At 35.3% G+C, this 57,671-nt stretch carries 65 protein-coding genes and 1 tRNA gene (2 of these 66 cut by a window edge); 36 read left to right on the top strand and 30 right to left on the bottom strand.

Annotation, left to right across the window (positions count from 1 at the left end; translation table 11 throughout):
- From IEW94_RS10765 to IEW94_RS10795, 7 genes are all read left to right on the top strand, one after another.
- Positions 1-161, top strand: partial view of a glycosyltransferase gene (locus tag IEW94_RS10765; RefSeq protein ID WP_188652834.1) — the end only. Its footprint begins 952 nt before the window's first position; the window shows 161 of its 1,113 coding nt (coding positions 953-1,113); its start codon lies off the left edge, out of view; its stop codon occupies positions 159-161.
- On the top strand, positions 152-697 hold the full coding sequence (locus tag IEW94_RS10770) for an RNA polymerase sigma factor (protein WP_188652836.1): 546 nt from the start codon (positions 152-154) through the stop codon (positions 695-697). Before IEW94_RS10765 ends, IEW94_RS10770 begins: the two co-directional genes overlap by 10 nt.
- 1 nt (position 698) lies before the next feature.
- Positions 699-1,595: a hypothetical protein gene (locus tag IEW94_RS10775; RefSeq protein WP_188652838.1), complete on the top strand. Its 897-nt coding sequence runs from the start codon at positions 699-701 to the stop codon at positions 1,593-1,595.
- Complete coding sequence (locus IEW94_RS10780; RefSeq protein ID WP_188652839.1) at positions 1,585-2,799, top strand: Nramp family divalent metal transporter; 1,215 nt, start codon at positions 1,585-1,587, stop codon at positions 2,797-2,799. The genes IEW94_RS10775 and IEW94_RS10780 overlap by 11 nt, the downstream gene beginning before the upstream one ends.
- Positions 2,800-2,847: 48 nt before the next feature.
- A complete protein-coding gene (gene lipA, locus IEW94_RS10785; protein ID WP_188652841.1) occupies positions 2,848-3,726 on the top strand; it encodes a lipoyl synthase in 879 nt (292 codons plus the stop codon).
- A 2-nt stretch (positions 3,727-3,728) separates the two neighbouring features.
- Positions 3,729-4,745, top strand: coding sequence for a type I glyceraldehyde-3-phosphate dehydrogenase (gene gap, locus IEW94_RS10790; RefSeq protein ID WP_188652843.1), 1,017 nt, complete (start codon positions 3,729-3,731; stop codon positions 4,743-4,745).
- 82 nt (positions 4,746-4,827) lie between these two features.
- Entirely contained in the window at positions 4,828-7,002 is a 2,175-nt protein-coding gene (locus IEW94_RS10795) for a tetratricopeptide repeat protein (protein WP_229669505.1), read from the top strand.
- Here the strand turns inward: IEW94_RS10795 and lpxK are convergent.
- On the bottom strand, positions 6,992-8,002 hold the full coding sequence (gene lpxK / locus IEW94_RS10800; RefSeq protein WP_188652847.1) for a tetraacyldisaccharide 4'-kinase: 1,011 nt from the start codon (positions 8,000-8,002) through the stop codon (positions 6,992-6,994). The genes IEW94_RS10795 and lpxK overlap by 11 nt on opposite strands.
- 139 nt (positions 8,003-8,141) lie before the next feature.
- Between lpxK and IEW94_RS10805 the strand changes: the two genes are divergently transcribed.
- From IEW94_RS10805 to IEW94_RS10820, 4 genes are all read left to right on the top strand, one after another.
- On the top strand, positions 8,142-9,236 hold the full coding sequence (locus IEW94_RS10805; protein WP_188652849.1) for a Nif3-like dinuclear metal center hexameric protein: 1,095 nt from the start codon (positions 8,142-8,144) through the stop codon (positions 9,234-9,236).
- Positions 9,237-9,239: 3 nt separating this feature from the next.
- Entirely contained in the window at positions 9,240-10,019 is a 780-nt protein-coding gene (locus tag IEW94_RS10810; protein WP_188652851.1) for a zinc ribbon domain-containing protein, read from the top strand.
- Between the two features lie 129 nt (positions 10,020-10,148).
- Positions 10,149-10,799, top strand: a complete 651-nt coding sequence (gene msrA, locus IEW94_RS10815) for a peptide-methionine (S)-S-oxide reductase MsrA (protein ID WP_188652853.1) — start codon at positions 10,149-10,151, stop codon at positions 10,797-10,799.
- Positions 10,800-10,861: 62 nt separating this feature from the next.
- The gene (locus IEW94_RS10820; RefSeq protein ID WP_188652855.1) at positions 10,862-11,530 is read left to right on the top strand and encodes a hypothetical protein; all 669 of its coding nucleotides are present in this window, start codon (positions 10,862-10,864) and stop codon (positions 11,528-11,530) included.
- A gap of 132 nt (positions 11,531-11,662) precedes the next feature.
- Here IEW94_RS10820 and IEW94_RS10825 read toward each other — a convergent pair whose 3' ends face one another.
- Entirely contained in the window at positions 11,663-12,082 is a 420-nt protein-coding gene (locus tag IEW94_RS10825; RefSeq protein ID WP_188652857.1) for a (4Fe-4S)-binding protein, read from the bottom strand.
- A 115-nt stretch (positions 12,083-12,197) separates the two neighbouring features.
- Here IEW94_RS10825 and kynU point away from each other — a divergent pair, with 115 nt between their 5' ends.
- The 9 genes from kynU to IEW94_RS10870 all read left to right on the top strand — a co-directional run bounded on the left by kynU (position 12,198) and on the right by IEW94_RS10870 (position 20,620).
- Positions 12,198-13,469 (top strand): kynureninase, encoded by a 1,272-nt coding sequence (gene kynU, locus IEW94_RS10830; protein WP_188652859.1) that lies wholly within the window; start codon positions 12,198-12,200, stop codon positions 13,467-13,469.
- The gene (locus IEW94_RS10835; protein ID WP_188652861.1) at positions 13,462-14,874 is read left to right on the top strand and encodes an FAD-dependent oxidoreductase; all 1,413 of its coding nucleotides are present in this window, start codon (positions 13,462-13,464) and stop codon (positions 14,872-14,874) included. The genes kynU and IEW94_RS10835 overlap by 8 nt, the downstream gene beginning before the upstream one ends.
- A gap of 247 nt (positions 14,875-15,121) precedes the next feature.
- The gene (locus IEW94_RS10840; RefSeq protein WP_188653082.1) at positions 15,122-15,532 is read left to right on the top strand and encodes a RidA family protein; all 411 of its coding nucleotides are present in this window, start codon (positions 15,122-15,124) and stop codon (positions 15,530-15,532) included.
- 9 nt (positions 15,533-15,541) lie between these two features.
- Entirely contained in the window at positions 15,542-15,961 is a 420-nt protein-coding gene (locus tag IEW94_RS10845) for a GNAT family N-acetyltransferase (protein WP_188652863.1), read from the top strand.
- Positions 15,962-17,404 (top strand): aldehyde dehydrogenase, encoded by a 1,443-nt coding sequence (locus tag IEW94_RS10850; protein ID WP_188652865.1) that lies wholly within the window; start codon positions 15,962-15,964, stop codon positions 17,402-17,404.
- Positions 17,405-17,458: 54 nt separating this feature from the next.
- Complete coding sequence (locus tag IEW94_RS10855) at positions 17,459-18,241, top strand: SDR family oxidoreductase (protein ID WP_188652867.1); 783 nt, start codon at positions 17,459-17,461, stop codon at positions 18,239-18,241.
- A gap of 113 nt (positions 18,242-18,354) precedes the next feature.
- Positions 18,355-18,888, top strand: coding sequence for a 3-hydroxyanthranilate 3,4-dioxygenase (locus IEW94_RS10860; RefSeq protein WP_188652869.1), 534 nt, complete (start codon positions 18,355-18,357; stop codon positions 18,886-18,888).
- 5 nt (positions 18,889-18,893) lie between these two features.
- A complete protein-coding gene (locus tag IEW94_RS10865) occupies positions 18,894-19,976 on the top strand; it encodes an amidohydrolase family protein (RefSeq protein WP_188652871.1) in 1,083 nt (360 codons plus the stop codon).
- Positions 19,976-20,620 carry an O-methyltransferase gene (locus IEW94_RS10870; protein ID WP_188652873.1) on the top strand — a complete coding sequence of 215 codons (645 nt, stop codon included), beginning with the start codon at positions 19,976-19,978 and terminating at the stop codon, positions 20,618-20,620. The genes IEW94_RS10865 and IEW94_RS10870 overlap by 1 nt, the downstream gene beginning before the upstream one ends.
- On the opposite strand, the gene IEW94_RS10875 is transcribed toward IEW94_RS10870, so the two are convergent.
- The 5 genes from IEW94_RS10875 to IEW94_RS10895 all read right to left on the bottom strand — a co-directional run bounded on the left by IEW94_RS10875 (position 20,617) and on the right by IEW94_RS10895 (position 25,533).
- Positions 20,617-20,904, bottom strand: coding sequence for a Sec-independent protein translocase subunit TatA/TatB (locus tag IEW94_RS10875; RefSeq protein WP_188652876.1), 288 nt, complete (start codon positions 20,902-20,904; stop codon positions 20,617-20,619). The genes IEW94_RS10870 and IEW94_RS10875 overlap by 4 nt on opposite strands.
- Before the next feature lie 77 nt (positions 20,905-20,981).
- On the bottom strand, positions 20,982-23,288 hold the full coding sequence (locus tag IEW94_RS10880) for a M1 family metallopeptidase (RefSeq protein WP_188652878.1): 2,307 nt from the start codon (positions 23,286-23,288) through the stop codon (positions 20,982-20,984).
- A 110-nt stretch (positions 23,289-23,398) separates the two neighbouring features.
- Entirely contained in the window at positions 23,399-23,902 is a 504-nt protein-coding gene (locus IEW94_RS10885) for a DUF6702 family protein (protein ID WP_188652880.1), read from the bottom strand.
- Between the two features lie 69 nt (positions 23,903-23,971).
- The gene (locus IEW94_RS10890; RefSeq protein WP_188652881.1) at positions 23,972-24,745 is read right to left on the bottom strand and encodes a carboxypeptidase-like regulatory domain-containing protein; all 774 of its coding nucleotides are present in this window, start codon (positions 24,743-24,745) and stop codon (positions 23,972-23,974) included.
- On the bottom strand, positions 24,745-25,533 hold the full coding sequence (locus tag IEW94_RS10895) for a carboxypeptidase-like regulatory domain-containing protein (RefSeq protein ID WP_188652883.1): 789 nt from the start codon (positions 25,531-25,533) through the stop codon (positions 24,745-24,747). The genes IEW94_RS10890 and IEW94_RS10895 overlap by 1 nt, the downstream gene beginning before the upstream one ends.
- 112 nt (positions 25,534-25,645) lie before the next feature.
- Here IEW94_RS10895 and pepE point away from each other — a divergent pair, with 112 nt between their 5' ends.
- Positions 25,646-26,353 carry a dipeptidase PepE gene (pepE, locus tag IEW94_RS10900; RefSeq protein WP_188652885.1) on the top strand — a complete coding sequence of 236 codons (708 nt, stop codon included), beginning with the start codon at positions 25,646-25,648 and terminating at the stop codon, positions 26,351-26,353.
- 31 nt (positions 26,354-26,384) lie between these two features.
- On the opposite strand, the gene IEW94_RS10905 is transcribed toward pepE, so the two are convergent.
- A tRNA-Gly gene (locus IEW94_RS10905) sits at positions 26,385-26,457 on the bottom strand.
- Positions 26,458-26,654: 197 nt separating this feature from the next.
- Positions 26,655-27,044 (bottom strand): ankyrin repeat domain-containing protein, encoded by a 390-nt coding sequence (locus IEW94_RS10910; RefSeq protein WP_188652887.1) that lies wholly within the window; start codon positions 27,042-27,044, stop codon positions 26,655-26,657.
- 250 nt (positions 27,045-27,294) lie between these two features.
- Between IEW94_RS10910 and gpmI the strand changes: the two genes are divergently transcribed.
- Positions 27,295-28,812: a 2,3-bisphosphoglycerate-independent phosphoglycerate mutase gene (gene gpmI / locus IEW94_RS10915; protein WP_188652889.1), complete on the top strand. Its 1,518-nt coding sequence runs from the start codon at positions 27,295-27,297 to the stop codon at positions 28,810-28,812.
- A 45-nt stretch (positions 28,813-28,857) separates the two neighbouring features.
- Entirely contained in the window at positions 28,858-29,271 is a 414-nt protein-coding gene (locus tag IEW94_RS10920; protein WP_188652892.1) for a BT0820 family HAD-type phosphatase, read from the top strand.
- 5 nt (positions 29,272-29,276) lie between these two features.
- On the opposite strand, the gene IEW94_RS10925 is transcribed toward IEW94_RS10920, so the two are convergent.
- Positions 29,277-30,542 carry an acetyl-CoA hydrolase/transferase family protein gene (locus IEW94_RS10925; RefSeq protein ID WP_188652894.1) on the bottom strand — a complete coding sequence of 422 codons (1,266 nt, stop codon included), beginning with the start codon at positions 30,540-30,542 and terminating at the stop codon, positions 29,277-29,279.
- Positions 30,543-30,664: 122 nt separating this feature from the next.
- On the opposite strand from IEW94_RS10925, the gene map reads away from it, so the two are divergent.
- The 3 genes from map (at position 30,665) to IEW94_RS10940 (ending at position 32,666) form a co-directional block, all read left to right on the top strand.
- Complete coding sequence (gene map, locus IEW94_RS10930) at positions 30,665-31,483, top strand: type I methionyl aminopeptidase (protein ID WP_188652896.1); 819 nt, start codon at positions 30,665-30,667, stop codon at positions 31,481-31,483.
- 6 nt (positions 31,484-31,489) lie between these two features.
- Positions 31,490-31,801, top strand: coding sequence for a cupin domain-containing protein (locus tag IEW94_RS10935; protein WP_188652898.1), 312 nt, complete (start codon positions 31,490-31,492; stop codon positions 31,799-31,801).
- A 97-nt stretch (positions 31,802-31,898) separates the two neighbouring features.
- Entirely contained in the window at positions 31,899-32,666 is a 768-nt protein-coding gene (locus tag IEW94_RS10940) for a class I SAM-dependent methyltransferase (protein ID WP_188652900.1), read from the top strand.
- A gap of 93 nt (positions 32,667-32,759) precedes the next feature.
- Here the strand turns inward: IEW94_RS10940 and IEW94_RS10945 are convergent, their stop codons facing one another.
- On the bottom strand, positions 32,760-33,740 hold the full coding sequence (locus tag IEW94_RS10945; RefSeq protein WP_188652901.1) for an FAD:protein FMN transferase: 981 nt from the start codon (positions 33,738-33,740) through the stop codon (positions 32,760-32,762).
- 7 nt (positions 33,741-33,747) lie between these two features.
- Positions 33,748-34,125 carry a DUF8840 domain-containing protein gene (locus tag IEW94_RS10950; protein WP_188652903.1) on the bottom strand — a complete coding sequence of 126 codons (378 nt, stop codon included), beginning with the start codon at positions 34,123-34,125 and terminating at the stop codon, positions 33,748-33,750.
- Between the two features lie 78 nt (positions 34,126-34,203).
- Between IEW94_RS10950 and IEW94_RS10955 the strand changes: the two genes are divergently transcribed.
- The 3 genes from IEW94_RS10955 (at position 34,204) to IEW94_RS10965 (ending at position 36,588) form a co-directional block, all read left to right on the top strand.
- Complete coding sequence (locus IEW94_RS10955; RefSeq protein WP_188652905.1) at positions 34,204-35,256, top strand: DUF6090 family protein; 1,053 nt, start codon at positions 34,204-34,206, stop codon at positions 35,254-35,256.
- Positions 35,249-35,962 (top strand): DUF6090 family protein, encoded by a 714-nt coding sequence (locus IEW94_RS10960; RefSeq protein WP_188652907.1) that lies wholly within the window; start codon positions 35,249-35,251, stop codon positions 35,960-35,962. Before IEW94_RS10955 ends, IEW94_RS10960 begins: the two co-directional genes overlap by 8 nt.
- 164 nt (positions 35,963-36,126) lie before the next feature.
- The gene (locus IEW94_RS10965; protein WP_188652909.1) at positions 36,127-36,588 is read left to right on the top strand and encodes a Na(+)-translocating NADH-quinone reductase subunit F; all 462 of its coding nucleotides are present in this window, start codon (positions 36,127-36,129) and stop codon (positions 36,586-36,588) included.
- A 72-nt stretch (positions 36,589-36,660) separates the two neighbouring features.
- On the opposite strand, the gene nqrF is transcribed toward IEW94_RS10965, so the two are convergent.
- The 6 genes from nqrF to IEW94_RS10995 form a co-directional block, all read right to left on the bottom strand.
- A complete protein-coding gene (gene nqrF, locus IEW94_RS10970; RefSeq protein ID WP_188652912.1) occupies positions 36,661-37,968 on the bottom strand; it encodes an NADH:ubiquinone reductase (Na(+)-transporting) subunit F in 1,308 nt (435 codons plus the stop codon).
- A gap of 1 nt (position 37,969) precedes the next feature.
- Positions 37,970-38,728 carry an NADH:ubiquinone reductase (Na(+)-transporting) subunit E gene (gene nqrE / locus IEW94_RS10975; RefSeq protein WP_188652914.1) on the bottom strand — a complete coding sequence of 253 codons (759 nt, stop codon included), beginning with the start codon at positions 38,726-38,728 and terminating at the stop codon, positions 37,970-37,972.
- A 78-nt stretch (positions 38,729-38,806) separates the two neighbouring features.
- Positions 38,807-39,454 carry an NADH:ubiquinone reductase (Na(+)-transporting) subunit D gene (locus tag IEW94_RS10980; protein WP_188652916.1) on the bottom strand — a complete coding sequence of 216 codons (648 nt, stop codon included), beginning with the start codon at positions 39,452-39,454 and terminating at the stop codon, positions 38,807-38,809.
- A 3-nt stretch (positions 39,455-39,457) separates the two neighbouring features.
- The gene (locus IEW94_RS10985; RefSeq protein ID WP_188652918.1) at positions 39,458-40,207 is read right to left on the bottom strand and encodes a Na(+)-translocating NADH-quinone reductase subunit C; all 750 of its coding nucleotides are present in this window, start codon (positions 40,205-40,207) and stop codon (positions 39,458-39,460) included.
- 2 nt (positions 40,208-40,209) lie between these two features.
- Entirely contained in the window at positions 40,210-41,418 is a 1,209-nt protein-coding gene (locus tag IEW94_RS10990; RefSeq protein WP_188652919.1) for an NADH:ubiquinone reductase (Na(+)-transporting) subunit B, read from the bottom strand.
- Between the two features lie 33 nt (positions 41,419-41,451).
- On the bottom strand, positions 41,452-42,807 hold the full coding sequence (locus IEW94_RS10995; RefSeq protein ID WP_188652921.1) for a Na(+)-translocating NADH-quinone reductase subunit A: 1,356 nt from the start codon (positions 42,805-42,807) through the stop codon (positions 41,452-41,454).
- A 154-nt stretch (positions 42,808-42,961) separates the two neighbouring features.
- Here IEW94_RS10995 and IEW94_RS11000 point away from each other — a divergent pair, with 154 nt between their 5' ends.
- Both IEW94_RS11000 and apaG read left to right on the top strand, forming a co-directional pair.
- Complete coding sequence (locus IEW94_RS11000; RefSeq protein ID WP_188652923.1) at positions 42,962-44,212, top strand: type IX secretion system plug protein; 1,251 nt, start codon at positions 42,962-42,964, stop codon at positions 44,210-44,212.
- Between the two features lie 83 nt (positions 44,213-44,295).
- Entirely contained in the window at positions 44,296-44,682 is a 387-nt protein-coding gene (apaG, locus tag IEW94_RS11005; protein WP_188652925.1) for a Co2+/Mg2+ efflux facilitator ApaG/CorD, read from the top strand.
- On the opposite strand, the gene IEW94_RS11010 is transcribed toward apaG, so the two are convergent.
- Complete coding sequence (locus IEW94_RS11010) at positions 44,679-45,683, bottom strand: DUF6695 family protein (RefSeq protein WP_229669506.1); 1,005 nt, start codon at positions 45,681-45,683, stop codon at positions 44,679-44,681. The two genes, apaG and IEW94_RS11010, sit on opposite strands and share 4 nt — an antisense overlap.
- Positions 45,670-46,395 carry an NRDE family protein gene (locus tag IEW94_RS11015; RefSeq protein ID WP_188652927.1) on the bottom strand — a complete coding sequence of 242 codons (726 nt, stop codon included), beginning with the start codon at positions 46,393-46,395 and terminating at the stop codon, positions 45,670-45,672. Before IEW94_RS11015 ends, IEW94_RS11010 begins: the two co-directional genes overlap by 14 nt.
- A 159-nt stretch (positions 46,396-46,554) precedes the next feature.
- Here IEW94_RS11015 and pruA point away from each other — a divergent pair, with 159 nt between their 5' ends.
- From pruA to IEW94_RS11030, 3 genes are all read left to right on the top strand, one after another.
- Positions 46,555-48,183, top strand: coding sequence for an L-glutamate gamma-semialdehyde dehydrogenase (pruA, locus tag IEW94_RS11020; RefSeq protein WP_188652929.1), 1,629 nt, complete (start codon positions 46,555-46,557; stop codon positions 48,181-48,183).
- A gap of 149 nt (positions 48,184-48,332) precedes the next feature.
- Positions 48,333-49,619 carry an APC family permease gene (locus tag IEW94_RS11025; protein WP_188652931.1) on the top strand — a complete coding sequence of 429 codons (1,287 nt, stop codon included), beginning with the start codon at positions 48,333-48,335 and terminating at the stop codon, positions 49,617-49,619.
- A gap of 99 nt (positions 49,620-49,718) precedes the next feature.
- Complete coding sequence (locus IEW94_RS11030; protein ID WP_188652933.1) at positions 49,719-50,669, top strand: tetratricopeptide repeat protein; 951 nt, start codon at positions 49,719-49,721, stop codon at positions 50,667-50,669.
- 15 nt (positions 50,670-50,684) lie between these two features.
- Here the strand turns inward: IEW94_RS11030 and rsmG are convergent, their stop codons facing one another.
- Complete coding sequence (rsmG, locus tag IEW94_RS11035) at positions 50,685-51,314, bottom strand: 16S rRNA (guanine(527)-N(7))-methyltransferase RsmG (RefSeq protein WP_188652935.1); 630 nt, start codon at positions 51,312-51,314, stop codon at positions 50,685-50,687.
- 143 nt (positions 51,315-51,457) lie between these two features.
- Here rsmG and IEW94_RS11040 point away from each other — a divergent pair, with 143 nt between their 5' ends.
- Positions 51,458-52,558, top strand: a complete 1,101-nt coding sequence (locus IEW94_RS11040) for a fatty acid desaturase family protein (protein WP_188652937.1) — start codon at positions 51,458-51,460, stop codon at positions 52,556-52,558.
- A gap of 22 nt (positions 52,559-52,580) precedes the next feature.
- Positions 52,581-53,765, top strand: coding sequence for a pyridoxal phosphate-dependent aminotransferase (locus IEW94_RS11045; protein ID WP_188652939.1), 1,185 nt, complete (start codon positions 52,581-52,583; stop codon positions 53,763-53,765).
- A 50-nt stretch (positions 53,766-53,815) separates the two neighbouring features.
- Here IEW94_RS11045 and IEW94_RS11050 read toward each other — a convergent pair whose 3' ends face one another.
- The 9 genes from IEW94_RS11050 to IEW94_RS11090 form a co-directional block, all read right to left on the bottom strand.
- Positions 53,816-54,085, bottom strand: a complete 270-nt coding sequence (locus tag IEW94_RS11050) for a hypothetical protein (protein ID WP_188652941.1) — start codon at positions 54,083-54,085, stop codon at positions 53,816-53,818.
- A 4-nt stretch (positions 54,086-54,089) separates the two neighbouring features.
- Positions 54,090-54,356, bottom strand: a complete 267-nt coding sequence (locus IEW94_RS11055) for a hypothetical protein (protein WP_188652943.1) — start codon at positions 54,354-54,356, stop codon at positions 54,090-54,092.
- A 380-nt stretch (positions 54,357-54,736) separates the two neighbouring features.
- Positions 54,737-54,916, bottom strand: a complete 180-nt coding sequence (locus tag IEW94_RS11060; RefSeq protein ID WP_188652945.1) for a hypothetical protein — start codon at positions 54,914-54,916, stop codon at positions 54,737-54,739.
- A gap of 28 nt (positions 54,917-54,944) precedes the next feature.
- Positions 54,945-55,448, bottom strand: coding sequence for a hypothetical protein (locus tag IEW94_RS11065; RefSeq protein WP_188652947.1), 504 nt, complete (start codon positions 55,446-55,448; stop codon positions 54,945-54,947).
- Positions 55,449-55,477: 29 nt separating this feature from the next.
- Positions 55,478-56,140: a DUF6565 domain-containing protein gene (locus IEW94_RS11070; RefSeq protein WP_188652949.1), complete on the bottom strand. Its 663-nt coding sequence runs from the start codon at positions 56,138-56,140 to the stop codon at positions 55,478-55,480.
- Positions 56,141-56,219: 79 nt separating this feature from the next.
- On the bottom strand, positions 56,220-56,474 hold the full coding sequence (locus IEW94_RS11075; protein WP_188652951.1) for a YtxH domain-containing protein: 255 nt from the start codon (positions 56,472-56,474) through the stop codon (positions 56,220-56,222).
- Positions 56,475-56,552: 78 nt separating this feature from the next.
- On the bottom strand, positions 56,553-56,705 hold the full coding sequence (locus IEW94_RS11080) for a lmo0937 family membrane protein (RefSeq protein ID WP_188652953.1): 153 nt from the start codon (positions 56,703-56,705) through the stop codon (positions 56,553-56,555).
- A gap of 28 nt (positions 56,706-56,733) precedes the next feature.
- The gene (locus IEW94_RS11085) at positions 56,734-57,096 is read right to left on the bottom strand and encodes a hypothetical protein (RefSeq protein ID WP_188652955.1); all 363 of its coding nucleotides are present in this window, start codon (positions 57,094-57,096) and stop codon (positions 56,734-56,736) included.
- Positions 57,097-57,281: 185 nt separating this feature from the next.
- Positions 57,282-57,671: the 3' portion of a CHASE3 domain-containing protein gene (locus IEW94_RS11090; protein ID WP_188652957.1), read on the bottom strand. The gene runs 1,395 nt beyond the window's last position; 390 of the gene's 1,785 nt are visible here — the last part of the coding sequence; the start codon falls outside the window, past its right edge; the stop codon is at positions 57,282-57,284.

The raw sequence follows: 57,671 nt of genomic DNA on the forward strand, positions 1-57,671 counted from the left end.
TTAGGTTGTGTCTTCAATTTCTTGTTGTGGGCTTCTCAACAAAAAAACTGGGTGAAAAAGATATTTTGTATTTACTTCCGTTTTTAGAACTGTTTTTAATTAGTGTACAATTAACTATCTTTATAAATAATCTTATTTCAAAACCAAGTCATTGGAAATAGAAGAGGCCATTAAACGTGCTAAACAAAACGACCAAAAAGCATTTAATTTCTTGTTAGACACTTTTTGGGATGATGTGTATGGATTTCAATTGAAACGCATTGAGAATGAAAATGATGCCGAGGATATTACCATTCAAACATTTTCAAAAGCTTTTGACAGAATTGAAACCTTTGATGAATCTTATAAATTCAAAACCTGGCTCATAGCCATATCAAAAAACATTCACATAGACTTGTTGAGAAAAGACAAAAACCATATATCTCAAAGACATTTTAATGATGATGAGACCTTTTATCAAATTCTTGACGAATCGCCTTCTGTGGAAGACACCTTGATTACAGAACAAAATTTAGCTAAATTGCTTCGAGATATTAAAAAGTTAAAACCCCATTATCAGGAAATTATCAACTTAAGATATTTTCAAGAATTGAGTTACAAAGAAATCTCTGAACAACTCAATGAACCCATGAACAATATAAAAGTGAAATTGTTACGGGCTAAAAAGCTATTAGCTGAGATTATTCAAGAAAAATAAAATGGATCAAAACAAACTTCATTGTTATAAGGAGTCAGGAATAGCACCTCCATTAAACATAGCCCTCAGTATAACTTGCGGTTTAATTGTCATTTTATTTATAAGCTATTTTTACAGTTTAATAACAACTTATCTCCCTATCATCTATTTTAATTTTTTGATTGTGGTCGCCTTTGGTTTTATCATTTCTTATGTTAGTAGACTATTTAACATTCTTTTTAAAATCAGAAATCGTAAAAAAGCAATAATCATTACAATAATACTTTCAGTTTTTGCCGTTTATTTTCAATGGGTAAGCTACCTTTTTATACTATCTTATGAGGATTTAGGTTCTTTTTCAGTCATAAATAATCTTGGTAGTTTTTTCAATCTTCTTTTCAGACCGGATATAGTATTTATTAACTGTATTGAAATAAACAGAATTGGCTTATGGTCAATTGGAACTTCAGGCATAAATATAAGAGGTGTTGTTTTATGGTTGGTTTGGTTAGCAGAAGCTGGTACTATTATTTTTATATCCATAAATAATTTTATGAACTTCAATAAAATTCCCTTTTCTGAAAAAGATAACAAATGGTTTAAAAAAGAATTTATAGATTTCGATTTTGAGCATATTGCATTTAAAAAGAATTTTGTAGAAGAATTTAGTATAAATCCTTTTGAATCGATTAGCCAATTAAAAAGAGGTGATGGGATAAGGCATTCCAAAATAAGTATTTTTAGATCAGAAACAGAATCAAAAAGCCTAATAACAATTGATAATATTATTGTGACCCAAAGAGGAAAAGGCAAAAAGGATTACACAAAAGTTTTAGAGTATTGCTATCTTGACAATAATTTTTTAGCTCAATTGAGAGAAAAGTACAAAACAAAAAAAGCAACACTTTTTGATTACTAAAATTAAAAACCTAGGGCCTGGATTATTATTTGCTGGAGCAGCGATAGGCGTATCCCATTTGGTTCAATCTACACGAGCAGGAGCCGATTTTGGTTTGGGTTTGCTTTGGGCCTTATTACTGGTAAATATATTTAAATATCCATTTTTTCAATTTGGCCCAAGATATGCAACGGCTACTGGGGAAAGCTTGCTTGATGGCTATAAAAAACTGGGCAAAGGTGTTTTAACAACCTACTATATACTTAATATTGCCACCATGTTTACCATTCAAACGGCGGTAACCATTGTCACTGCTGGATTAGCATCCTCCCTGTTTGGCAACTTTATTAGTGTTGAAATGTGGACTATCGTGATATTGGCCATTTGCTTTTCATTATTGATTTTAGGAAAATATAAATTATTGGATAGGCTGATGAAAGTGATTGTACTAACACTTACAATAAGCACTATTGCTGCTGTGTGTATGGCATTTTCTCAAAATTCCAGTCCGCTTTCCATAACCCAAATACTTCCTAACAATCCCATGGAAGTAGCCTTTTTAATTGCCTTTATGGGATGGATGCCGGCACCATTGGATGTTTCGGTTTGGCAATCGCTTTGGGCCATAGAAAAAAACAAAGACACCCAATCATACAGTCCGAAATCTGCCTTATTTGATTTCAATATTGGTTATTTAAGCACCATAGTTATTGGCGTTGGATTTTTGCTGTTAGGGGCATTAGTGATGTTCAATAGTGGCGAAACATTTAGTGCTTCAGCAGGTGTTTTTTCCAATCAGTTAATTGATCTTTACACAAATAGTTTAGGTGAATGGGCCCATTATATTATAGCTATCGCTGCTTTTACCACCATGTTCAGTACAACCATTACCACATTGGATGCCTCACCAAGAGCCATGGATAAAACCACCGAATTGCTGTTTAACAAATCCTCTAAGTATGGATATTTGGGTTGGATTATTTTACTCACCTTGGGCACTATCGGAATCTTTTTCTTTTTGGATTCTGAAATGGGACTGCTCATCAAAATCGCAACCATATTATCGTTTATCACGGCACCATTTTATGCTATCATTAATTATAAACTAATTTCAAGTAAACATACACCCAAAGCATGGCATCCATCAAGACAATTACATGTTTTAAGTTGGTTGGGAATCCTTTTTTTAATTGGATTTAGCGTTTGGTATCTTACCACATTATAACTTAAGTTTTAGAGAATACTTTGTATCTTTGTGGCTTTCTTTTTAGTTATGGAAACAGAAACACTATCAAATATATTACCAGAACGACAAGCCAAACCTAAATGGTTACGGGTAAAGTTGCCAACTGGCAAAAAATATACGGAACTAAGAGGGTTGGTCGACAAATACAAACTCAATACCATCTGCACGTCTGGAAGTTGTCCTAATATGGGTGAATGTTGGGGAGAAGGCACTGCAACCTTTATGATTTTAGGAAATATTTGTACACGTTCCTGTGGATTTTGTGGTGTAAAAACAGGCCGTCCAGAAACCATTGATTGGGATGAGCCCGAAAAAGTGGCTCGTTCCATAAAAATCATGAATATCAAACACGCCGTTTTAACCAGTGTTGATAGAGACGATTTAAAAGATATGGGTAGTATTATGTGGGCGGAAACTGTAAAAGCGGTTAGAAGAATGAATCCAGAAACCACGCTTGAAACCTTGATTCCTGATTTTCAAGGTGTGGAACAACATATTGACAGAATTATTGCTGTAGCTCCTGAGGTTGTGTCGCATAATATTGAAACCGTTAGGCGTCTGACACGTGAGGTGCGTATTCAAGCAAAATACGATCGTAGTTTAGGTGTTTTAAAATACTTAAAGCAACAAGGACAACGACGTACAAAATCTGGCATCATGCTAGGACTTGGTGAAACTCGGGAGGAAGTGATTGAAACGCTTCACGATTTAAAAGCGAATGATGTTGATGTGGTTACCATTGGTCAATATTTGCAACCCAGTAAAAAACACCTACCGGTAAAACAATTTATAAATCCAGATCAATTTAAGGAATACGAAGAGATTGGTCTTGGCCTTGGGTTCCGTCATGTTGAAAGCAGCGCCTTGGTTCGCTCGTCATACAAGGCCCAAAAACACATTCAGTAATCATGATTACTGTTGCTATCAATGGGTTTGGTAGAATAGGCCGGCGTGTATTTAGATTACTGCAAGACCATGATAACATACAAGTAGTTGCCATAAATGATTTGGCAAATGCAAGAACGTTAAGCCATCTTTTAAAATATGATAGTATTCATGGCATTTTTAATGCTACCGTTTCTTATAATGACCATCATATTATTGTTAATGACCACCCTGTCCATTTACTGAACCATAAACATCCAAAAGATATTGATTGGTCACCATACCATGTTGACTTTGTAATTGAGTCTACCGGAAAATTTAAAACCAAAACTGATTTAGAATACCATATAAAAAATGGAGCAAAACGAGTTATTTTAAGCGTTCCTCCTATCGAAGATGACATAAAAACCATTGTTATGGGCGTTAATGATGAAATCATTGATGGTTCTGAGACCATTGTTTCCAATGCGTCTTGTACTACAAACAATGCGGCACCAATGATTGATATTATCAATACGCTTTGTGGTATCAATCAAGCCTACATAACAACCGTTCATTCTTATACAACCGATCAAAGTTTACATGACCAACCCCATCATGATTTGCGACGAGCACGAGCCGCTGGGCAATCCATTGTTCCTACAACAACCGGAGCCGCAAAAGCATTGACAAAAATTTTTCCAGAACTTTCTGATGCTATTGGAGGTTGTGGGATTAGAGTGCCCGTGGCTAATGGGTCTTTAACAGATATAACATTTAATGTTAAACGCCATGTGACTATAGAAGATATTAATAATGCATTTAAATCTGCCTCAAAAAATAAATATAAGGGTATTTTGGAATATACAGAAGACCCTATTGTTTCCATAGATATTGTTGGGAATTCGCATTCTTGTATCTTTGATTCTCAAATGACATCCGTAATAGGAAACATGGTAAAAATAATCGGTTGGTATGATAATGAAACTGGTTATTCTAGTAGAATTATTGATTTATTGTGCAATTTATCGGAAAAAAATAACGTTTTATCGAAAAAATAATTATATTTGTCGATGATAAATGGAACATATGACCCAAATCTATAAGCACATATTAGTCCTTTTTATGTTGTTGTCTCTCAGTATGTCATCACAAAATTCTGTTGATAAAGATCCTGAAATACTACAAAACAACATCAATTATCGTATCACACAGTCAGAATATGATATTGATAATTACAATTATTACGAAGCACAAAAAAAACTGGATGATGCTTTAGAAATTGCTACTGAAATCGATGACAAAAAGAGCATTGGCCTGATTTATTCCAAAAAAGGAAGGCTTCAACTCATTATAGAAGATTTAGATGAAGCCATTGTATCACTCAACAAAGCAATTGAAGTGCAGCGCCTTGCAAAAGACAATGAAAATCTTGGCAATTCATACAAAACCTTTGGAGATATTTATGTCAGCAAAGAAAACTACAAACAGGCACTGGATTATTACCGATCAGCACAAACACTCTTTGAGCAAGAAGGTTTGAATAAAGAATTGGCAGATGTTCTTTTAAGTGAAGGAAAAACCTATATCAGCATAAAAAATTACAGTAAAGCACGAATGCTCATTGAGCAATCCATAGCCATAGCAAAACGATTTGATTTATTTAAAACTGAAAGTAGTGCCCTGATCAATCACGGAAAAGTATATACTGCTTTAGGCGATCCGGCAAAAGCACTTACTTACGCCAATGAAGGATTGGCCATAGCCAAGACCAACCATTTTTCAGAAATAATAAATGAAGGTTATTTGGTGCTAAGTGATATCAACCAAAAAATTGGTGACTACAAACTATCCAATGACTATTTAAGAAGCCATATAAAACTATCTGATTCCCTTAGAAAAGTAAAACGGGAAAACCTATCAGAAGAAAAGAAAATACAGTTTTTGCTAAATGACCAAATTGAAAACAACAAAAAACAAAAAGAGCAATTAGAAGAAGCTAACAACAAGAATGATTTAGGCACTTTAATTTCCATATTGAGTGTTGCCTTAATCACAATATTGTCCTTATTAACACTGTCACTTTACAAGAACAACAACATACGGTTAAAGACCAACAATATGCTACATAAAAAAAATGCCGAGCTTATTGTTGCCAAAGAAAAAGCTGAATTAGCCTCAAAAACAAAGGCCAATTTCTTGTCAACCGTAACGCATGAGCTAAGGACACCCTTATATGCCGTAACGGGATTGAGCAATATGTTGCTGGAAGAAAATCCAAAACCAGAGCAAATCCAACATTTAAAATCACTTAAATTCTCTGGTGATTATTTATTGACTTTTATCAATGATATTTTACAGATAAACAAAATTGAAGCCAACAAAGTAGATATTGAACCCGAAATTTTCAACTTAAAAAAGAAAATCAACAATATCATATTAGCCTTAAACAACTCGGCTCAAGACAACAACACCAAACTTCATTTTGAATATGATAAAACACTTCCAGAAAACTTTATTGCAGACCAATTAAAGATCTCCCAAATCCTTATTAACTTAATTGGTAATTCAATTAAATTCACAAAAGACGGTGATATTTGGATCAGGGTTTACAAACTGAGTGAAGACAATGACATTTACAATTTACGTTTTGAAGTTGAGGACAATGGTATTGGCATCAGCGAGGAAAAACAGGAAAACATGTTTGAAAGTTTTTCTCAAGGCTCCATTCAAATCAACCGTAAATATGGCGGTACGGGATTAGGTCTTTCCATTGTAAAAGGTTTGATTGAAATCTTAAAAGGTAAAATCTATTTAAAAAGTGAGTTGGGAGTAGGTTCTACTTTTTACTTTGAGATTCCTTTGAAATATACAGGTGAGGAAGTAAAAGACACAAAAGTTACCCTATTTAACGAAGCTAAGGAATTAGACCTGACAAATGTAAAAGTCTTGGTGGTTGAGGATAACAAGATAAACCAAATGATCACCAAGAAAATACTCACCAAAATGGATCTTAACTGTGAAGTGATAGATAATGGCGAAGCAGCTGTTGATATGGTTAAAACAAACAAATACGACATTGTTTTAATGGATATTCATATGCCGGGAATCAGTGGTATTGAAGCTACTAAAATCATTAGGACTTTTGATAAGGAACTAACTATTTTTGCGCTTACAGCCGTAACCATAGAAGATAAAATGCACGAGTTTGAAGAAGCTGGTTTTACCGATATTATTCCAAAGCCATTTAAACAAGAAGAGTTTGAGAAAAAACTGTTTAATGCCCTTTCCAATACTGATAAATCGGCTACCGCTTAGAAGCCACAAACTCTTTGATTAAACCATCAAATTTTAACGAATCATCAATAGCTATAGTTATTGGCAAATAGAATAGTTTTTCTTTTAAGGATTTGTATTTCTGTAGCCGCATAAAGTCCTTTTCGGTTGTCACAATTAGCTCTTTTGTATTCAATTCAGCAATATCTTGCTCAGTAAATTCGTAATGATCCTTGTAATTTAAATGTTCAAATGCCAGGTGCTTACCTTTTAAGTGATCTACCAAGGACTTGGCATTGGCAATACCTGTTACTAAAGTAAACGCCTTTAAATCTGAGATTTTCATGCTACAATCAATTGACTGCAACACGTCTGAATACACAACCGAGCTAAAAAAAACAGACTGATAGGCTTCGGGGTTTAATTCTTTCGTGATTTGCTCTTTCTCACTTTCGGTCAAATCCAAAGGGCATTTAGTAACCACGATAATTTGGGCTCGCTTGGCGCCACTTGCAGGCTCTCTTAAATTACCCGCAGGCAACACAAAATCCTTTGTGTATATATCAGCATAGGTTGTGAGCAAAATATTAAATCCTGCCTTCACTTTTCTATGCTGAAAGGCATCATCCAATAAAATAATTTCTGGCGAATTCTCTAATTTCTGCAGCGTTTTGATTCCATGTGTTCTTTCTGCATCAACAGCCACATGAATAGTGTTTTTAAATTTTGAATAAAATTGAAATGGTTCATCACCTAATGTTTCATCTGTGTCATTTTCAGTTGCCAATTGAAATCCTTTGGTTTTCCGTTTATAACCTCGGCTTAATGTAGCGACTTTATACTCATTCTTGAGCATTTCTATTAAATACTCAATCATGGGCGTTTTACCAGTTCCACCAACACTCAAATTGCCAACACAAATCACGGGCAAATTAAATGCCACCGATTTTTTTATCCCAATATCATACAGTTTGTTGCGCAAACATGTTACGGCATAGTAAACAGGAACAAAAGGAAATAATATTTTTCTGTAAAACTTCACTGAATGAAAATTGATTTCAAATTAACACTTAAAAGACAAAGTAAAGATTATTTTTTTTAAAAGGTTGAATGTGTCAATTGAAAAATAAAAAGCACTGTTCACTCTAAATATTTTATCTTTGAAATAAAACATAAAAACCATGATTATTCAGGATGTTATTAATCATTTAGAGGAATTTGCACCTTTAGCTTATGCAGAGGATTTTGATAATGTTGGCCTCCTTGTAGGTGATAAAAACACAAAGTTAAACGGTGTTTTAGTGACTTTAGATACGCTTGAGGAGGTAGTTGATGAAGCCATTCAAAAAAAATGCAACCTTATTGTTAGTTTCCATCCCATTATTTTTAAAGGCCTAAAAAAAATCACGGGAAAAAGCTATGTTGAACGTGTGATTTTAAAAGCCATACAAAACAATATTGCCATTTATGCTATCCATACGGCGTTGGATAACGCTTTGCAAGGGGTTAATGATATGATTTGCAATCAACTTAAACTACACAACAAGCAGATATTGATTCCGCAAGCGCAAACCATAAAAAAACTGACTACGTTTGTCCCTAAAGCCGAAGCAGAACAACTAAGAACTGCTTTATTTAAAGTTGGAGCCGGCAATATTGGTAACTATTCCAACTGCAGTTTTAACGTTGAAGGCATTGGCACATTTAACGGAAATGAAAGTTCCAATCCAACAAAAGGGGAAAAAGGCCACATTCATTATGAAGAAGAAACACAAATCACCTTAACGTATGCCAAACACTTGGAGCCAACAATTCTCAAAACGCTTTTCAAAACCCATTCATACGAAGAAGTGGCTTACGAAATCACAACACTTGAAAACAAAAACCAACACATCGGCATAGGCATGGTTGGCGATTTAGAAGAGGCCATGGATGAAAAACAGTTTTTAAATTATTTAAAAACCCACATGAACACAAAGCATATTAGGCACTCAAAATTATTGGGCAAACCCATTAAAAAAATTGCCGTTCTGGGTGGCTCCGGAAGTTTTGCCATTGAAAGCGCTCAAGCTGCTGGCGCTGATGTGTTTATCACTGCCGATTTGAAGTATCACGACTTTTTTAGGGCAGAAAACAAGCTTGTTTTAGCCGATATTGGCCATTATGAAAGTGAACAGTTCACAAAAAACCTTTTAGTAGCATATCTTACAAAAAAAATTACTAATTTTGCAGTCGTTTTATCAAACATAGATACCAATCCTGTTAAGTATTTTTAAAGTATGACCAAAAAGAAAGAAGTAACTGTTGAAGAGCGCTTAAGGGCTTTATACGATTTACAACTTATAGATTCTCGTATAGATGAAATAAGAAATGTTAGAGGAGAACTGCCATTGGAAGTTCGTGATTTAGAGGATGAAGTTGCTGGACTAAACATTAGACTGGAAAAACTCACATCTAGTCTAGACGTCATTGACAACGACATTGTTGCCAAGAAAAACTTAATTGAGGAGTCTAAAGCTTTAATTAAAAAATACAGCGAGCAACAAAAAAACGTAAGAAACAACAGAGAGTTCAATTCACTAACAAAAGAAATTGAGTTTCAAGAACTTGAAATTGAGTTAGCTGAAAAACATATTAAAGAGTTCAAGGTTCAAATAGAGCAGAAAAAAGAGGTCATTGCCGAAACCAAGGAACGATTGAAAGAGCGCGAAAACCACTTAAAACATAAAAAAGGTGAGCTTGATGCTATTTTGGCCGAAACTGAAAAAGAAGAACAAGCATTGATTGCAAAGTCTGAAGATTACAAAGAACAGATTGAAGATCGCTTGGTATCTGCTTACACAAGAATCCGTCAAAACGTGAAAAACGGATTGGCTGTGGTTGCTATTGAAAGAGGTGCTTCTGGAGGATCATTTTTTACCATTCCACCACAAGTACAAGTTGAAATTGCCTCTAGAAAAAAAATCATTACTGATGAGCACAGCGGTAGGATTTTAGTTGATGAAGCGCTAGCTAATGAACAAAAAGAGAAAATGGAAAAATTGTTTTCAAAACTATAATCCATTAAAAAATAAAATTTTAAAAGAGTCTTCAAATTATTGAAGGCTCTTTTTTTTAATAAAACTTTCACATAAATTCAATTAAGGTTTTTTCATTCTATACGTCTATGATAAAAAACCTAATTAATTATGAAAAAAATATATAACTTAGTTTTGGTTGCTCTTTTATTTAGTTGCCATAATTCTGCCCAAGTCAATCCAGAACAACAAGCTGTCATTAATGCCAAACCTGTTGAAGTTTCTTCACAAAACGGAAAAGCAAGAGCCTACTTTTCAAGTGGCTGCTTTTGGTGTGTTGAAGCTATTTTTGAAAGCGTAAAAGGGGTTGATGAAGTTATAAACGGTTATTCTGGTGGACATACCAAAAACCCAACCTATGAAGACAGTAATACCGGTAGAACAGGACACGCCGAATCTGTTGAAGTAATTTATGACCCAAACGTTGTAAGTTTTTCAACACTTGTTGATGTGTATTTTGGCTCTCAAAACCCATTACAAGTCAATGGTCAAGGCCCTGATAGAGGCTCACAATATCGTTCCATTATTTTTTATCAAAACGATGAACAAAAACAAATTATAGAATCTAAAAAATCAGCATTAGAAAAAAAACTTAATGCCAAGGTTGCTGCAGAAATCTATCCTTTTCAAAAGTTTTGGAAAGCAGAGGATTATCATCAAAACTACGTCCGCCTGCATCCAGAAAATAGGTATGTTCAAGGCGTTTCCATTCCAAGGTTGAACCGTTTTAAATCAAAGTTCCCTGAGCTGTTAAAGGATTAACCCTGAACAAAATAGTGTTTTTAGGTTTATGATTTTCTATCTTTGTTAAAAACACTTAACAGATGAAAAATCACATCCTTATACTTGCCATACTAATCACATGCATCTCTTGTAAACAAAATAAAAAGATACAACCCGAAATTAAATCACAAACACTTGCAGAAAAAATAACCAATGCCAATGGTATTGAAAACTGGAAAAATGTATCTGAAATAGATTTCACTTTTAACGTAGACAGAGATACAATTCATTTTGAACGCTCATGGAGTTGGCAACCAAAAACAGGTGATGTGACCTTGATTTCTGGGAAAGACACCATTTCATACAAACAAATGGCTGTTGACAGCACATCTTTGAATGCCGACAAAAGCCTTATAAATGACTCATTTTGGTTATTGGCTCCGTTTCATTTGGTTTGGGACAAAGGCACAACCATTTCAGACCTTGTTAAAGAAGAAGCCCCGATGAGTAAAACGATAATGAATAAAATAACCTTGACATATCCTAACCAAGGTGGTTACACACCAGGCGATGCTTACGATTTTTATTTTGGTGATGATTATCTGGTCAAGGAATGGATTTACAGAAAAGGGAATTCAAAAGAACCTTCAATGATTACGTCTTGGGACAATTATCAAGATTTTAATGGTTTAAAAATAGCCAAAGAACATAAAAATTCAGAAGGGAATTTTAAACTGTATTTCACAAATGTGAAGGTTGTTTTTAACTAATTTTTAAAAAAATTTGACATCCAAAAGTTATTATTTAGACGTATATAAAGTATAAATTTTCCGCGTTATGCGTCTATATATATCAAAAGAGCTTCAGTAAAAAAACTGAAGCTCTTTTTTTTTGTGTAAAAATCAGCCTTTAAAATCCTCTCTGACATGTGTTCCGTCACAATACGGTTTATTGCCAGACATACCACACCTACAAAAGGCCGTGGTTTTATTTTTGGATTCAGTTGAGCCATCTTTATGGGTTACTTTTAAAGTTCCGTAAACTAATAACGGACCATTTTCCAATACTTCCACTTTCGTCTCCAAATGCTCAGCAGACTGATCTTTTTTATCGTTCATATAAAAACTTAAAGCACCAGAAGGGCATGCTTTTACTTGATTTACTAACTTCTCAGTTGACGCGGCATTAATGTTAATCCATGGTTTTTCTTGAGGTTTAAAAACGTTTGGTAAGCCTTTTACACAAATGCCTGAGTGAATGCATGTTTCTGGTTCCCAAACTACAGTAACTTCTCCATTGCTATATTCTTTTGTTTTGCCCATAATCCTATTTTTTTATTAAATATACAAAAAATGAAATCATTAAATATCCAGGCTTTCTGTCTTCCTTTCTAACTTTAGAATTCTTATTTTTGTTAGAAACCAAAAACAAAATACTTTGTCAAAATACAAGTTAGGTCTTGATTACGCTAAACAACAAGACCACAATGACGATTTATCCATTTACAGGAATCAATTTTATATTCCAAAAGACACACATGGAAACGAATTGATTTACATGACCGGAAACTCACTTGGTTTACAGCCCAAAACCACAAAAGCATATATTGACCAAGAACTTGAAGATTGGGCAAATTTAGGTGTTGAAGGCCATACACAAGCAAAAAATCCATGGTTAAAATATAATGAATACTTAACTGAAAACATGGCAAACATAGTGGGCGCCAAACCCATTGAAGTGGTAGTCATGAATACCTTAACAGTAAATTTGCACCTTATGATGGTGTCTTTTTACCAGCCCACAAAAACACGTTATAAAATTTTAATAGAAGCCGATGCCTTTCCTTCAGATAAATATGCTGTTGAATCGCAATTAAGACATCATGGTTTTGATGATAAAGATGGTTTGATTCTTTGGAAAGCAAGAGCTGGTGAAGAACTGGCTAATTATGATGATTTAGAAGCCATTTTCAAAGCACATGGCCATGAAATTGCATTGGTTATGATTGGAGGCGTAAACTACTACACTGGGCAATTTTTTGATTTAAAACGCATCACTAAATTAGGCCATCAATATGGCTGTATAGTTGGTTTTGACTGTGCCCATGGCGCTGGAAACGTAGAACTCAATTTGCATGATTCGGGAGCCGATTTTGCTGTTTGGTGCACGTATAAATATTTGAATTCTGGACCAGGCAGTTTGGCCGGATGCTTTGTCCATGAACGCCATGCCCATAAAAAAGACTTAAACCGATTTACAGGTTGGTGGAGCCATAACAAAGAAACCCGTTTTAAAATGCGCGACGACTTTGACCAATTGCCGGGTGCTGAAGGTTGGCAATTGAGCAATCCACCCATTTTATCCATGGCCGCCATCAAAGCATCCTTGGACATGTTCAATAAAGTTGGCATTAAAAAATTAGTAGAAAAGTCAAAAAAACTGACTGGTTATTTTGAATTTTTGATTCATGAACTTAATGATAAACACATTAAAATAATCACGCCACAAAACCCAGAGGAACGTGGTTGCCAGCTCTCAATCCAAGTCAAAAACGCAGACAAAAGCTTGCACCATAAATTAACGCAAGCTGGTGTGATTAGCGATTGGAGAGAACCCGATGTGATTCGCTGTGCGCCTGTTCCGCTATATAATTCATTTCAAGACGTCTATCATTTGGTTGATACTTTGAAAACCATATTACATGAATAAACAACAAAATATATTGATTATTGGCGCTGGACTTTGTGGTTCGCTTCTTGCCTTACGTTTAGGCCAACGAGGCTATCATGTAACCGTCATGGAAAAACGCCCTGATTTGCGAAAAGTAAACATCAGTGCTGGGCGTTCCATTAATCTTGCTTTTTCAGACAGAGGAAACAAAGCCATGAAATTGGTTGGTATAGAAAATCAAGTTAAAGCGCTTTGTATCCCTATGAACGGCCGTATGATTCATGATAAAGATGGCAACACGTTTTTATCAAATTATAGCGGTCGGGATTATGAGTACATCAATTCAATTTCGCGTGGAGACCTTAATGCTTTGCTTTTAGATGAAGCTGAAAAACACGAAAATGTATCTATATACTTCAATAGAAAATGCAAATCAGTAGATTTTGAAAATACAACAGCCCTATTTTATGATTACGAATCAAAAACAGAATTCGTAGAAGATGCCGATGTAATTTTTGCAACTGATGGCGCTGGTTCAGCCATGAGAAAAAGTTATTATTTAGGTAAAAAATTCCTGTTTAGTTTTTCACAAGATTACCTCACACATGGTTACAAGGAATTATCCATTCTTCCAACAAAAGAAGGTGATTACAAAATCTATAAAAACGCTTTGCACATTTGGCCACGCGGATCGTTTATGCTCATAGCCTTGCCTAATTTAGATGGCAGTTTTACGGTTACCTTATTTTTAAGCCATGATGATGGTGAGTATAATTTCAGCAATCTTACAACTCCTGAAAACGTAACCGATTTCTTCAAAAAAGAATTTCCTGATGCGCTTGAGTTAATGCCAAATTTGATAGAAGATTTCTTCAAAAACCCAACATCCCCTTTAGGCACCGTAAAATGCTCGCCTTGGCATTTTAAGGGCAACACCTTGCTAATGGGTGATGCAGCCCATGCCATAGTTCCGTTTTACGGACAAGGCATGAATGCTTCTTTTGAGGATGTGGTTGAATTTGACACTGTTCTTGAAAAGCACAAAAACCCAAGCACAAAAAGTGATTGGGAAACCATTTTTAAAGCCTACGAAAGAACGCGTAAAAAAGACACCGATGCCATTGCTGATTTGGCCATTGATAATTTCCATGAAATGAAAGAACACGTCAATCATGATTTGTTTAGGGAAAAACGTAACTTGGAAATGGCTTTAGAACAACATTTTCCAGAAGAATATACATCAAAATATTCATTGGTAACATTTAATGAAAACATTGGCTATAGAGAAGCCATGTTGAAAGGTCGGGCACAGGACAAAGCCATTTTAAATATGTTGGCTGACAAAAAAATTGATTTGAATGGTGATTTGAGAAGTATTTTAGATAAAGTTAAATTTGAAACCGAGGCCATTCTTGAAGATGATAGAATTGCTGGATTAAAATAGAGTATATTTAAATATAAATTTATTCGATTCACAGCCTCAATATCGTTGAAATGTAGAATATAAAAATAAAATCTTTAAGAATTTTTGAAGCCTTGGAGGAAATTTAGATTTTATTTTTGGTTTTCATGTAATGAAAAATTCCTTATTTCAACTTGACCTTTTTGGTTCGTTTTGTGTTAAGACAAAAATGAACCAAATAAAAACCAAAGAGATTCTGAAACAAGTTCAGAATGAAAAGAACAAGATTATGAGCAAAGACAAAACCGTGACCCCAAGAGGCGCCTATCCTCACACTAAACGCGTAGGTGATTTTATATTTGTTTCAGGCACCAGTTCGCGCCGTGCTGATAATACCATTGCCGGCGTGGATATCATTGACGAAATGGGAACAAAACGATTAAACATTGAAGCCCAAACACGGGAAGTGCTCTTAAATATTGAAAAAAACTTAGCTAAAGAAGGTGCCTCGTTAAAAGATGTGGTAGATGTAACCTCATTTTTAGTGAACATGAATGACTTTGCTGGCTATAATAAAGCCTATGCTGAATTTTTTGACGCAGCATCAGGACCAACTAGAACCACAGTGGCCGTACACCAATTACCACATCCTGATTTGGTAATAGAAATTAAAGTGATGGCATATAAGAAAAGTGAATGATTGAACAAAATGGTAGAAATTAGAAGCTTAGTCAAAGAAGATTTTGAATCAATAGCCAGTCTTTCAAATCAATTGGGTTATATAATAAATCCACAAGATTTACTTGTTCAACTCAAAACAATTTTAAAAGATGGCAACCACCATTTATTTGGAGCTATTAAAGACAACAAATTAGTTGGATATATACATTCAACCCAAGTTATAGGGTTAACCTCTCTTCCTTTTACTGAAATAATGGCATTAATAGTTTGTGAAAAAGAAAGAGGAAATGGTATAGGAAAACAATTAGTAAAAAAAATTGAAAATGTTTGTTCTGATAAAAAAATACGTGTTCGTTGTAACTCAAAACGTGAACTAGCTCACAAATTTTACTATAACATGAATTTTAGTCTCAACAAAGAACAAAAAGTGTTTGAAAAGGCAATTTAAATGAAAAACATCCAAAACTACATCAACGGTCAATATGAAGATCCAATCAGTAATGAATGGCTGGATAACTATTGCCCAGCTAGCGGAGAGGTTTATGGTAAAATTCCTAACTCATCCAAAGCTGATGTAGAGAATGCTTATATCGCTGCTAAATCAGCATTCCCTGTTTGGTCGCAAACCACGTTGGAGGAACGCAGCAGAATCCTTATAAAAATATCCGAATTATTAGAAACCCATTTACAACGCTTTGCTGAAGCCGAAAGTAAGGACAATGGCAAACCCATTAGTTTGGCCAAAGCGGTTGATATTCCAAGGGCGGCCAGTAACTTTCGCTTTTTTGGGAATGCCATTACCCAATTTGCCAGTGAAAGCCATGAAAGCGTTGGGCAAGATGCCATCAATTACACCTTACGACAACCCATCGGTGTGGTGGGTTGCATCTCACCTTGGAATCTTCCAGTCTACTTGTTCACTTGGAAAATTGCCCCTGCCATAGCGGCCGGAAATTGCGTGGTTGCCAAGCCCAGTGAAATCACCCCTTTGACCGCTTATCTTTTAGGAGATATTTGCAATGAAGCTGGTTTGCCAAAAGGTGTTTTAAATATTGTTCATGGTTTGGGAACAACCACTGGACAAGCCATTATAGAACATCCAGATATCAAAGCCGTCTCATTTACCGGTGGTACCAAAACCGGAGCCCACATAGCTAAAGTATCTGCTCCTTTGTTTAAAAAATTATCATTGGAACTGGGAGGCAAAAACCCTAATATCATTTTTGCAGATTGTGATTATAATGATATGTTGGAAACAACCGTTCGGTCTTCCTTTTCCAATCAAGGGCAGATTTGTTTATGTGGTAGCCGGATTTTTGTGGAAGCTTCTATTTATGATCGGTTCAAAATAGATTTTATTAAAAAAGTAAAGCAATTGAAAGTTGGTCATCCATCTGAACCTAAAACAGACATTGGTGCCTTGGTATCAAAACCTCATCTTGAAAAAGTGATGAACTATATTGGCATTGCAAAAAAAGAGAACGGAACCATTCTTTGTGGTGGCAAACCAGTAATTGTGAAAGGTTATGAAAATGGGTATTATTTAGAACCCACCGTTATTGAAGTTCCAACGGATGAATGTAGAATCAACCAAGAAGAAGTCTTTGGCCCGGTAGTGACCATAATGCCATTTAATACTGAAGATGATGTTTTACAAATGGCCAACAAAGTAAAATACGGTTTGTCTGCCACTATCTGGACCAACGATTTGAAACGAACCATGCGTATGAGCAACCAAATTCAAGCTGGAATTGTCTGGGTCAATACCTGGATGATGCGTGATTTAAGAACCCCTTTTGGCGGTGTAAAAGCATCTGGCATTGGCAGGGAAGGCGGATTTGAAGCCTTACGTTTTTTTACCGAAGCTAAAAATGTGTGTATAAAATATTGAAATAACTATGTCATCTCTCGACTCCACTCGACCCGACATAATAACATAAATAAAATGAACTTAAACTTAAACAATAAAAACGCACTCGTCTGCGGAAGCACTGCCGGTATTGGAAAAGCAACAGCAATTGCCTTAGCAAATGAAGGTGCCAAAGTAACCTTGGTGGCCAGAAACAGGGAGAAGTTAAAAGAGGTATTGGCCCAAATGCCCAACAGTGAGAACCACAGCCTTATTGTGGCCGACTTTTCAAACCCCAGGGACTTGCAAGAGCAAGTCTTGAAATTTGTTGAAAACATAAACGGATTCCATATTCTTGTGAACAACACTGGAGGCCCCAGAAGCGGTGATATTTTAAATGCCAGCTTGGATGAATTTGATAATGCCTTTACGCAACATTTAAAATGCAACCATGTTTTGGCCCAAGCAGTTATTCCGTTTATGAAAGAGGAAGGTTATGGCAGAATTGTCAATATTATCTCCACATCTGTCAAAGAACCCATTCCGGGTCTTGGCGTAAGCAACACCATCAGAGGGGCCGTTGGTAATTGGAGCAAAACGCTTTCTGTTGAATTGGGCCCATTTGGTATTACCGTCAATAACGTGTTACCTGGTTTTACTAAAACCGAACGCCTTAATGAAATCATAAAAATAAAAGCCAATGCCGAAGGAACTTCGGTTGAGAATATGGCTAAAATCATGAAAAACTACAGTCCCGCAAAACGATTTGCCAAGCCTGAGGAAACGGCCAATGCCATTGTGTTTTTGGCCAGTGAAGCCGCTGGGTATATTAACGGAATTAACCTTCCTGTTGATGGTGGACGAACAAAAAGTTTGTAACTTTATATTTTAATAATCGCGTGAGGGATTGAAGCGAGCTACCATGTAGCGCGAAAAGCCCGACGCTTTATTGCATGAAAAACAATAAAGCGGCACGCTCAAAAACACACACTATGAGCCATTTAGTTTCTCCCTTGAATTTTAAAGCATGGATTGATGAACATCGCCATTTGTTAAAACCTCCCGTGGGCAATAAAGTGGTTTGGAAAGACGGCGACTTTATAGTGATGGTTGTTGGTGGCCCTAATAGCAGAAAGGACTACCATTATAATGAAACACCTGAGTTTTTCTACCAATTGGAAGGAGATATAGTCCTTAAGATTATTGATAATGGTACGCCAAAAGATGTCCACATTAAAGAAGGCGATATTTACTTGTTACCACCCAAAGTACCACACTCACCTCAACGTGGCGCCAATACAGTGGGATTGGTCATTGAGTACAAACGTCCTGAAGGCATGCGAGATGCCTTAGTCTGGTTTTGCGAAAATTGCACTACCAAACTTTATGAAGAAGATTTTACAGTGAAAAACATAGAGACCGATATGCCTAAAATTTTTGATAAGTTTTATGGTGACTTGGATAAACGAACATGTCCTAATTGCGGTAAAACCATGGAACCTCCCAAGAAAGTAAAGATTGATTAAATTTTATGACACCTAAACTGCGTATTAACGGCCATTCCCATTTATTGCCCTATCCTGAGGAAATTCCTGATTTCATGAGAGAGAAAGGGATTTTTTGGGTTGATAAAGACCGAAAATTCATGCTTCAAAAAGATTGGAGTCGCCCAGTGACCGATTCCAGTTTCTTTTTACATGAAAAACTGGAATGGATGGAACGCTATAACATTGACCACGCTGTTGTATTAAACCTGTCCCAACTTTACGGTAATGGTTTACGCGTTGAGGAAATGAAGCAGGCCCTTAGGTTTCAAAACGATTTTAATGCCCGTATTCAACATGACAACCCCAGCAAGTTTACCTGTGGTTTTGTAGTGCATCCCGGATTTGTACGGAGTGCCTGCTGGGAAATTGAACGTTGTGTAGAAACGCATGGTATGCAACTGTTATGTTTGCCTACCCATTATATGGATACCATTGGTACTTGGCGTTGTATTTTTGATGAAGAAAATGAACCTATTTTTGAGCTGGCCAGCAAGTATAATTTAGCTGTTGAAATTCACCCGTATGATGGCGAAAAATTTATAAAACTGGAGAACACCTCATGGCGTTTTCATCTCATTTGGATGTTGGCCCAATGTGCCGATGCTTATCATTTTTTGACCTTGAATGGCTATCAAGAAAAATATCCCAATATGCGTACCTGCTTTGCCCATGGTGGCCAATTGGCACAAATTAATTTAGGAAGGCGTATCCAGGGATTTGATGGCAGACCCGATTTATTTGAAGGTAAACACCATCCCAGAAAAGCGGTTGGCCACAAAAATATCTTTTTTGATACTTTGGTCCATGATACCGGTTCTCTGGAATTATTGATTAAAAACCAAGGTGCCAAACAAGTACTTATGGGATTGGATGACCCTTATCCGTTAGGCGAAATGGAAAGTATTAAGCAATCGTCATATCCCGGTAAAATATTAGATCTTGCCATGGAGCGCCATATTATTACTGAAACCGAGCGCGATGCTATTTGGCAAGACAATGTGATACAATGGCTATGCGGTGATGATGAAACGGCCAAGAAACAATTAATGAACAGAATTTTATCATAATGCACTTTATTCCTGAAGATTTAGACGATTATATTTCTAACCATTCTGAAGACGAACCCAAACTGCTCCAAGAACTTAATAGGGAAACATACCAAAAAATCTTGCAGCCACGTATGTTGAGCGGACATTATCAGGGTAGGGTTTTAAGTCTGATTTCAAAAATGGTCCACCCAAAGAACATATTGGAAATTGGCACGTATACTGGATATTCGTCCTTGTGTTTGGCAGAAGGCATGCAAAAAGAAGGCGAATTACACACCATTGATATCAATGAAGAACTGGTCGATTTTCAACGGAAGTATTTTGAAAAATCACCTTTTGGAAACCAAATCATTCAACATCTGGGACATGCTTTGGAAATCATTCCAAAACTCGATAAAAACTTTGACCTTATCTTTATTGATGCCGATAAAGAAAATTATCCCAAGTATTTCAACCTTGTTATAGACAAATTAAACAACGGTGGCGTTATTTTATCTGACAATGTGTTGTGGAGTGGCAAAGTTATTGAAGCTATTAAACCTGACGACCTGGATACCAAGGCCTTAATTGAATACAATAAGCTTTTAAAAGAGGATAAACGAATTGAAACGGTTATATTGCCTATTAGAGATGGCTTAACAATTAGCAGGAAACTGGACTAAAGTTTACGTTTTACAGAACCTGTAAAATCCTCTAAATCATCCTTAACCTTTTTTAGATTATCTCCAATTTCTTTTGTAATACTGGAGTCAAGGCCATTCTTTTCAGCACTTTTGGTTATTTCATTTTTAATGTCATTAGTAGCATCTTTGAGGGTTCGCATGCCTTTAGCCAATCCTCTAGCAATTTCTGGCACCTTATCGGCACCAAAAACCATGACGACAATAAAAAGTATGAATGCTATTTCAGCACCACTAATGAATAAAAATGTAGGTTGATATATCACAGTGCAAATATACTAAGTGTTTGATTAGAATAAAAAAAAGCCGACTATAAAAAATCGGCTTTTAAAATATTTTTCATCTAACTTTTATGAGCGCTTTTAAATTTATCAAAATCACTCTGTTTAATTTCTTTAGGCCATGAATTATTGGAGGTATCAATATCCGATGTTTCTTGGTTTGGATCTACAGTAATACTTACAATTTCTTTATCTGAAGCCACAGCTTTACTGACCTCTTTATCATTAAGACGCCATATTTGAGCTGGATATGTTACTGTTTTTGAAGTGCCATCGGCATAACTGTATTTAACAATTATTGGCATCACCATGCCACCTGGTTTTTCAAATGTAATATTGTAAAAGTATTTTGGCACTTTCATGTTGGCTCTTTCTTCTTTACTGAAGTTGTCCATTACATATTCCTTAAGCGGCACACTATTTTCTAAAGGATCACTGTCCTTTAGATTAGCATCGACCCCTTCAGTACCTTCTTCTGATAAATAAACAAAGTCATCTGCTTTTAAATTGTATCGTTTATAACGTTCCAATATTTTTTCTCCATCTTGGCTAGGTTTTGAGGTCACATAATATTTTTTAACATCCTTAACCCCTATATCAACCCAATCTGTTGTGTAAAACCAGCCTCTCCAAAACCAATCCAAATCCATAGCTGATGCATCTTCCATAGTTCTGAAAAAATCTTCTGGTGTTGGGTGCTTAAACATCCAGCGGTGAGCATATTCCTTGAAAGCATAATCAAATAGTTCATGGCCCATAATGGTTTCACGCAACATGGTTAATCCCACAGCTGGTTTGGAATACGCATTGGATCCAAAATTATAGACATCCAACCCTTTACTCATTATGGGCGCAATATAATCTTGATTTCCTCCCATATATGGAATAATGGATGTTGGATCACTATTTCTGGCAGGAAACACTGTATCGCCTGGTGATAATGCTTCCGGATACGTTTCTCCCATATCTTTCTTGGCTATGGTTTGAAGAAATGAATTTAAACCTTCGTCCATCCAGGTCCATTGGCGTTCATCACTGTTTACAATCATTGGGAAAAAGTTATGCCCAACTTCATGAATAATAACTCCCATCATACCATACTTTACTCGGCTGCTGTATGTCCCGTCTTCATTAGGACGACCATAATTCCAGCAAATCATAGGGTATTCCATCCCTTGGTTTTTGGCATGGACTGAAATGGCTTTATGATAAGGATAATCAAACGTCATTCTTGAATAGGCTTTTAAGGTAACGGCCACTGTTTTGGTAGACCATTCTCCCCAAAGTGGATTGCCTTCTTTAGGATATAATGACACTGCCATGACATCTCTATCACCTATTTTAACGGCCATCATGTCCCAAATGAATTTTCTTGACGTTGCAAAAGCAAAATCACGCACATTCTCAGCATGGAATTTCCACGTTTTGGTGTCTTTTGAAAATCCTTTTTCTGCTTGTTCAGCTTCCGCTTGTGTAACAATTAAAACCGGTTCTTTATAAGATTTTTTAGCTTTCTCATAGCGTTCCATCATGACTTTTGAGAATACATCTTTTCTATTCATCAAAACACCTGTTCCATCTAAAATATGATCGGCTGGTACTGTAATGTTTACATCAAAGTTTCCAAATGGTAATGCAAATTCATCACGCCCCCAAAACTGGGAGTTTTGCCAGCCTTCAACATCACTATAAACCGCCATACGAGGATAAAACTGGGCTATTTCATAGGTTCTATTGCCGTCTTTAGGAAAATACTCATATCCTGAGCGATCTCTTTCTGGAACATGATCGTTGATATTATACCACCATTTAATAGAAAAAGAATATTTTTCACCATGTGCCAATGGTCTAGGCAAATCCACACGCATCATGGTTCTATTTATCATATAGGGCAAGGAAGCCCCATTTGTTGCTTTAACTTCCTCAATATTAAACCCTCCATCAAATGAATCTTTCAAATATCGATTGGCAAATTTTGATATTTGTTGAACGGGAGCCACACCATCACCTTCAATAAGTGGTGATTTGGAATCTTTGGCACGTTTGTTTTGATCTAATTGAACCCATAAATATTTTAATTCATCTGGTGAATTGTTAGTATACGTAATGGTTTCAAAACCAGATATTTTTTGGTTTTCATCATCCAGCACAATATCCATTTTATAATCTGCTTCTTGCTGATAATAATCGCTTCCAGGAGCACCCGAAGCCGATCTGTATCTATTGGGCGTAGAAAACTCATCATACAATTGTTTGAATTTGTTATTGTTTGTATGTCCTGTTTTTGGTTTTGTTTGGTCTTGGTCTTGGGCCAATACGCCTCCTGAGATTAAGAGAGCTGAAAGAAAATAAAAAATAGGTTTTTTCATTATTGATTTTAAATTATTTGTAATAGATTCCCTTCATAACAAATAATCATTCAAATCATTTGATTAAAAGGGTCTCAAAAATAACAAAATCATATCTGTACCTATATTTTTTAATTAAATTTTAACATGGCTGTTTGATCGCTTTTGTTTAATAAAAACCCTTTTTGTTTGGAGTAAATCTTGGTCTTTATCATATTTTGTTGATCTTCAAATAAATCAAACAAAACTTGATTGGTAATTTCAATTGAATTGATTTTTTTAACGTGTTGGATTTCAATGTAACACAGCATGATATCATTGTCATATTCTTTTCCTATAAAAACCATACTGGCATCATGTCCGTTGATTTTGATTTTGATTTTATCTTTTAAATATTTTTCAACATAACCATTTACGCTAGCTTTTTCATCTTTAACAGCCAACTCAATATTATCATCATATCGCTCACGCAACACTTTCTCAAAATCATCAATGAATATACGTGATGTTATTTGAACGGATTCCTTGTTTTCAACATAATCCAATTGGGTTACACTGATGTAATATTTATGAAAGCCTTTAAAAGCCATTAAGGGCAATACAACCACCAACAGCAGAATTTTTATTGTTTTCATCGTGTTTATAAAACTTATTTTATGTTCAAAAGTAATTTATTTTATTTGGTCAAAAAGCATTCCAAAACGTTAATCTTTATTGCCATTCAAATTTTCCAGATACTGTTTGTATTTCATTCTTAAAAAGATCAGAATTTTAAAATCGGTTTGATTTTTACAGTATTTGATAAAATTTTCATCATCGGCACAGAAATAAAAAAAATCGTTTACCAAATCAGCATCCAACGGATTGGACATTAAAAAATCTTTTGACAACCGCGTTTTTATACTATGCAAAAGTTCTTCTTTTTCTTCGAGTTTAATATGTTGTTTCAACATTTTTGTTCGGCCTGTTATGGCATTTATTATTGGGTTTAAAGGAACAATACCACTGCCTGTTGTTGCTTCATTCAATCGCCGTTCACTTTGGGTTGCAGGCTTGCCCGTATAACCCGGAATTCCAACATCAAAAAAGTTTATCGGTGGATCGCCTTCTATATTTTTGATATCAGACAATAAGTTTCCTGTTAAAATTTTACCAACAACAACTTCATCTAATTGATTTACTTTTTCTTCCAACGGAACTACAAGAAATTTATTAGCTATCAAATTGTCATCAACAATAACACTGTAGGGTTTGTGCTGAATGGAAGAAAATTGTAACGTATCATTTAAACGTACCCTGATTTTAAAATTCCCATCGCTATCTGTTATTGTAAACTCGTGAGCTGCTTTGTTGATTACATTGATGTTTTCAACATCAAGACTACTTTCTACCTTACCATGAATTTCAACAGTTTGCGAAAATGCACCTTGCACATGGGTTCCTATCAAAAGAAACAAAAAGCACCTTATTTTTGCCATTATTCCTTTTTCAAAAACAGTTTACTTTGCTCGGTAACAAACTCTATAAGCTGCATTTCATGTTCTGGCTTTAATAATTCTTGAGTCATGCCATTTGATTTCAAAAATTCAACAAAAGCACCAACAGAGTCCTGCGGAACATGAAACCTTTCACTTATATATTTTTGGGAATAAACATCAATCAATTCTTTTTGTTCTAGTTCATATTGTAAAGCGTCGTCATTCTTTGCCCTTTTTTTATGCTTGGAAAACAGCTTGAATATTTCAACAAAATTAACACCGTTATACAGTTGGTTCTTATTGACCACAGAATTCAAAGCATCTTCAATAACTTGATTATCCACCGCATTATCTACAGAAAGCATATAAGCATCCATGTTACCAAAATCCATATCAATGGAAGGCGGTGGTTTTATGTTTTTAATATCCTGTAATAAATACCCGGAAAGACCGAAAGTCAATAATACGGCGTCAAGATTATTAATATGTTCTCGTAAAAATATTTTTAATTCTTTTGAAGATATAACGGTATCATCTATAGTAATAACAACAGGCTCAAATTGTAAAGCCGAAACCTCAATACGGTCATTTAAAGCGACTGCAATGTTAAATTCCCCTTTATTATTCGTTACAGTACCTTTGTTTGATGACGTGTTGAAAACTGTAATTCCTTCAATATCGGTATTCGTTGTAAGAATGACACCCTTTACAGCAACACGCTCTACTGTTTGACTTCTTACGGAAGCCATTAGGAACACAATAATTAGGAATGATACTGTTTTTTTCACGTACATTGGTTTAAAAGATAAAGAACGGCTATCAAATCTTAAAGTTAATGAAAAGATACTTTAAAGTTTTGTTAAACCCTACAAATACTTAATTTTACCTAAAGTAATTTTTATGAAAAATATCATCATAGCCAGCACATCAACGCTTCACGGAAGTGATTATTTAGAATATATTTTAGACGAGTTAAAGCTATTTTTTAATCAAGCTAATGAGATTCTTTTTATTCCTTATGCAAGGCCTGGTGGCATATCTTATGATGATTACACCAAAAAGGCAAAAGATGCTTTTTCAAGAATCAATAAATCCGTAACAGGCATTCACACTTTTGAAAATCCAGTTATTGCCATTGAAAAGGCTCAAGCCATTTTTGTAGGTGGAGGCAATACGTTTGTATTGTTAAATCAATTGTATAAGCATGGTTTAATGACTGTTTTAAGAGATGCCATAAACAATGGAACACCTTATTTAGGAACTAGTGCCGGCAGTAATATTTGTGGACTTACCATAAAGACCACCAATGATATGCCGATTGTGTATCCACCTAATTTTAACGCTTTGGGATTGGTTCCCTTTAATATAAATCCACACTATTTAGATCCAGATACAACTTCAAAGCATATGGGGGAAACTAGGGAAACACGCATACAAGAATTTCACAATTTTAACACCAATCCTGTGATTGGTCTTCGTGAAGGGAGTTGGCTATTGGTAAAAGATCATTCAATAGTTTTAAAAGGCTCCTTATCTGCACGGGTTTTTGAATACCAAAAAAAGCCTTATGAGGTAGAACCAGAAACAGAATTAAACGCTTTAAAATAAAAAAGCCTCATCTTTTTGATGAAGCTTCTTGAGCGGGAGACCGGGTTCGAACCGGCGACATTCAGCTTGGAAGGCTGACGCTCTACCAACTGAGCTACTCCCGCAATTCTGTTACAAATATATAAAATCTATTTTGTCATTTACAAGAAAAAAAATAGAGTTTCACAAAAAATATCACCCTAAAATTTTAAGGCTTTCAAACTTTGATTTTATTAAAAAAAAGAAATTCTAAACCATAAAAAAGCCTTGTTTAACAAGGCTTTTCAATTGACTAATTCAAAATAATTATATGGATTTTTAATTATTTTTTATCTAAAGTATCTTCAATAATGGCTTGAGCATCTGTTGCGCCGTGCAATTTTGCGTAATCGGCTGCAGTCATCCCTTTGTCTGATTTTGCTTTTAGATTAGCGCCTTTTGAAATTAATAACTTTAAGATTTCTGTCCTGTTATACTTAGCAGCATACATTACAGGGGTCATTCCATTGGATTTTTGATTCACATCAGCTCCTAGATCCAACAGTTTTTTTACGGTTTCAAAATCACCTTTGGCTATTGAAACACAAAATGGACTTACTTTAAATACAGATACTAACGTGTTATCATTAACAACACTGTTAAGGGATTTGGCGTTTACAGTGACAACTGAAAAACATAATGCGATTGCAGAAATAATGATTGTTTTTTTCATGATGAAAGATTTTAATTTGATTATTGATTCGTTTTTTGATATACTAAAGAGACGACTGTTTTTTTAATGTGTTACAGAAAGAACCAGACAATAACGTTTTTTTAACATTTCATTTTATGCAATCATTCCATACTTTAACTTAAAAAATTATCGAAAACCCTACTAATAAATAAGTATTTCGGAAAGCCATTTTAAGGGTTTTCTTATGAAACTTCATTATCTTTGATACCTATTAAAATCATCTAAAAACATGAACAAAAAAGTCATCTTAATGATACTTGATGGATGGGGAAAATCACCCGATCCCAAAGTATCTGCCATTGATAATGCAAACACACCATTTATAGATTCTCTTTATACAAAATACCCTAATGCCTCCTTGCGCACCGATGGTTTGCATGTAGGATTGCCCGAAGGGCAAATGGGAAACAGTGAAGTTGGGCACATGAATCTTGGCGCTGGGAGAATTGTATACCAAGACTTAGTGAAAGTAAATCTAGCCGTAAAAAACAAAACCCTTAATAAAGAACAAGTTTTAGTTGATGCCTTTAAATATGCAAAGGACAATAATAAAGATGTTCACTTTTTAGGTCTATTGAGTGATGGTGGCGTACATTCCCATATCAATCATTTGTTTGGTTTACTGGAAGCGGCCAATGATTTTGGTTTAACAAACACCTATGTCCATGCGTTTACAGATGGCCGTGATGTTGATCCTAAATCCGGTTATGGTTTTTTAACTGAATTGGAGGATCAATTAGATAAAACAAACAGTAAACTGGCATCTGTAACAGGTCGTTATTATGCCATGGATAGGGATAAACGTTGGGAACGTATTAAATTGGCTTATGATGCCGTAGTAAACGGAATTGGTGATTTCTCTACCAACATAACAGAATCTATGGAGGCCAATTACAAGAATGACGTCACCGATGAGTTTATTAAACCCATCGTCATGGTTGACAAAAACAACCAACCTGTTGCCAAAATTAAAGATGGTGACGTGGTTATCTTTTTTAACTTTAGGACCGATCGCGGACGTGAACTTACCGAGGCTTTATCACAAAAAGATTTCCATGAGCAAAACATGCATAAATTAAATTTATATTATGTAACGCTTACCAATTATGATGATAGCTTTAAAAACATCCATGTTGTTTTCAATAAAGACAATCTAACCGAAACTTTGGGTGAAGTTTTAGAAAAACACAATAAAAAACAAATCCGTATTGCCGAAACAGAAAAATACCCTCATGTTACGTTTTTCTTTTCTGGTGGACAAGAAACACCATTTAAAGGCGAAACAAGAATTTTACGAAATTCACCAAAAGTAGCCACGTATGATTTACAACCAGAAATGAGTGCTTATGAATTGCGGGATGCTTTGGTGCCAGAATTACAAAAAGGTGATGTTGATTTTGTGTGTTTGAATTTTGCTAACGGGGATATGGTAGGCCACACCGGTGTCATGGAGGCAGCCATAAAAGCTTGTGAAGCGGTTGATGAATGTGTAAAAGATGTGGTAACAACAGCTCTTGACAATGGCTACACCACTATTTTGATTGCCGATCATGGCAATTGCGAAACCATGATCAATCCTGATGGTTCACCAAATACGGCACATACCACAAACCCTGTTCCAGTAATTTTAATTGATAAAGAACTCAAACATGTAAAAGATGGGATTTTGGGTGATATTGCGCCTACCATCCTTAAACTTATGGGAATTGAACAACCAGAGGCCATGACAAGGCATTCATTAGTTTAAAAAAATAATTATTGTACATTTACAGCAACCAAATGGTTTTGTACAATGAATTTTAACGATAAGCTTATTATTGCGGTTGACTTTGATGGAACCATTGTGGAAGACGATTACCCAAACATTGGTAAACCAATTATATTTGCTTTTGAAACCTTAAAAAAACTACAGGAAGAAGGACATAGGCTCATACTATGGACTTACAGAACTGGTGACAAACTTGAAGATGCCGTTAATTTTTGTGAAAATAACGGTGTCTTTTTTTATGCTGTAAATAAGAGTTTCCCCGAAGAACAGTATGATGATTCCATTAGCAGAAAAATTCATGCTGATTTGTTTATTGACGATAGAAATATTGGTGGATTTATAGGCTGGGGTGAAATTTACCAAATGCTTATAGGACCTGAAGACATTCCAAATCAACAACAAAACAAAAAGAAAGGATTCTTTGATTTCTTTAAATAGTATCCTTATATCAATTCATAGTAAGCCTTATCAATAGTCTCCCTGTGTTCTGGATGTGCAATATCAACCAAAGCCTTAACCCTATTTTGTATTGTTTTGCCGTACAAATCGGCAATGCCATATTCTGTTACAATATAATGCACGTGAGCTCTGGTAGTTACAACACCAGCACCTGGTTTTAATGAAGGCACTATTCTGCTGATTCCAGTTTTGGTGATAGAAGGTAATGCAATAATGGCCTTACCGCCTTCACTTAAGGAAGCACCCCTTATAAAATCCATTTGACCGCCTACTCCAGAATAAATGTTGGAACCAATAGAGTCGGCACAAACTTGTCCGGTTACATCAACCTCAATAGCAGAATTGATAGCTACCATTTTAGGATTCTGTTTAATAATGGACACATCATTTACATAATCTGATGCGCGCAATTCAATAAATGGATTATCATCTACATAATCATATAAACGTTTTGTCCCCATTAAAAATGTAGCTAGAACTCTCCCAGGGTTAATGGCCTTGTAATTGCCATTGATAACATCCTTTAAAATCAAATCAATGACACCATCCGAGAACATTTCAGTATGCAACCCTAAATTCTTGTGATTTGTAAGACGCGATAACACCGCATTAGGGATGACCCCTACTCCCATTTGCAGGGTGCTTTGGTCGTCAATTAAACTCGCCACATAATCGCCAATTTTGTTTTCCACTTCTGTTGAAACAGGCAAATCATGGGTAGGAATGGGTTCATTGCATTCCACAAACAGATCTATTTCTGTATGGTGGATAATGCCATCGCCATGCGTTCTGGGCATTTGAGGGTTAACTTGAGCTATAACAATTTTAGCATTTTCAATAGCGGCCAAAGTGGCTTCAACAGAAACCCCCAACGAACAATAGCCATGTTTGTCTGGCACCGAAACATGGATCAAAGCAACATCAAGCGGTAAAATATTCCGTTTAAACAATAAGGGCAACTCACTTAAAAACACAGGTGTGTACGATCCGTTCCCTGCTGCCAAGGTATGTCTGATATTGTTTCCAACAAAAAAGGAGTTGATATGAAAACTATCACGATATGCTGGATCGGCATAAGCCGTTTTGCCTTCTACATGTAAATGGCACACCTCAACATTTTTCAACTCTTGATATCGCTGCGTCATGGCGTTCATTAAAATCTGGGGGGCCGCTGCAGCCGCTTGCACATATACCCTGTCGTTTGACTTAATAACTTTAACAGCCTCTTCAGCACTAACAATTTTATACATAACCACTAATTTATAATACAAAATTATTGATAAATGATAGGATAAAAACTGTCCAAAGTCATACTAATATAAAAAACAATAAAAATTTAATTTTAAGTATCTTTGCACATATTTTACAAAACATGATCATTACAAAAACCAGAGAGGAAATTGAATTGATGCGTGAAAGCGCACTAATAGTTTCAAAAACATTGGGCATTCTTGCCAAAGAAATCAAACCCGGTGTAACCACATTGCATCTTGATAAAATTGCCGAGGAATACATTCGCGACCAAGGAGCCATTCCTGGGTTTTTAGGGTTATATGATTTCCCTAACACCTTATGTATGAGCCCAAATACCCAAGTAGTACATGGTATTCCCAATAAAGAACCTTTGGTTGAAGGCGATATTATATCAATTGATTGTGGTGCCCTAAAAAATGGTTTTTATGGTGACCATGCCTATACGTTTCCTGTTGGAGAAATTGACCCAGAAACCGAAAAATTGTTGAAGGTGACCAAAGAGTCCTTATATGTTGGCATCAGGGAATTTAAAATAAACAATCGCGTTGGCGATGTAGGTTATGCTATTCAAAAATACTGCGAAGACCATGGCTATGGTGTGGTTAGGGAATTGGTTGGCCATGGCTTAGGAAAAACCATGCACGAAGATCCAGAAATGCCCAACTACGGAAAACGTGGACGTGGCAAAAAATTTGTTGAAGGCATGGTAGTCGCCATTGAACCCATGATCAATATGGGAACGCACCGTATCAAGCAACATACAGATGGCTGGACCATTACAACGTTAGACAACAAACCAAGTGCCCATTTTGAACATGATATCGCCATTATTGACGGCAAACCAGAGTTACTTTCAACCTTTGCATATATTTATGAAGCCTTAGGAATCACCTCTAATGAAGAAGATGAGTTTAGGCAAACCGCATTAATTCTGTAATCACTCATGAATATTTCTGATATTGAACAACGAGAACTGGCCAAGGGAATTAAAGGACGATATTTTCATACCGATAATATGACCATAGGTTTTGTGGATATTGAAAAAGGAGCCATTCTCCCAGCGCATTCCCATATTCATGAACAAACAACACAAGTTACCGAAGGTCAATTAGAAATGACCATTGATGGTATTGTTCAAGTATTGGAACCCGGTATGATTACATTGATACCTTCCAATGCGATACATAGTGCCCGTGCCTTATCCGATTGTAAAGTCACGGATATTTTCTTTCCGGTAAGAGAAGACTATAAATAACCTCTTTTGAAATGCCTAAAAAAATATTTGACACCTACTATCCTAACGTGATTAGGGCATTCCATCTGTCCTTTAAAAGAAACTTAAAAATGAACAGATGAAAGCAATCTTCAAATTTATACTAAACTTTCTGCCAAGACCTTTCTTGATTCAGCTAAGTTATACCATTCGCCCATTTTTGGCATTTTTTCTAAAGGGAACCAATTACACCGACCCAATTGATGGAAAAAGCTTTAGAACCTTTCTGCCTTACGGTTACGGAAAGCAACGCAACAATGCACTGTCTCCATCAACATTAAGTTTAGAACGCCATAGATTACTTTGGTTATATCTTAAACATGAAACCGATTTTTTTACATCACATTATTATAAAGTCCTTCATTTTGCCCCTGAACAGGCTTTTTATAAACGCTTTAAAAGCATGTCTAATTTGGAGTATGTAACAACCGATTTAAATTCTCCTTTGGCCGATGTTAAAGCAGATATCTGCAATTTGCCATTTGAAGATGATGCGTTTGATGTTATTCTTTGCAATCATGTGTTGGAACATATCCCTGATGATACCAAAGCGATGCAAGAATTGTATCGCGTTTTAAAACCAGGCGGCTTTGGCGTGTTTCAAATTCCACAAGATTTAAACAGGGAAACCACTTTTGAAGACAACACCATAACCGACAAAAAAGAACGCACTAAAATATTTGGCCAATACGACCATGTTCGTGTTTACGGAAGAGATTACTTTGACAAACTACGTTCAATAGGGTTTAAGGTTGAAGAAATGGATTATACATCGACATTATCACAAGAAGACATTACAAAATACTGTTTGGCAAAGGGTGAAATTATTCCTGTGGTTTATAAATAGTAGCTTGTCATTACGAGGAGTGCAACGACGTCGTAATCTCTTATTAAAAAAAATTGGCACATCCAGACTTAAACGTCTGGATTCGAAATGACATTAGCTATCTGGAAATCCGTTTAGAGATAGTGTTTCTAGTTCCTTATTATCATTATCAAAAATGAGAAACACTTTAAACTCAGAGTGGCTTTTCAAAAATTCCTTTACTTTTTCAATACCCATGGCCTTAAAGGCCGTGGCATAAGCATCAGCCGTCATGCAATTTGAGGCAATGACCGAAATACTCAACAAATTGGTTTGACTGGGATAACCTGTTTTGGTGTCAATAATATGCGAATAACGCTTTCCGTTTTTGTCTACTTTAAACTTTCTGTAAGTTCCGGATGTTGCCATGGCAGCATCTTTTAACGAAATGGCACGAATAACCGATTGGGTGCCGTCAAAATGAGGCATTTCAACCCCTACTTTCCAATCTTTGTTTTTTTCAACGTTGATTCCCTTAGTTCTAATCTCGCCACCTATTTCAACAATATAGTTATCAACTCCTTCATGCTCCAAAAATTCAGAAATCACATCCACACCATATCCTTTGGCTATGGCGTTAAAATCAATAAACGTATTGGGTTTTTTTTTAATGATTGTATTACCTGCACGATTGACTTTATCCATTCCAACCGACACCATCAAACTATCAATTTTAAGGCTGTCCAGATTGACTATGTTTCCCTCGGGACCAAAATCCCAGGCATTCACCAAATTGCCTATGGTTGGATCAAAAAAACCATTGGTTTCTTTATAAATGTGCTTTGACGCATCAAAAACTTTTGCAAAATGAGAATCAATTTCATTGGATTCGTTTCGGTTTAACTTTGAAATATCAGAATTTACCTGATAGGTTGACATGGATTTATTGATAACATAAAACAGGCTATCAATTTTGCTTTGAAAATCGGTTTTAACTTTAGAATAGTATTGTATATGATACGTAGTACCAAAAACAGGTCCGGCCAATTTGGTGTTTTCAGGCTTTTTGCAAGAAACAAAACCCAACAAAACAATAAGCAAAAAAAATCTCTTCATATAAAAACTAGTTTAAATGGGTTTCCAAAACCTGAATGCCATTATACTCAATGAGATATTCCTCGTCTAGATATAAAGGTAACTTTTCATCCGTTTTGTTTCCTATACCAACCCCGGCATATAGCACTGTGGCATTATGTTCCCTGGCGTGCTTTTTGAATGATTCCATCCAAACCACATCATAATTATTGGGGTTTTCTGGCAACATAACCGCTTTGACAATCACAAAAAAATATTGCTTGTTCTTATCAATACACACAAACTGCGGATGCTTTTTAAGCTTACTGTTAATGGCTATAAACTCAAAACCACGTTGTTCTAAATCCTTTCCAACATGATTCATGGCCAAATTATGCAATTCTTGTTTTGTAAGCGGCTTTCCCATGATGTAAAAATACTATTTATATAATAATTGATAAAATTGTTTAACTTTAAAAGCAATAACCAACCGCTTCATTAATTAATGATTAAACTCTTCCATAGCATTCGCAAAACACTCCTAAACGAAGGGAAAACCACCAATTACATAAAGTATGCGATTGGGGAAATTGTACTAGTGGTTATTGGGATTCTCATTGCCTTAACGGTCAATAACTGGAATGAACGTAAAAAAACGGATTCTCAATTTAAAACAAGTATTGAAAACCTGTACAACTCCATTATGTTTGACGTTGAAAATTTTCAAATTTTGCAAAATGAGGTCAGAGACAAGATAGAATTGATTCCACAACTACTGAGCACCCCTAAAGATTCTATAAATGCCAGTACCATACAAATAGCTTTTTTCGTTTCAGCTAATGAGAAGCCATACTACTCTGAAACACCTTTCTTTCTGAATAATTTAAAAGCCAACCCAAATAATGTTAAACAAACGGAAATTGTCAAGGAAATCACCAATTACATGAATTCTCTTCAGATTAACTCACTGGGAGAAAAAGAAAATGCTTTTCAAATGATGATTGATGAAGGCATTCCCTTTTCAAAACCTAATATAGGATTCACTACTAAATTTGATATAATTGACTCATTATATTACACCAATTTTCATTTTGAAAGATTTAACTATTTACTTAATCAGCCAAAATTTAAAGCAGAGATGTTGACCCTTGAAGTTAATCGCACTTATCAATACTATGAGTTAAACACCAAAATAAGCTCAGGAAAATCCATATTGGCCCTAATAAAAAATTATTACCCAGATGTTAAGATACTCTATAAAGATGTAGGTATTATTGGCACATCAATCAATGGTTTTGATGACGTGGGCGCTAAATCCACACCCATGATTGAAACCGATTTTGAAAATTCTATCTGGGAATTGGAACTACATTTAAAGAAAGGGGTGGTTAAATTTAGGTGTCGTGATAGCTGGACCATCAATTGGGGCGGTGATACTTTTCCTGAAGGTAAAGGCTATCAAGATGGTCCTGATATAAAAATACCTGAAGAAGGTCAATATCATATCACCTTGAATCTTACCAAAAAAACATACAAATTTGTAAAATTAGATGATTAAATTCTTTAGAAACATCCGTAAAAAACTTTTAGCCGAAGGCAAAACAACCAACTACCTAAAATATGCCATTGGCGAGATTATATTGGTAGTGATTGGAATCTTGATTGCTTTGCAGATCAATAATTGGAACGAAAACAGAAAGGACAGAATGAAAGAAAAAACTATTTTAAGTTCTTTAAATAAAGAATTTGAAAAAAATTTAGAGCAATTCAACACAGTTAAACAACTACATTTAAACAATCTGAGGGCACAAAATATTGTTTTAAGAAATATAGATAAGTTAGATAAACCAAAATCTATAGATTCTGTCAGTAAATACGCTTTAGGGATATTTGGTGGAATTACTTTTAATCCCTCAAATGGTATTGTTCAATCATTGATTAGTTCCGGAGACATCAATATTATTACCAATGATACTCTAAAAAACTACTTGGTGTCTTGGAAAGATGTTTTAGATGACTATACTGAAGAAGAAATCATTTCCAAAGAATTTTGGTCTAATGTTATAGAACCATATATCATTAAAAATGGTGATTTCAGAATAGAAAATAGTCAAAAAAATTTTCGTCTCCTAAAAGATTCCGTTTTTATCAACATGATTGTTCGTAAACACTCTTATACTAACAATATTATTACTGAAATTGATGATAAGAACTCTGTTGAAGATTACTTAAACGAAATTGTAAGACTTTCTAAAACTAATTGATTGGTAAAACACTTCAGTAACATTTGTGAAACACCCTTTAAGGAAGGCAAAACCGCCAACTACCAAAAAATAAACCATTGATAAAATTGCATTAGAATTTAATTGAACAACCTATACATTTTTTGAAGACTTTAGTTTTTTTCATATCTTAGAAATAAAAAGTCATGAAAACATCCCATCGCTTAGAGCAAGCATTAACAAAACTCTATGTCGCCTTTCATAACAATCAGTTACATCCTGAATGCTGCAAACAATGTGCTGTTGGCAATATTCTGGATAATACCGATAGCTGGAAACATCTAACAGACATCCATGGCTCTGAGGTTTTAAACTATGTTGGTATGGTGAATCAAAAATTAGGGAAAACATTCAATGGCTATTCACCCGCAGAATTACTGAAAATTGAATCCGTATTTTTAAAAGGGTGTGGTTATGGAGGTGCTATCAATGGAAGAAATGCTAAACCAAAAAACCCAACTGATAAAGATGTATTGTTTAACGGATTATCTGAAGTAATAAAGTTTTTATGTGAAATTGATGGCGTTTCAAATGTTATGGATTACACTAAACTTTTTGAATTTGAAAATGACAAACCTCGTTTTCAATCAATAATCATACAGGCATAAAAAAACCGATATTTTCATATCGGTTCTTGTTATTTGAGATGCTGAAACAAGTTCAGCATGACGCTTTAATTATTATCCTCCAAAGTCATCAAAACGGATGTTTTCATCTGGGATACCAAAATCCTCGCCCATTTTTTGAACCGCTTGGTTCATTAATGGTGGTCCACAGAAATACAATTCAATATCTTCGGGTGTTTCATGATGGTTTAAGTAATTATCTATCACACAATTGTGGATAAATCCAACAAAGCCATCGCCAGGCGCATCAATGTTTTCCTTAACTTTCCAGTTATCTTCTGGTAGCGGTTCTGATAATGCTAAATAGAATTTAAAGTTTGGGAACTCTTTTTCCAATTCACGGAAATGATCTAAATAGAACAATTCACGTTTAGAACGGCCTCCATACCAATACGTTACTTTTCTACCAGTCTTCAAGGTTTTGAACAAATGGTACAGGTGAGACCGCATGGGTGCCATACCGGCTCCACCACCAACATATAGCATTTCGGCATCAGATTCATTGATAAAGAACTCTCCATAAGGTCCGGAAATGGTTACTTTATCACCTTTTTTTCTGGAGAAAATATAAGACGATGCAATACCCGGATTCACATCCATCCATCCACCTTTAGCTCTATCAAAAGGCGGTGTGGCTATACGCACGTTCAACATAATCTCTCTGCCTTCGGCTGGATAAGAAGCCATGGAATAAGCTCTTTCTACCGTTTCAGGGTTTTTCATTACCAATGGCCAAAGCTTAAATTTATCCCACTCCTCTTGAAACTTATCTGGTCTTTCATGTTCTTCGGGATGCGCTGTAATATCAATATCTGAATACTTGACTTCACAAGGTGGAATTTCAATTTGAATATAACCACCCGCTTTGTAATTCATATCCTCGGGAATCTCAACAACAAACTCCTTAATAAAAGAGGCCACATTATAATTTCTAACAACAGTTGCTTCCCATTTTTTTATACCAAATACTTCTTCAGGAATGGTGATGTTCATATCCTGCTTAACTTTAACTTGGCATCCTAGACGAGCACCTTCTTGCAATTCCTTTCTGGTAAAATGCGGTGTCTCTGTAGGAAGGGCTTCTCCACCACCAGATAGCACGTGACATTCACACTGAAGGCATGTTCCACCACCACCACAAGCTGATGGTAAAAATATTTTATTGTTCCCCAAAGTAGATAGTAAACTACCTCCTGAAGCGACTTCAATTTCCTTTTCACCATTAATGGTAATCTTCACAGGACCGGATGGTGATAGTTTTTGTTTGACTACTAAAAGCAAAACTACTAACAACAAGGTGATAATCAAGAAAACCGTTACCGTTGCTATTACTGTTCCTAATGTACTTATGGCTAAAATCATGTTACTCATTTACTTTTATGTTGTTAGCTAACACTACTTTATCTTTCTTGTTATCTTTTGTGTCAGAAGTCTTTGAAACCTCAACTTTGTTGTCTTTTATTGGAGCTACAGCTACTTGTTTTTCTTCTTTTGGTTTTTTATCACCTCCTGTTAACATACCTCCAAAACTCATGAACCCAATAGCCATTAAACCTGTTGTAATAAAGGTAATACCCAATCCTCGCAATGGAGCAGGCACATTGGAATAACGTATTTTTTCACGAATGGCCGCAATGGAAAGAATCGCCAAAAACCATCCAATACCAGAACCAATACCATATACAGTGGCTAAACCTAAAGTAGGTATTTCACGTGATTGCATAAATAATGACCCTCCTAAAATAGCACAGTTTACCGCAATAAGAGGCAAGAAAATCCCCAATGAGTTATATAACGATGGTGAAAATTTCTCAACCACAATTTCAACTAACTGAACCATAGTTGCTATGGTTGCAATAAACATGATAAATGATAAGAAACTTAAATCGTATTCGGCGTATTCTTCACCCAACCAAGATAAAGCACCGGGCTGCAATAGATAATGATCCAGAAGCCAGTTTAAAGGCACCGTGATAAGCATTACAAAAATAACAGCAGCACCCAACCCTACGGCTGTAGATACTTTTTTAGATACAGCAAGGAACGAGCACATTCCTAGGAATGTTGCAAATACCATGTTATCTATAAATATTGACTTTAAAAATAATTCTAAATGTTCCATATATTTTGATTTTAGTTGTTTGTTTCTAGTTTTTGGTATTTCATTTCTGTCAACCAAAAACCATCAACTATAAACTATTTAATGATCTTCTATTAATGCTCTGTTTCTACTGCGCTGTACCCAAATTATAATACCCACAACAATCAAAGCCATGGGAGATAACAACATAAATCCGTTGTTTTCATAACCTAGAGCGTACAATCCTGTTTTAGCAATTGGATCTCCCAATACTTTAAATCCAAGTAAAGTACCTGAACCCAAAAGCTCTCTAAAAAATCCAACAATAACAAGTATTAAACCATAACCAGCACCGTTACCAATACCATCCAAGAATGAGCGCCAAGGGCCATTTGCCAAAGCAAAGGCTTCAAAGCGACCCATGATGATACAGTTGGTAATAATTAACCCAACGAACACCGATAAGGTTTTACTTAATTGATAGGAATAGGCTTTTAAAATTAAATCTACTAAGATTACCAAAACAGCTACCACAACCAATTGCACAATGATCCTGATTTTTGGTGGGATGATATTTCGCATTAAAGAAATAACAACGTTACCAATAGCCACCACAGCCGTTACTGAAATGGCCATTACAATAGCTGCTTTTAATTGCGCCGTGATTGCCAAAGCCGAACATATTCCTAATACTTGTATGGTTATTGGGTTATTGTCCGCCAACGGATCTAATAATAATTTGCTATCTTTTCTTGATAAAAGTCCCATAATCTATTTGTTGTTTAATTTTTTAAGAAAAGGAATATACATATCCACATCCTTTTTTATCATAGCTGTCACACCATTACTGGTTATAGTTGCCCCAGCCAAAGCGTCTATTTCATGATCATCCTTGTCTTCATTTGTTGGATCATTGTTTCCTTTAACAACTGAAATTCCTGTAAAAGCACCATCTTCCATAATCTTCTCGCCTTTAAAATCATCCATAAAGAAACGTTGATTGATGTTTGCACCTAAACCTGGCGTTTCCCCTTTATGGTCAAAAAATACACCGTCAACAATAAAATCTTTGTCAATGGCCATGTACCCCCAAATAGCATCCCATAACCCTTTTCCTCGCATTGGGATAATATAATAGGTCTGACCATCTTTCTCTCCTATAAACAGCGGCAGTTTTCTTGTATAATTTGGATCTGCTGCTTTAGCCTCTTCCTTTTTAAGGTCGATTAAATAAGCATTATCATCTTCAGTAGCAGTATCACCCTGTATGACCAACTGCTTTTTGATATACTTTGAAAACATACTACCAACTTCAGAAGTTGGAATAAAGTTCACGCTACCCTCTTCATTATCATTGACTCCCATAGCATATAAAATATTTTGTTGGATTTCCATACGCTTATTTTCAGTGATCTTTGGTTTTAGCGTTTCAGAAGCATAAGCCAATAACGCTCCCACAATCAACACCATTCCTATGGCAAATAATATAGTATAAGAGTTTTTTTCTGTTCTATTTTCCATCATTAAGCAGTTTTAACTTTTAAACGCTTTTGTCTTTGTTTTATATTTCCTTTAACCACATAATGATCAATGGTTGGTGCAAACACATTCATTAACAGAATAGCTAGCATTACGCCTTCTGGGTATGCTGGGTTAAATACACGTATTAGGATAGAAAGGAATCCGACCAAAAATCCATAAATCCATTTTCCTTTATTGGTTTGCGAAGCGGTTACAGGATCTGTTGCCATGTAAACCGTTCCAAAAGCAAATCCACCAATAATGAGGTGTTCCCAAAACGGTGTGCTCATCAAGGCATAAAATTTACTGCCTTCGGTAATGACATTCGCATCAACAATATAGTTAAAAATAAGTCCCATAACCAAGGCTCCAACAACAGATGACAGCATGATTCTCCAACTTCCTATTTTGGTGAAGATTAAAAACAGACCTCCCAATAAAATCAATAAAGTTGATGTTTCACCAACAGAGCCAGGAATAAATCCGTAGAACATATCCCAAACCGAATATGCCAAGTGCTTACCTTGACCTAGACTACCTAAAATGGTTTCACCAGAAATGGCATCTACTTTACCAATACTTTCAACAGCACCTTGAACCCATACTTTATCACCACTCATCCAAGTAGGATACGCAAAGAATAAAAAGGCACGGATGGTCAATGCTGGATTGAGAATGTTCATCCCTGTTCCTCCAAATACTTCTTTACCTATTACGACCCCAAATGCCACAGCAACGGCTAGCATCCATAACGGAATATCAATTGGCACAATCAATGGCACCAACATACCGGTTACCAAATAGCCTTCTTCAACCTCGTGGTTTTTAATGGTTGCGAATAAGAATTCAATACCCAAACCAACACCGTAAGACACAATAACCAACGGAATGATTTTCCAAAATCCCAAAGAAAAATTATCTAGTGTCCAGAACTGGCTACTGAAAAATCCACCAGTTGCGGCATCAATATCACCTGCTGCCAAATAATGCTGATAGCCGGCATTGAACATCCCAAATATCAAACAAGGAATGAGTGCCAAGATAACCGTGTTCATGGTTCGCTTTAAATCATCAGCCGCTTTTATATGAGTACCATTATGAGTGGTTTCATTTGGCAAATATAGAAAGGTATGGATAGCACCAAATGCAGGGGCCAACTTGGTCCCTTTGTACTTTTCTTTTAATGTATGTAATTTGTTTTTTAAGCCCATTTGTTTTTATTTTTCATTTTAAAAAATGAATAATTATCCAATTTCTTTAATCATTACGTCTAAACCTTTTCTGATAATCTCTTGATGTGGTTGTTTAGACACGCATATAAATTCAGTTAAAGCAAAATCTTCTGGTGCCACTTCGTACATCCCCAAGGCTTCCATTTCATCTAAATCTGTATACATACAGGCTTTTAAAATTTGCATGGGGTACATATCAAATGGAAAAACTTCTTCGTAGTTTCCGGTCACCACAAAGGCACGATGTTCACCATTGGTGTTTGTTGTTAAATCGTATTTTTTATTGGGAAACAACCAAGAAAATGTTAAAGCTCTTGAAGTTGAAATCTTATTGAAAACAGGTGCTGTCCATCCAAAAAATTCATAATCATCACCTTCTGGTATCACTGTAATGGTGTTACTGTAATAATCCAAATAGCCATCTGGCTGTACTTTCTTTCCAGACAATATATTACCTGATATAATACGAACGTTCGCATCTTTTTCAATGCCCTTATCATAAATCATGGTAGCAATTTCACAACCCAATTTAGTAACAAAATATCGCGGTTTTTCAATTGATGAACCAACTAAGGCCACCACGCGTTCTGCATTAAACTTACCAGTCAATAACAATTCACCTATAACAACAAGATCTTGTGGGTTTACTGTCCAAACTGTTTCTCCTTTGTTTACAGGATCTATTTTATTAATTTGTGTTCCCACATTCCCCGAAGGATGTGGGCCTGAAACTTTGTGCAAGGTTATCCCAGACAATCCAGCCATTGGTGAGTTTGAGTTTTTACCAACCGAAACATGTACACTGCCTTTGGTCAATTTTCCCAAAGCGGTAACAGCAGCTTGTAGTTCAGCTTCCTTACCTTGTAATGTAAAATCATAATCTGCTACCAAAGGCGCCGTTGCATAGGCCGAAATAAAAATAGCTTTGGGCTCTCTTTCGGGTTTTGCAATGATGTCATAAGGACGTTGTTTGATGAATGGCCAACAACCGGAGCTTAAAAGCAAAGCTTTTATCTCATCTGGAGTTGCTTTATCCAAATTCAAAATCTCATTTTGATGATAGGTTTGTGTTTTATCAGCTTGGATTTTAATGGATAAAATTTTGCGCTTTTCACCACGGGCTATTTCAATAATTTCACCAGATACCGGAGATACAAATTTCACACCTTCGTCCGCCTTGTTGTAAAATACAGGTTCTCCTGCTTTTACTTTGGTTCCAACTCTTGAAATTAATTTAGGTGTTACGCCATGGAAATCTTCAGGTCTTAAAGCATAAAAGTTACTAATTACAGCCTTTTCGGAGGTTTTTTCAGCTTCACCTTTAAGTTTAATGTCTAGACCTTTTTTAATACGAATGTCGTTTGACATATTTTATTTATTGAGATTAGTTGTCTAAAAACGCTGCAAATTTACAAATTAATAATGCAGATTTCATAATAATTAACATAGAAATTTATAGTGGTTTTTATAAGTTCATTTTTAGGTATAAAATTTGATTATATTTACAAAAAAACCGCTCATAATGCACATTAAATTTATATGTCTCTTTAATTGTTTGCTTATTTCAAGTCTTGTTTGCAGCCAAGTTGAAGAGGTCAATCCACCTGATTACATTAAAACCATTAGCTTTAAAGGCAACACGCCCGAAAGTCAGTTACCAGTATTAAAACTAGGTGATTATGTTGATCTGGAATTTGATGTTTTAAATGGTGATGAAGATGATTACTATTACACTATTGAACATTTTAATTTTGACTGGACGCCTTCGGTATTGATAAAATCTGAATATCTTGACGGCAATGATAACCAACGCATCCGCACCTATGAAAACTCGTTCAACACCTATCAAATATATTCACATTACAAACTTACCATTCCCAATGAACAGACCAAGCGCTTAAAGGTTTCTGGAAACTATATGATCAACATTTTTAACAGTGACAACGAATTGATGTTTTCAAGAAAATTTATGGTGTATGAAAACATGGCCAATGTTGGGGTCAACATCAAACGAACCCGAGATATCGCCTATATTGAAGAGAAACAAAAAGTTGATATCAGCATTACACCTAAAAGTTCGCATTTTAACAATCCTAAGCAGAACGTCAAGATTTTGGTGGTTCAAAACAACAATCTAAATACAGCCATTTCTAATCTTGTGCCCCAATACACGATAGGCAATCAACTCATTTACAAATATGACTCTGAATCCAGTTTTTGGGCGGGCAATGAATATTTGTTTTTTGAAAACAAAGATGTCAGGGCTTCAAATACGGGCATACAACATATTGATTTAGAGGACTTATACCATAACTATCTTTTTACAAATTATTCAAGAGCAGATAAACCCTACACTTACAATCCTGATATCAACGGAAATTATCTGGTAACTGTTTTAGACAGGGACAATCCGGATATTGAAGCGGACTACGTTTGGATTCATTTCTCTTTATTACCAGACCCAAGATTTAAAGGAAAAACCATTCATGTTTATGGAAATTTCAATAATTACGCTATTGACGACACTACAAAAATGGTTTATGATGATGTTGACAAAGTATACAAATGTGCTATACTCTTAAAACAAGGATTTTACAATTACAAATATGTAGCGGTTGAAAACAATGGAACCTTGAACGAAGGACTTGTGAGTGGGAATTTTTATCAAACTGAAAATAATTATAAAGTTATTGTCTATTACAGGGATTTAGGAAAGCGATATGACAGAATTGTTGGTTTTGGTGAAGGATCCTCGATAAATATCTCCAATTGAACGGAATAATTAGGCTATATCACTTTTGAGAGAAAAAAATTTCTATTTTTGTAAAGCAAAAACATTGTATATCAATAGATAACATGGTTCAACAAGTCACTAGAGGCATAAAAATTTCGGTAGAAACCACTTTTGAAGGCACATTTTATAAAAATTATAAAATACAATACGCCTTTGGATACCTTGTAACTATTGAAAACCAAAGCAAAGACTCTGTTCAACTAAATGCGCGCCATTGGAAAATTTACGATGCCTTAAATAATATCGAAATTGTTTCAGGTGAAGGTGTTATTGGCAAAAAACCGGTCTTAAAGCCTGGCGAATCGCATACTTACACGTCTGGTTGTTTGTTGACCTCTCCGTTTGGAGCCATGCGAGGGTATTACAGTATGGTAAACTTTACAACCACCAAAAAATTTAAAGTTGCCATCCCCACTTTTAAATTAAGTGCGCCTTTCGCCATTAATTAATTCTTTTGCTTTCTATTGAACCTGTAAACTTTTCCATTTTGTTGTATGTGGAAAAAATTACAATTTGAGTAATGTACAAATTCATATTCCAAATGATAATTAAAACTGGCATCCTGAACGGCAAATGTATCTTCTACATCAATATTTCCATGAGGTGAAATGCGCTTAAACAGATACTCTATATCATGCCCAATATGATGCAATTCAAACCAAGCACCTGCCGCAATACCAGATAACCATTGTGCCTTACCATGTAAACTCATAACAGGTTTGGGTTGCAAGGTGCCCTCAAAAGTTGGTTTATGGTCTTTAAGCCTATCCAAAAAACAACGTCTGTTCTCACTCATTTGAGTGCCTTTAAATTCTGAAACGACTCCTGTTTCAGAGACTTCATAGACCTGTTTTTCTGTATTTGACAACACAACATTCCCAACGGTACTTGGGGTAAACCAATTGGATTTTATAAGTTTCCTTTTAATTGAAGTATCAGTAACCGAAGCAATTAACGTATCGGTTACAAAACGAGCACAATTACAAGCGTCTTTGATAAAAGCGGCATACCTGATAAAATGCTTGTTCTGCATCATGGTGATATGCGCTCTAGCTTTTTCGTAATCTATAACATTACATACCGAAGCCACCAACTTACCATCACCATGGGTCAATTTTGGATGGGTTGCCAAAAATTCTAAAATATCATGAAGGTTTACAATGGTTTCGTCTTTAATTTGTGCTTTGATAGGAAATCTCAGCTCGGCATCCGTATCACCACCTCGAACCCGTCCAAAAGGTTCTGGCGTAATGTAGCGCCCAAAATCATGGTATTCCAAAACGCCCGTTGATTTGTTAATAAGGACCAATGCCGCATGTCCAGCCCTGACATAATTTTTTTTACCAATGCCTACAAACCGTAAAAAAGGGGAAAACCATTCTTTTGAAACCATGACAATGGTATCTGGATATGCCAAGGTTAAGATAAACGCCGTGTTATTCATTGACATTCTGAGGAATATTAAACACTTTCTCTGCTATGTCACTAGTCTCAAGATTTTCATAATGCATGTGCATCACTTCATCACTTTTTTCAACTTGGGTGATACTCATGGTCTTGACAAATCCTCTGTCCATAACCACTCCAAAGTGCTTATTATCTTGTCCAGCCGTTTTATGGAATTCCAATAAGGTTTCTGCATTTAAATCATGGGTCTCCTTGAAGGCTCCAAACCATTGTTTACGTTTTAATTTCATAGCTTCATCATATAAGGTTGATGACGACCATATCCTAGGTTTCAATGGTAATTCATCCACATGCTTTTTTAAGCCATCCCAAACCAACTCATACAATTTAAGTTCAGTATTCCAATCAACAATAATCATAGTGAATGGTTCAATACCCTTTAAATCATAAGATTCTATAGTTGGTATTATAACATCTGACACCAAAAAATCTTGGGCCACAACACCTCGACTCTTTCTATAATTTGCTTGTCTTTGATGGGATACAAAGCCACCATTGAGCACACAAACCAATCGATTATTATCACTCACTCCTATCCATGTTCCTCCTGAAAGTTTATCCTTTGGGAATAATAGCTTTGCCCCGTTAATATCATAAAAATCCGGAGAAAGCGATACCCTATTGGGTGATTCATCCCGATTTGAAGTCAATATAAAATCTTGGTTTCCCTTAGGAATGATTGTAACTGTACACATAACATTTAAAGTCTAATTACAGGTTGGAAACTTACAAAAAATAAACAAATTTTAACGCGCTTTTAATACCAGCCTTTTTTAAGAATCATTAAAAAATTCGTAATTTTGTAACATAAAATATGTTATTTTTTAAAATAAAATCAATAAATCGAAAAAAACATGGGAAAAGGATTTTTTAATGTACCAATTGCTGTAAACGAACCCGTTAAAAGCTATGCGCCCGGCTCACCTGAGCGAGAGGCTGTTCTAAAAGCTTATAAAAGCATGTACAACAGCAAAACAGATGTTCCATTATACATTAATGGAGAAGATGTGTTAACAGGAAAAACCAGAACCATGTCGCCTCCTCATGATCACAAACACGTGGTGGGCTCTTATCACCTTGCTGAAAAAGAACATGTTGAAGATGCCATTGCAACCGCCTTGGAAGCAAGGAAAAGTTGGTCGCAATTACCTTGGGAACAACGTGCTGCCATCTTTTTAAAAGCAGCCGAATTGATTGCTGGACCTTATAGAGCAAAAATCAATGCTGCCACTATGATTGCGCAATCAAAAACCATTCATCAAGCTGAAATTGATTCAGCCTGTGAATTGGTTGACTTCTTGCGCTTCAACGTACAGTACATGACCGAAATATACAAGGAACAACCCAATAGCAGTAGCGATGCTTGGAATCGTGTGGAATACAGACCGCTTGAAGGATTTACCTATGCGGTAACACCATTTAACTTTACCGCTATTGCGGGTAATTTACCATCGTGCATGGCCTTAATGGGCAATGTGGTAGTTTGGAAACCCAGTGACAGTCAAGTGTTTTCTGCTAAAGTCATTATGGATGTATTTAAGGAAGCTGGCGTTCCTGCTGGTGTCATCAATGTGGTGTTTGGAGACCCAGCCATGATAACTGATACTGTTTTGGCAAGTCCGGATTTTTCTGGATTGCACTTTACCGGCTCCACATTTGTATTTAAGGAACTTTGGAAAAAGATTGGAAACAACATCCATAACTACAAAACCTATCCAAGAATTGTAGGCGAAACTGGTGGTAAGGACTTTATTGTAGCCCATAAAACGGCCAATGCCAAACAAGTGGCCACGGCTATTGTAAGAGGTGCCTTTGAATTTCAAGGCCAAAAATGTAGTGCCGCTTCAAGAGCGTACATTCCAAAAAGTTTATGGGATGATGTGAAGAAATTTGTCATTGAAGACGTGAAATCCTTTAAAATGGGCTCACCGGACGATATGAGCAACTTTATTACGGCCGTCATTCATGAAGGTTCGTTTGATAAACTTGCCAAATATATTGATCAAGCCAAATCAGACCGTGATGCTGAGATTGTTGTTGGTGGTGGTTATGATAAATCAAAAGGGTATTTTATTGAACCTACTGTAATTCTTACTACCAACCCAAAATACACAACCATGTGCACGGAGCTGTTTGGCCCTGTTATTACCATTTATGTGTATGAAGATGACGCTTACTCAGACACCTTAAAATTAGTGGATGGCACTAGTGAATACGCTTTAACAGGTGCTATCTTGGCAACCGACAGAACTGCTATTACAGAGGCTACCACAGCTTTACAAAATTGTGCTGGTAACTTTTATATTAATGACAAGCCAACCGGAGCCGTTGTTGGGCAACAGCCATTTGGAGGCGCCAGAGCTTCTGGAACCAATGATAAAGCAGGAAGTGCTCAAAACCTGTTACGTTGGGTATCACCGAGATTGATTAAGGAGACCTTTGTAACACCGACAGATTATAGATATCCGTTTTTAGGAAAATAATTAAATCCTTACATATTACGAAACCTGCATTAAGCGGGTTTTTTGTTTTTCTAATTATAGTTTGATTTCTTTAAACACAAATCCAATTTCATATACTTTCTAACAAATAAATTAAGCTTTTTTAGTACCTTGATTTTAAAATCTAATAAATGAGTAAAAAAATAAGCTTAAAAGATGCCATCTCAATAGGAATTGGCGGTATGGTTGGTGGTGGTATTTTTGCGGTACTCGGATTGGCCGTTTCACTTGCAAAAGGAGGCACGCCAATTGCTTTCCTTTTGGCCGGTTTGCTGGCTTTAATCACGTCGTATAGTTATGCCAAACTTTCAAATAAATATCCTGATAGAGGTGGCACCGTAAAATTCATTAATCAAGGTTTTGGTAAATCCGTTTTCAGTGGTGGCATCAACAATCTTTTGTGGGTCAGTTACATTATCATGCTTTCGTTATATGCTTCGGCATTTGGTTCTTATGCCCCAAACCTATTGGGAATAACCCATGACAAAACCATTGATTTTCATTTATATGCTAGTGCTATCATAGTTTTGGCAACAGCCATTAATTATTACAGTATTGCGGTTGTTGGCAAAATAGAATCATACGCCGTAATCATCAAATTGGTAATTCTAATCGCCTTTATTGGCATTGGAGCTTATGGATTATCCGGAAATCCAAATCTATCGCAATTGGCCATTTCACAATGGGAAACCCCAATTCAATTATTCACTGGGGGCATGGTAATTTTTGTTGCTTATGAAGGATTTGAACTGATTGCCAATGCGGCACCTGATTTGATCAATCCTGAAAAAAACATACCACGAGCCTATTACTATTCGGTGATTTTTGTTATTCTTTTGTATATCATCATTGCCATTGTAACCGTGGGTTCGCTTCCATTTCAAAAAATTGCCGATGCCCAGGATTATGTGCTGGCTGAAGCGGCCAAACCCATGCTGGGAACATTAGGGTTTTCAATTATTACCATAGCGGCTTTAATTTCAACATTCTCTGCCATTAACGCCTCATTATATGGTGGCAGCCGAGTAAATTTTGAAATTGCTGAAGATGATGAACTTCCGCACCATTTCCTGTCCAAACTTTGGAATCAACCAATTGGTTTGATGATTACGGCACTAGTAACATTGATTTTAGTAAATCTTCTTGATTTAGAGAGCATATCAACCGCAGGCAGTGTGGGGTTTTTGCTCATTTTTGGCATGGTAAATCTTGTAGGTTACAAACAATCAAAAGAGACAAGCTGCAATAAAATTATACCTTTTACGGGGTTTTTTTTGTGTATGATTGCAACCGTGATTTTAATCAAACAACAATTCAGCTCAAACAGTTTGGGGGTCATTGTTTCAGTCTCCATAATTGGATTTTGCTTTTTGGCGGAATTCATTTACAAAAAGACAGAATCGAACAAATCTTCCTAAAATAAAAGCAATCCACATGACGTTTAAAAACATTACTCTAGTAGGGTTTAACCAATAGTTTCAGTAAATTTGAATGTATCTTAAAATACATATTAACAGATGAAAAAATACACCTTTTTTTTTATAATAATATTACCGTTTCTCGGCTTAGCACAATCCAACAAGCTTGTAAGACAGGGGTTGAGAGCTACAAATCCTGAAGAAAAAATCAACCTGTTTTCACAGGCAATAGAATTGGATCCTGAAAATTTGGATGCATACTTTTACAGAGGTGTCACCAAGGATAATATTGGCGATTATAGCGGAGCCATTCTGGATTATACCAAGGTCATTTTTTTTGAACCTACTGCTGATGTCTATTTTAATAGGGGAAATTCAAAATACAGTTTAATGGATTACTTGGGAGCCAAAGAAGATTATGAAAAAGCCTTGGAATTGAATCATGAATTTTTGGAAGCCAAATATAGTTTGGCAATGGCAAAATATGATTTGAAAGATTACAAAGGGGCTGTTGCAGATTTAAATGCCTTACCAAAAACAGCTTATGTTTACTTACAACTTGGACGATCTTACGAAGCTCTTGATGATTACAAAAATGCTTTAATTAATTATTCCTTAGCTATTGTAAATGATAAAAGCTCACAAAACTTTTATGCCCGCGGATTGTTTTACATGGGGATAAACTATTACAAAAATGCCAATGAAGACTTTACAACTTCATTTTATTTAGACAACAGCAACGTATCAGCTCTATTTTTTAAGGGTGTGTCACACTATTTATTGGGTGAATTTGACCTAGCTTTAAACTCATTTTCTGTGGTATCACAGAACGATCCAACCGATTTTGATGCACAAATAGGCCTGGCACTAACCTATCTTCATTTAGAAGATCCTGCAAAAGCAAAACTTAATTTCAATAAAGCAAAAAGTATTTTGAAAGGCACCGACCTGTCAAAACCTGATGACATAAATTTATTTGAAAACACCTATTGGTTCCAAAACCAATATAGTGCGTTCAATAGGGATTTTGATACATTAAATAATATATAATAAAAACACATCTTGTTAACCTTTATATTTCAGTGGCAAATGCACTACTTTTTTGGTTTCAAAAAAGTCTTCGGTAAAATAATCACTTAAATTATAAATTGTAACCGTTTTATAATCTTTAAGTTCTTCGGATAGGTCACCACCTTTTAAATATAAGATACCATTTTTTAGCGGATGGTTTTGCGTTTTGGCAATTTTACCTTTGGTCCAATGCACAAATGTTGGCATAGCAGCCACGGCCCTACTCACAATAAAATCGTATGTGCCGGTAATGTCCTCAACACGGCTATTGGTGGTCTTAACATTAGTTACGCCCAAACCTTCAACAACCTCATCAACCACTTTAAGTTTTTTGGCAATACTATCAACCAAATGAAAAGAAGCCTCTGGATACATTATTGCCAAAGGTATACCAGGAAAACCACCTCCCGTTCCAACATCCAGTATCTTGGCATTTTCATTAAACGGCATAACTTTTGCAATACCAAGAGAATGAAGCACATGGCGCAAATATAATTCATCAATATCCTTTCGAGATACCACGTTAATTCTTAAATTCCAGTCCTGATAAAGCGATTCCAGTTTTTTGAATTTTGCAATTTGGTCTTCTGTAAGATTTGGGAAATATTTTAAAATAAGTTCCATTAACGCGTTATTTTCTGCAAAAATATACTTTTTATATACATATTTTTGCGAAAAAACGTTATTAGTTCATTCGGTTTATACCTATCTTTGCGACGTGTGTAATAAATCGTTTTTTTTCGATATCACAATTTTAAATTAATAGCATGACTAAACAAACACTTTCGTTCTCCAGAACAGATTCTGCAAAGTTTTTTAGAACCTTAAATAAACGCGTAAACGACTACTTTAAAACCAACAATATAAAACGTACCGGAAACTGGCAATTATGGGTAAAAACCATAATCATGTTTTCCTTGTTCTTAACACCTTATTTTTTGATCCTTACCATTGATATTCCGGGTTGGGCTCAATTACTTTTAACTATTGTAATGGGCATTGGCATGGCTGGTGTTGGCATGAATGTGATGCATGATGGCAACCACGGTTCTTTTTCAAACAAAGAATGGGTTAATAGACTTATGGGCAGTAGTATATATATTTTAGCTGGCAATGTTTACAATTGGCAAGTTCAACATAATGTGTTGCACCACACGTATACCAACATTCACGGAATGGATGAGGATTTAGAAGCTGGACGTATTTTACGCTTTACCAAACATTCTGATTGGAAATGGTATCACCGATTTCAACATTATTATTCCGTATTACTTTACGGATTGCTCACCATCAATTGGGCCATTACCACAGACTGGCAACAAATGAAGCGGTATATGAAACGTAAACTGTCCTACGGAAAATTGCCAAATCCTGTTTGGAATTGGAGCAAGTTGGTTATATCAAAAATAATTTATGTTGGTATTTGGATTGTAATACCCATGTTGTTTTTAGACATTGCCTGGTGGAAAATTTTAATCGGTTTTTTTATTATGCATTACACTGCCGGTTTAATTTTAAGTATTGTATTTCAATTGGCCCATGTTATGGAAGAAGCCGAAATGCCCATGCCAGAAAAAGATGGCACCATGAAAAACACTTGGGCAATTCATCAGCTTAATACCACAATTAATTTTAGCACAAAAAATAAAATAGTCAACTGGTTTACTGGTGGCTTAAATCACCAAGTAGAGCATCATATTTTTCCAAATATCAGTCATGTTCACTACACTAAAATTTCAAAAATAGTGAAAGAGACCGCTAAAGAATTTAACTTACCATACTACGAATATAAAACAACGCGAAAAGCTATCATCGCGCATTTTAAATACCTCCGTGATATGGGAATGAAACCTGCATTACAAGTCTAACCATTTTTTATTATTATTTTAAATGCAATTACTATCCGATAGAATTTTAAACATGGCCACGTCTGCTACGTTGGCTATGGCTGCAAAGGCGCGAGAACTAAGAACTGAAGGGAAAGATATTATTGGGTTGAGCTTAGGTGAGCCCGATTTTAATACGCCTGATTTTATTAAGGATGCAGCAATTCAAGCCATTCATGACAACTATAACTCATACTCACCCGTTGATGGATATGTTGAGTTAAAAGAAGCCATCATCACAAAATTTAAACGTGACAACAATTTAACATACACATTGCCACAAATTGTAGTCTCTACAGGTGCCAAACAATCATTGGCCAATGTGGCTGGAGTTATGATCAATAAAGGAGATGAAGTTATTTTACCATGTCCTTACTGGGTAAGTTATGCTGATATTGTAAAGTTAAATGATGGTGTTCCGGTTGAAGTACCAACTACTATTGCAACGGATTTTAAAATGACCCCCGAACAACTTGAAGCAGCCATTACGCCAAATACCAAAATGATTTGGTTCAGCTCGCCTTGTAACCCAAGTGGTTCTGTTTACAGCAGAGACGAGTTAAGAGGCTTAGCCGATGTATTGCAAAAACACCCAAACATTTATGTGGTGTCTGATGAGATTTATGAACACATTAACTATGCCGGCGGCCACGCTAGCATGGCAGAATTTGAAGATATGTATGACAGGACCATCACGGTAAATGGGGTTTCTAAAGCCTTTGCCATGACCGGATGGCGCATTGGTTATATAGGCGCTCCCGAGAAAATAGCACGAGCTTGCAACAAAATGCAAGGACAGATTACCAGTGGTGCCAATTGCATTGCACAACGTGCCGTTATTACGGCGTTAAATGCCGATCCTTCTGCCGTAAAATATATGATTGATGAATTTAAAGTAAGACGGGATCTGGTACTTGATTTATTAAGTGACATTGAAGGCTTTAAAACCAACACTCCAGAAGGAGCTTTTTATGTGTTCCCTAATATTTCCCATTACTTTGGAAAAACATTACGCGGAAAAACCATCAACAATGCTTCTGATTTTTCTATGTATTTATTGGAAGAGGCCTTGGTTGCAACCGTTGATGGTGGCGCTTTTGGAAATCCAGATTGCATCCGAATTTCTTATGCAGCATCGCAAGAACAAATTATTGAAGCTATTAAACGAATAAAAAACGCTTTAAGTTAAATTTCTGATTTAATATATTAGGAATAAGCCACTAATTGTTAGTGGCTTTTTTAGTTTGTTAATAAATTAAGTATGAAAAACAGTACTATAAATAAGACTACAAATGCTATAATTAATGTTATTCTAATTTTTATATTTTGCCTTTGAATTCTTTTCTTAATCAACATTAATTGTTCAGGAGTTGCTTCTTTAAAATCAAATTGGTTCTTTTTACTTGAATCAAAGCCCCCTTGAGTCTTAACAAATCTCCTTGATTTATTATCTAACATAATAGATTTGTTACTCTTTATAGTACTTTGAAATGATTCTCCAAAAGGCATTTATCTAACTTTTAAAATAAAAAATAAACGAAACTATAATTACTATAATTATTCCAAAGATTACAATTTGCTTTCTCCTAAGTTGCCTGTTATCGCTTTGAATTTTCTTTTTTATCCTCTCCAATTGTTCTGGAGTTGCTTTTGGGAATTTTGCCAATTTCAAATTAGCATAACTACCTGATAATGCCTTTTTTTCTTTTCTTTTAGCTACAAGATTTCTATTATTTTTTAATGAATTATTAGCAGCCATCATTGACCCTTCTCCTCCCATGATTTCTAAATTTTAAGTTAATACTGTATTGAAGATTTCAACACATAAATTCTGTAGACATATGAACAATTAATAAACTTAAATTTATCATTGTTCAATAAAAAATACAAAAGACTAATTTGAGATTAGCTCAAGATTATCAGTTAACAATCGTAAAAAGCTGCTTTATTTATAAGTAGTAAATCTTATAAAATTGTTACAAATTAAATATGAAAACAGTTCCGATTTCACTAACCACAATAAAAAAACCACTAATTTAATTAGTGGTTTTATTTTAAAAATCTCTAAAACTGTTAAGAGATATTTTTGATATTATTTTATATAACAAAAAAGACCGTCTTAAAAGACAGTCTTTTTTTATATTAAACTTTCAGAATAAATTATTCTTTAACAGCATCATCAACTTTGTCAACAGTGTTATTTACTGCATCACCAATACCATCTCCTACTTCCTCAACACCATCTTGAATCTTTTCTCCTGCCGTTTTTTTCTCTCTACAACTAGTTAAAATAGTTGCTACTAGCATTAATAGGGAAAATGCATATACTAATTTTTTCATCATTTTGGATTCTTTAAGTTAATTTGGTTTAGAACTGATATCTTAAACTCAATGCAATATCAGAACCATAATTGTTTTTGTAATAACCATTCCCACCAAATTCAGGTCTAAAATCTAAAGAGATTAATAAAGGAATATCAAAATTATATTCTATACCTATATCGCCTGCGGCAAATGCAAATGTATCGTTGTAATGATCATTGTTATAATCATAGCCATAAGTACCTAATCCGCCACCTACACCAACATACCAGTTGAAACCAGCGTCGATGTTCATTACCCATTGGTACAAAGCAGCTAACTTGATGGCATTATCATCATAACCGTTATGATTGAAGTCTTTTCTGTTTCTCCAACCTAAATCCAGTTCAAGTCTGGTGCTGTTTCCCAAAGCTCTTTGGTAAGTGATTTCAGTTCCGAACCCACCACTGTCCCCTAATCGTAATCCTAATGCATTCTTCGAAATTTCCTGAGCGTTCATTGACACACTAGCAATCAATGACATTATACCCATTATTAATAGTTTTCTCATCTATCTGTTTTTTAATTATTAAGTTTGTTTTATTCTTTAGCTTTTGCGTTTTCGTCAGATTTTGCACCCATTCTATTGAATGTGTACATAGGGGCAAATTTTAATTTCAAACCTGCAATTTTTCTGTTGTCAGCACTTGTTAAACCTTCGTTTTCCACTGTGTTTTTTCTGGTATCAACAGCTTCATATAATAATTTGATTTCATCCCAATCTTCCCTTGAATAGGAATCTTTGTTTTTTTCAACGGTATCCACAAAATTTTGATATACACTTAAAATGTTGTCTTTATTGATCCAGGTAAATTTCATGTCTGCACCATTAAACCCAGTTCCCAATAATGATTGTTGCATCATAAGTTTTGAATTTGCCATATTTATAGCTTCTGTTTCTGCTTTAACTTCTGCTTTAAAAGTCTCATATTCATTTGTTGATGCATCAATGGAAACTTGCATTTCAGAATTGTCTTTGACATAAACTATAGCATTATCTGCATCAGCTTTATTTTTTTGATAATCACGTTCTACAACTCCCCAATTCATAGCGATATCTTTGGCCGAAACGTTACTCACAGAATCCACATACGCACTATACCTTTCCACTTTTTTTTGTGCAATATCCTTTTGATCATCTTTACAAGACGACACCATTGCCCCAATAGCAACAATTGCTAATGTTAATTTTAATGTTTTCATTTTTCTTACGTTTTAAATTATTGTTGTTTTAATTATTAGCTTTCATACACTTGTTGTAGTATGTTCCACTAAGTTGTTCTTAGTTTTTTGAGTTAACGGCTTCTTTTATTTTTTCCGTTTCAAGTATATCTTCTCCTTTATCTACAATTGAACTGTATTTTTTTGATGCAGTATCTAAAAAATTATCAAAGTCATCCTTTAAATTTTTCTTTAGTTTGCTTGTTTTGTTTTTAATCTTTTTTCTTGTTTTTGATCCTTTATCAGGCGCAAAAAGCACTCCCAATAAGGCTCCTGTAGCCATTCCAGCTACAACTCCTAATATGTTTAATTTCATAATCTCTGTTTTTGTTTTTGTTACTATCCCATCAAATAAGTTTAATGGTTCCATTAGTTTAATTGAGCTACATAGCGTTTATATTCCTTTCCCGCCAATAAGCCTTAACAATATTGCTATGATCGCTATGACCAATAATATGTGGATTAAGCTTCCTGCACTGTAAACAAAGAATCCTAAAGCCCATCCGATTATTAAAATGATTGCGACTAAATAAAGTAAACTTCTCATGATTGTATGTTTTTTAAATAGTGAATAATTATTTTATTGCTTCAAATGATTCAATAATATTTGATTTTATTACCTGCTTGGTTCTAAATGAATTTAATGCCCTTTGAGCTCCTTTTAAACTAGCTGATATCCCTGACGCACTAACACTGTTGGTTGTCACATTCCATGTATAAATTTTATCTTCTTCATCCTCATATTTTAAAGCAATTGGAATAATGTTCTTTTTTAGAATCCTAGCATTGTTTGTTAACAAGGCTATTTCTTTGTTTAACTCGTCTATACTCAGGCAAGTTCCTGTAAAAACACCTGTTTTAGTTTCTATGCTATATTTGTACTTGCAAGTTGCCCTCATTTCTGTTTCTGAATTTTTGTTTTCATTTCTTGTAAACAATTTTCATTACAAAGATGCAACAGTACATCACAGTTAGCATTACAGTATTTTAATAGGTTGTTATAGAATTGCTATGTGAGGTAATATTTAAATATTAGCAATTAAAAAAAGGTGGGACATTTAAGTGATAAACCCCGAAGTTTTCGCTTTAGGGCCTATGATAAACATTTTGAATTGATAACCCCTTATTCTGGAAGATATACAGTAAAAACAGAGCCAATATTAATTTCACCTTTGGCAAAAATAAATCCTTGATGGTTATCAATGATTTTTTTACAGATGGATAGTCCTATGCCTGTTCCTGAATATTCCTGTTTATTGTGCAATCTATTGAATAAGTCAAATATTTTTCCAGCGTATTTTTGATCAAAACCAATGCCGTTATCAGAAAAAGTAATTTTATGGTAAAAGCTTTTGGGCGCTTTTGACAATAGAGGATCATCATTTGCTTTCACTTTTGAATAGTTGATTTCAATAATTGGAACCGTTTCTTTTTTACAGTATTTTAAGGAATTGCTCAATAAATTTAAAAACAATTGCTGCATTTGAAATACAATCACCTTAGCCCTTGGCAA

This window comes from Yeosuana aromativorans (genome assembly GCF_014646655.1).
Classification (GTDB): domain Bacteria; phylum Bacteroidota; class Bacteroidia; order Flavobacteriales; family Flavobacteriaceae; genus Yeosuana; species Yeosuana aromativorans.

Coding starts and splice junctions, on each gene's coding strand:
- IEW94_RS10775 (WP_188652838.1), top strand. CDS start 699: ATGGATCAAAACAAACTTCATTGTTATAAGGAGTCAGGAATAGCACCT.
- lipA (WP_188652841.1), top strand. CDS start 2,848: ATGGAAACAGAAACACTATCAAATATATTACCAGAACGACAAGCCAAA.
- gap (WP_188652843.1), top strand. CDS start 3,729: ATGATTACTGTTGCTATCAATGGGTTTGGTAGAATAGGCCGGCGTGTA.
- IEW94_RS10795 (WP_229669505.1), top strand. CDS start 4,828: ATGTCATCACAAAATTCTGTTGATAAAGATCCTGAAATACTACAAAAC.
- IEW94_RS10805 (WP_188652849.1), top strand. CDS start 8,142: ATGATTATTCAGGATGTTATTAATCATTTAGAGGAATTTGCACCTTTA.
- IEW94_RS10810 (WP_188652851.1), top strand. CDS start 9,240: ATGACCAAAAAGAAAGAAGTAACTGTTGAAGAGCGCTTAAGGGCTTTA.
- msrA (WP_188652853.1), top strand. CDS start 10,149: ATGAAAAAAATATATAACTTAGTTTTGGTTGCTCTTTTATTTAGTTGC.
- IEW94_RS10820 (WP_188652855.1), top strand. CDS start 10,862: ATGAAAAATCACATCCTTATACTTGCCATACTAATCACATGCATCTCT.
- IEW94_RS10825 (WP_188652857.1), bottom strand. CDS start 12,082: ATGGGCAAAACAAAAGAATATAGCAATGGAGAAGTTACTGTAGTTTGG.
- IEW94_RS10835 (WP_188652861.1), top strand. CDS start 13,462: ATGAATAAACAACAAAATATATTGATTATTGGCGCTGGACTTTGTGGT.
- IEW94_RS10840 (WP_188653082.1), top strand. CDS start 15,122: ATGAGCAAAGACAAAACCGTGACCCCAAGAGGCGCCTATCCTCACACT.
- IEW94_RS10845 (WP_188652863.1), top strand. CDS start 15,542: ATGGTAGAAATTAGAAGCTTAGTCAAAGAAGATTTTGAATCAATAGCC.
- IEW94_RS10850 (WP_188652865.1), top strand. CDS start 15,962: ATGAAAAACATCCAAAACTACATCAACGGTCAATATGAAGATCCAATC.
- IEW94_RS10855 (WP_188652867.1), top strand. CDS start 17,459: ATGAACTTAAACTTAAACAATAAAAACGCACTCGTCTGCGGAAGCACT.
- IEW94_RS10860 (WP_188652869.1), top strand. CDS start 18,355: ATGAGCCATTTAGTTTCTCCCTTGAATTTTAAAGCATGGATTGATGAA.
- IEW94_RS10865 (WP_188652871.1), top strand. CDS start 18,894: ATGACACCTAAACTGCGTATTAACGGCCATTCCCATTTATTGCCCTAT.
- IEW94_RS10870 (WP_188652873.1), top strand. CDS start 19,976: ATGCACTTTATTCCTGAAGATTTAGACGATTATATTTCTAACCATTCT.
- IEW94_RS10880 (WP_188652878.1), bottom strand. CDS start 23,288: ATGAAAAAACCTATTTTTTATTTTCTTTCAGCTCTCTTAATCTCAGGA.
- IEW94_RS10885 (WP_188652880.1), bottom strand. CDS start 23,902: ATGAAAACAATAAAAATTCTGCTGTTGGTGGTTGTATTGCCCTTAATG.
- IEW94_RS10890 (WP_188652881.1), bottom strand. CDS start 24,745: ATGGCAAAAATAAGGTGCTTTTTGTTTCTTTTGATAGGAACCCATGTG.
- pepE (WP_188652885.1), top strand. CDS start 25,646: ATGAAAAATATCATCATAGCCAGCACATCAACGCTTCACGGAAGTGAT.
- IEW94_RS10910 (WP_188652887.1), bottom strand. CDS start 27,044: ATGAAAAAAACAATCATTATTTCTGCAATCGCATTATGTTTTTCAGTT.
- gpmI (WP_188652889.1), top strand. CDS start 27,295: ATGAACAAAAAAGTCATCTTAATGATACTTGATGGATGGGGAAAATCA.
- IEW94_RS10920 (WP_188652892.1), top strand. CDS start 28,858: ATGAATTTTAACGATAAGCTTATTATTGCGGTTGACTTTGATGGAACC.
- IEW94_RS10925 (WP_188652894.1), bottom strand. CDS start 30,542: ATGTATAAAATTGTTAGTGCTGAAGAGGCTGTTAAAGTTATTAAGTCA.
- map (WP_188652896.1), top strand. CDS start 30,665: ATGATCATTACAAAAACCAGAGAGGAAATTGAATTGATGCGTGAAAGC.
- IEW94_RS10935 (WP_188652898.1), top strand. CDS start 31,490: ATGAATATTTCTGATATTGAACAACGAGAACTGGCCAAGGGAATTAAA.
- IEW94_RS10940 (WP_188652900.1), top strand. CDS start 31,899: ATGAAAGCAATCTTCAAATTTATACTAAACTTTCTGCCAAGACCTTTC.
- IEW94_RS10945 (WP_188652901.1), bottom strand. CDS start 33,740: ATGAAGAGATTTTTTTTGCTTATTGTTTTGTTGGGTTTTGTTTCTTGC.
- IEW94_RS10950 (WP_188652903.1), bottom strand. CDS start 34,125: ATGGGAAAGCCGCTTACAAAACAAGAATTGCATAATTTGGCCATGAAT.
- IEW94_RS10955 (WP_188652905.1), top strand. CDS start 34,204: ATGATTAAACTCTTCCATAGCATTCGCAAAACACTCCTAAACGAAGGG.
- IEW94_RS10960 (WP_188652907.1), top strand. CDS start 35,249: ATGATTAAATTCTTTAGAAACATCCGTAAAAAACTTTTAGCCGAAGGC.
- IEW94_RS10965 (WP_188652909.1), top strand. CDS start 36,127: ATGAAAACATCCCATCGCTTAGAGCAAGCATTAACAAAACTCTATGTC.
- nqrF (WP_188652912.1), bottom strand. CDS start 37,968: ATGATTTTAGCCATAAGTACATTAGGAACAGTAATAGCAACGGTAACG.
- nqrE (WP_188652914.1), bottom strand. CDS start 38,728: ATGGAACATTTAGAATTATTTTTAAAGTCAATATTTATAGATAACATG.
- IEW94_RS10980 (WP_188652916.1), bottom strand. CDS start 39,454: ATGGGACTTTTATCAAGAAAAGATAGCAAATTATTATTAGATCCGTTG.
- IEW94_RS10985 (WP_188652918.1), bottom strand. CDS start 40,207: ATGGAAAATAGAACAGAAAAAAACTCTTATACTATATTATTTGCCATA.
- IEW94_RS10990 (WP_188652919.1), bottom strand. CDS start 41,418: ATGGGCTTAAAAAACAAATTACATACATTAAAAGAAAAGTACAAAGGG.
- IEW94_RS10995 (WP_188652921.1), bottom strand. CDS start 42,807: ATGTCAAACGACATTCGTATTAAAAAAGGTCTAGACATTAAACTTAAA.
- IEW94_RS11000 (WP_188652923.1), top strand. CDS start 42,962: ATGCACATTAAATTTATATGTCTCTTTAATTGTTTGCTTATTTCAAGT.
- apaG (WP_188652925.1), top strand. CDS start 44,296: ATGGTTCAACAAGTCACTAGAGGCATAAAAATTTCGGTAGAAACCACT.
- IEW94_RS11010 (WP_229669506.1), bottom strand. CDS start 45,683: ATGTCAATGAATAACACGGCGTTTATCTTAACCTTGGCATATCCAGAT.
- IEW94_RS11015 (WP_188652927.1), bottom strand. CDS start 46,395: ATGTGTACAGTTACAATCATTCCTAAGGGAAACCAAGATTTTATATTG.
- pruA (WP_188652929.1), top strand. CDS start 46,555: ATGGGAAAAGGATTTTTTAATGTACCAATTGCTGTAAACGAACCCGTT.
- IEW94_RS11025 (WP_188652931.1), top strand. CDS start 48,333: ATGAGTAAAAAAATAAGCTTAAAAGATGCCATCTCAATAGGAATTGGC.
- IEW94_RS11030 (WP_188652933.1), top strand. CDS start 49,719: ATGAAAAAATACACCTTTTTTTTTATAATAATATTACCGTTTCTCGGC.
- rsmG (WP_188652935.1), bottom strand. CDS start 51,314: ATGGAACTTATTTTAAAATATTTCCCAAATCTTACAGAAGACCAAATT.
- IEW94_RS11040 (WP_188652937.1), top strand. CDS start 51,458: ATGACTAAACAAACACTTTCGTTCTCCAGAACAGATTCTGCAAAGTTT.
- IEW94_RS11045 (WP_188652939.1), top strand. CDS start 52,581: ATGCAATTACTATCCGATAGAATTTTAAACATGGCCACGTCTGCTACG.
- IEW94_RS11050 (WP_188652941.1), bottom strand. CDS start 54,085: ATGCCTTTTGGAGAATCATTTCAAAGTACTATAAAGAGTAACAAATCT.
- IEW94_RS11055 (WP_188652943.1), bottom strand. CDS start 54,356: ATGGGAGGAGAAGGGTCAATGATGGCTGCTAATAATTCATTAAAAAAT.
- IEW94_RS11060 (WP_188652945.1), bottom strand. CDS start 54,916: ATGAAAAAATTAGTATATGCATTTTCCCTATTAATGCTAGTAGCAACT.
- IEW94_RS11065 (WP_188652947.1), bottom strand. CDS start 55,448: ATGAGAAAACTATTAATAATGGGTATAATGTCATTGATTGCTAGTGTG.
- IEW94_RS11070 (WP_188652949.1), bottom strand. CDS start 56,140: ATGAAAACATTAAAATTAACATTAGCAATTGTTGCTATTGGGGCAATG.
- IEW94_RS11075 (WP_188652951.1), bottom strand. CDS start 56,474: ATGAAATTAAACATATTAGGAGTTGTAGCTGGAATGGCTACAGGAGCC.
- IEW94_RS11080 (WP_188652953.1), bottom strand. CDS start 56,705: ATGAGAAGTTTACTTTATTTAGTCGCAATCATTTTAATAATCGGATGG.